Genomic DNA, 57671 nt, shown 5'->3' on the forward strand with positions numbered 1-57671 from the left:
TCGTACGTGATCTGGGACGCCGGGGATCTGGAGGTGCACGCCCCGCGCGACACCGTCCAGCGCTGGTCCACCGACCCGCGTTCGCGCGTGCCCGCGCTGCCCCGATTGGGCCCGGACGACGCCCTACCGCGGTGCCGGCGGACGGTGCATCGGGGCGCTGTCATCCATGGTTAGGCATTACCGGCCCGGCGACGACGAACCGCCGCGGCGGCCCGACAGGGACCCCATCAGCGACGAAGCGGAATCCGACCGCGATGACCAGCCCGCCGACGTGCATCCCGAGCCGGGGGAACACGGCCCGGACGACGACGACCGCGACGAGGGCGCCACGGACCCGGATGCCGCCGACGAGCGCGGGCCCGCGCTGGCCGATCGGCTGAGGGCAGGGGCGCGCGGCGCGCTGACCGGGTTGGTGGCCGCGGTGATCGCGCGGCTGCCCGCCGCCCAAGCCGCCATGTTGCCGCGCCTGACCCGGCTCAGTGGCGCCATCGCCGGCGGCCTGCTGTTCTGCGCCAGCTTCCCGTCGCTGAACTGGTGGTGGGGCGCCGTGCTGGCGGCAGCGTTGCTGGCGTGGGTGCTCACCCACCCCGCGACCACCCCGGCGGGTGGCCTGGGTTACGCATTCCTATTCGGATTGGCGTTCTACCTGCCGCTGCTGCCGTGGGTCGGGCTGTTGGTCGGCCCCATCCCATGGATCGCGCTCGCGACCGTATCGGCGCTGTTTCCCGCCCTCTTTGGCCTGTGCGCCGTCATCGTGCGCCGGCTGCCGGGCTGGCCCGTCTGGTTCGCGCTGATCTGGGCGGCTCAGGAGTGGCTCAAGTCGAGCGTGCCGTTCGGCGGCTTTCCCTGGGGCTCGGTGGCGTTCGGTCAGACGCACGGACCGTTCCTGCCGCTGGTCCAGCTCGGGGGCGTGGCGCTGCTGTCCATGGCGATCATGCTGGTGGGGTTCAGCGCGACGGCCATCGCGCTCGAGATCGTGAAGTGGTGGCACTCCGGTCACCCTGCTCCCCGCGCGGGCGGCGGCAGCGGCGCCGAGGGTCCGGCGCCGTCCGATTCCGCACCGCCCGCGGTGGTGCTGCCCGGCGTCTGCATCTGCCTGGTGCTGTTCGCGTCGCTCATCGTCTGGCCGCAGGTGCGCCACTCCGGTACCGGGTCGGGTGGCGAGCCGTCGGTCACCGTCGCGGCCGTGCAGGGCAACGTGCCGCGCCTGGGCTTCGAGTTCAACGAGCAGCGGCGCGCGGTGCTGGACAACCACCTCCGCGAGACCCTGCGACTGGCCGACGACGTGCGCGCCGGGGCCGCCCCGCAACCGCAATTCGTGATCTGGCCGGAGGACTCGTCGGACATCGACCCGCTGGTCAACGGCGACGCGGGACTGCAGATCTCCCGGGCCGCCGCGGCCATCGGCGCGCCGATCCTGATCGGCAGCGTCCTCGAGGTGCCCGGGCGTCCCCCGCAGGATCCGAACTACACCAACACAATGATCGTGTGGAATCCCGCCACCGGCCCGGCCGATCGCCACGACAAGGAAATCGTGCAGCCGTTCGGCGAGTACCTGCCGATGCCGTGGCTGTTCAAACACCTGTCCGGCTACGCCGGCCGCGCCGGCAGCTTCGTACCCCGGCAGGGCACCGATGTGGTGCACATCGCAGGGGTGCCCCTGGGCGTCGCCACCTGCTGGGAAGTGATCTTCGACCGGGTGCCGCGGCAAGCGGTGCTCGGCGGGGCCCAACTGCTGGCCGTGCCGGCCAACAACGCGACCTTCAACAAGAGGATGAGCGAGCAGCAGCTGGCATTCGCCAAGGTCCGGGCCGTCGAACATGACCGGTACGTGGTGGTGGCCGGCACCACCGGGATCAGCGCCGTGGTCGCCCCCGACGGCGGCGAGTTGGCACGCACCGACTTCTTCGAGCCCGCCTACCTGGACATGCAGGTTCGCCTGAAGACCAGGCTGACACCGGCGACCCGCTGGGCACCGCTGCTGCAATGGGCCATGGTCCTGGCGGCCGGAGCGGTCATCCTGGCCGGGATACGGCACAATGGATGGTTCCCGCGTTCGATACGTCTGCGGTCCACATGTCGATCGACAGGGGTCGGCGCCACCCCGGGCGAACCCCCGCCCGGCGAGCGCGACGCAGACACTGCGCCCGACCCCCGGGACCGCACGCCGGCAGACGACGGCGACTGACCACACTCCGTCCGACCAGGACGGGCCGACTATTCGAATACGGGCGACACAGAGGAGCTACATGACCACCGGCCAGCCGGCGCCCCAGATTCCGGGCAACCGTCCCAGCCAGCGCGTCTTGGTGATCATCCCCACCTACAACGAGCTGGAGAACCTTCCGGTGATCCACCGGCGGCTCAAAGAGGCGTGCCCGCACGTGCACCTGCTCGTCGTGGACGACAGCAGCCCCGACGGCACCGGCCAGCTCGCCGAGGAGCTCGCGGCCGGCGACGCGGGGCGTACGCACGTCATGCACCGCACCGCCAAGGACGGCCTGGGCGCGGCGTATCTGGCCGGCTTCGCCTGGGGGCTGAGCCGTGACTACTCGGTGCTGGTCGAGATGGACGCCGACGGCAGCCACGCGCCCGAGCAGCTGCACCGCCTGTTAGACGCCGTCGACGCCGGCGCCGACCTGGCCATCGGGTCGCGCTACGTGGACGGCGGCACGGTCCGCAACTGGCCCTGGCGGCGCTGGGCGTTGTCCTGGACGGCCAACACCTATGCCCGGCTGGCGCTCGGGATCGGCGTGCACGACATCACCGCCGGCTACCGCGCCTACCGCCGCGAAGTGCTCGAAGCGATCGACCTCGACGGCGTCGACTCCAAGGGCTACTGCTTCCAGATCGATCTGACGTGGCGCACCATCTGCAACGGCTTCACCATCGCCGAGGTGCCCATCACCTTCACCGAGCGAGAACTCGGCGTGTCCAAGATGAGCGGATCGAACATCCGCGAGGCCCTGGTCAAAGTCACCCGCTGGGGTGTCCAGGGCCGCCGGTCCGGTGCCCGGACCAGCAGGGCCGACAACCGCACCTAGCGCGGGGTTCGCGGGCCGGCGCGGGCTGAATCAGCCGCGACGGCGGGTCTTGATGATCTCGAGGCGCTCTTTGAGCAGCTCTTCGAGCTCCTCGACCGAGCGGCGCTCCAGCAGCATGTCCCAGTGGGTCCGCGGCGGCTTCACCTTCTTCGGCTCGGGCAGGTCGCCCTCGATCAGGGTGCCTTCCAGGCCGTTGCGGCACAGCCAGGTGCCGGGGATTTCGGCGTCGTCGGCGAAGGGGACCTCGAACTCCTCGCCGTTCTCGGTGCGGTACTTCGCGAGCTGACGCGGCGCCAGGTCGTGGTTGCGGTCAGTCTCGTAGCTCACGGCCCCGAGGCGACTGCCTCTCAGTACGCGATCAGCCATGGCTGCTACTCCTTCAGGTCTTCTCGGAGCTCTGCGGCTCCCTTAGTGCGTCCAGTGCATTCTTCATCTAGCAAACGCTGCGGCCATCTACGCAGTTCCCCGGCCGAAGCCGGCGTGCGCGACGCGACCTTCAATGATACCGGGGTCGCCGGGAAAACCCGACTAAAGTCGGCAGGCGTGAGCCGCCGTACCCGCCCCCAGCCCTGTCGCTGGTGCGGACGAGACGTCACCGACGCGGGAATGGGTCGTCGCCGCCAATACTGCCGGCAGTCGTGCCGGCAGCGGGCGTACGAGCAGCGGGCCTCGCTGAACCGAAACGGCGCGGCGGCCGTTCCCGAGGACGCCGTGGTGCTGTCGGCCGACGAAGCGGCCGACCTGTCGGATCGCGTCTACCAGGTACGTTGCGCGGCCGAGGATGTCGCCACGGCGGTCGACGAGGGCGCCGGCGCCACCGAGCTGCGTCAGTTGTGCGACACGCTGATCCAGGCCGCCAGGGCCGCCGACGGCTGGCGCCGAGCGGGTGTGTGACCGCCTCGTCCGCACCGGACCCGGCCGGGCCCGATGCTGCGCCGGACCTTTCCCGACATGCTCCTGACCACCAGCTATGGCTAGCCGGGTACAGTCGCGCCATGGACGTCGGGCCATGTCTGCAGCGCACCGCTGTCCAGCGAGCACACCGGGCACCTCGTGCCACATCTTTTTTGCGCGGCGCGGCGCAACTGTCCAAGCCGGTCCTCCCGTAGCAGCCGGGAGCAGCGGACGTTTTGAAATCCTGTCGGAGTTGGCCATACTCACCAGCAATATTCTTGGGTCTCAGAGCGGCACGACGCTGGGCGGACGGGAAACGGCGTCGCCTCGTGCAGCAAATTCCGTGACTCGGCGAGAACCGCATCCGGCGGTGGAAGACGGCCGCACGTCGTCAGGTGAAGGTTAGGCGAGGTTTGTGATGGTTGATCAACTCCAGCATGCGACCGAAGCGCTGCGTAAGGCGCTGGTCCAGGTTGAGCGCCTGAAGCGCACCAACCGTGCGCTGCTGGAGCGGTCCAACGAGCCGATCGCGATCGTCGGTATGTCCTGCCGCTTCCCCGGCGGCGTGGACAGCCCGGAGGCGCTGTGGCAAATGGTGGTCGAGGGCCGCGACGTGATCTCGGAGTTTCCCACCGACCGCGGCTGGGACGTGGCGGGCCTCTACGACCCGGACCCCGACGCGCGGCACAAGTGCTACGTGAACACCGGGGGCTTCGTCGACGGTGTCGCGGACTTCGATCCGGCATTCTTCGGCATCGCGCCCAGCGAGGCGCTGGCGATGGACCCCCAGCATCGGATGCTGCTCGAACTGGCGTGGGAAGCGTTGGAGCGGGCCGGGATTGACCCCAGCGGGCTGCGTGGCAGCGCCACCGGGGTATTTGCCGGGCTCATCGTTCAGGGCTACGGCATGCTCGCCGAGGAGATCGAGGGTTACCGGCTGACCGGCATGACCTCCAGCGTCGCCTCGGGGCGGGTGTCCTATGTGTTGGGGCTGGAGGGCCCGGCGGTGTCGGTGGACACGGCGTGTTCGTCGTCGTTGGTGGCGTTGCACATGGCCGTGCAGTCGCTGCGCTCGGGGGAGTGCGACCTGGCCCTGGCAGGCGGTGCGACCGTGAACGCCACGCCGACCGTCTTCGTGGAGTTCAGCCGGCACCGCGGGTTGGCGCCGGACGGCCGGTGCAAGGCCTACGCGGGCGCGGCCGACGGCGTCGGCTGGTCCGAGGGTGGTGCCATCCTGGTGGTGGAGCGGCTGTCGGACGCGCAGCGGCTGGGACATCCGGTGCTGGCGGTGGTGCGGGGCTCGGCAGTCAACCAGGACGGCGCCTCGAACGGGCTGACCGCGCCCAATGGTCCCTCGCAGCAGCGGGTGGTGCGTGCGGCCCTGGCCAACGCCGGATTGACCGCGGCCGACGTGGACGTCGTCGAGGGCCACGGCACGGGCACCACGTTGGGCGACCCGATCGAGGCGCAGGCGCTGCTGGCGACCTACGGCCAGGAGCGCAGCGAGCCGCTGTGGCTGGGGTCGATCAAGTCGAACATGGGCCACACGCAGGCCGCCGCCGGGGTGGCCGGCGTCATCAAGATGGTGCAGGCGATGCGCCACGAGACGCTGCCGGCGACGCTGCACGTGGACGCGCCGAGCCCGCACGTCGACTGGACGGCGGGCTCGGTCTCGCTGCTCACCCAGGCGCAGCCCTGGCACGCCGAGCGCCCGCGCCGCGCGGGCGTGTCGTCGTTCGGGATCAGCGGCACCAACGCGCACGTCATCGTCGAGGCCGTGCCGGTCGAGCCGCCGCACGCCGTGGACGGCCCCAAGGCGCCGGTGGTGCCGTGGGCGGTGACGGCGAAGTCCCCGTCGTCGTTGGCGGCGCAGGCGGCCCGGTTGGCCGAATACGTTCGCGCGCATGATGATCTGGACATCGCCGACATCGGGTGGTCATTGGCGGGGCGCGCGACCTTTGAGCACCGGGCAGTCGTGGTGGGCGGTGATCGCGACCGGTTGCTGGCCGGTCTGGACGAGCTGGCCAACGACGATCCGATCGGATCGGTGATCCGGGGCGCCGCGACGCCGGCGGGCAAGACCGTGTTCGTCTTCCCCGGCCAAGGCTCCCAATGGGCGGGCATGGCCGTTGAATTGCTGGATACCGCACCGGTATTCGCGCAGCAGGTCGAGGAATGCGAAGCGGCCTTCGCCGACTTCGTCGACTGGTCGCTGACCGACGTGCTCCGCGGCGCACCCGACGCTCCGGGACTGGACCGCGTCGACGTCGTACAGCCGGTGCTCTTCGCGGTGATGGTGGCGCTGGCCGAGCTGTGGAAGTCGGTGGGGGTGAACCCCGATGCGGTGATCGGCCATTCGCAAGGCGAAATCGCGGCCGCCTACGTCGCCGGGGCGCTGTCGCTGCAGGACGCCGCCCGGGTGGTCACGCTGCGCAGCAAGCTGCTGACGTCACTGGCCGGCCCCGGCGGCATGCTGTCCATCGCCTGCAGCACCGAACGGGCGCGGGAGTTGTTGGCTCCGTATGGAAATCGAGTCAGCATCGCCGCCGTCAACGGTCGCTCCGCCGTCGTTGTCTCCGGCGAGGTGGCCGCGCTCGACGAGCTCGTCGGCTTCTGCGCCGACCTCGAGCTGCGGACCCGGCGCATCGACGTGGACTATGCCTCGCACTCGGTCGAGGTGGAGGCGATCCGCACCGACCTCGCTGAGGTGCTCTCCGGCATCGAGCCGCGCTCCACGCGCATCGCATTCTTCTCCACCGTCACCGGAAACCGGTTGGACACAGCGGGATTGGATGCTGATTACTGGTACCGCAACATCCGGCAGACCGTGCAGTTCGACCAGGCGGTGCGCAGCGCCTGCGAACACGGCTACCGGACGTTCATCGAATCCAGCCCCCACCCCGCCCTGGTCGCCGGCATCGAGGACACCGCCAACGACAGCCTGCCCGGCGACACCGAGGCCATCGTCATCCCTACCCTGGGTCGCGAGGACGGCGGGCTCGAACGATTCCTGACGTCGGCCGCCACCGCGTTTGTCGCGGGAGTCGGCGTGCACTGGCGCGGGGCGCTGGACGGCGCGGGCTTCGTCGAGCTGCCGACGTATGCCTTTGACCGGCGGCGGTTTTGGCTCTCCGGGGAGGGCATCTCGGCGGACGCGTCCGGCCTGGGGCTCGGCGCCAGCGAGCACCCCCTGTTGAGCGCGGTCGTCGAACTGCCGGCCTCGGGCGGGGTCGTCCTGACGGGCCGCCTGTCTGCCAGTCTGCAGGGCTGGCTGACCGATCACGCCGTCTCCGGGTCGGCGGTGTTCCCCGGGTCCGGCTTCGTGGAGCTGGCGATTCGCGCCGGCGACGAAGTCGGCTGCTCGACGGTCGACGAACTCACGCTGCAGGCGCCGTTGATGTTGCCGGGCAAGGATGCCGGCTCGGGATCGGTTGCGGTGCAAGTGGTCGTGGGTCCCGCCGAAGAATCCGGTCAGCGCGCGGTGTCGATCTTCTCGCGCCCCGACGCCGGCTCCGGCTGGGTGTGCCACGCCGAGGGAACGCTGAGCACCGGCTCGGTCGAGCCGGGCGCCGACCTGTCGGCATGGCCGCCGGCGGGAGCCGTGAAGGTCGACGTGGCCGACGGTTACGAGCAGCTGGCCGCGCGTGGATATGGCTACGGCCCGGCATTCCAGGGCCTGACGGCGGCGTGGGTCCGCGGCGACGAGGTGTTCGCCGAGGTGCGTCTGCCCGACGCCGCCGGCGGCGTCACCGGGTTCGGCGTCCACCCGGCCTTGCTCGACGCGGCCATGCACGCACTGGTCGTCAGCCACCAAATAGGTGGCCAGACCGACGAAGTGGTGTTGCCGTTCTCCTGGCAGGGCGTGTCGCTGCATGCCGCGGGCGCCTCGGCGGTGCGCGCGCGCCTGGCTCCGGCGTCGGCGTCCGGGGCGGCCGGGGCCCCCACCAGGGCGGTCTCGATCGAGCTGGCCGACGGGTTGGGCTTGCCGGTGCTGTCGGTGCGCGCGATGGTCGCGCGTGCGGTGAGCGAGCGGCAGCTGCGCGCGGCCGTATCGGCTTCGGGCCCGGACCGTCTGTTCGAGGCGGTGTGGTCACCGGTCACGGCGACCGCCGGCGATGCCGACCCGCCGGCGCACGAGGTCTTCGAATCCGTTGCGGCCGGCGAAGATCCGGTGTCGGGAACGTATGAACGCACGCATCGGGCGCTGGCGGCCGTGCAGTCGTGGCTGACCGAGCGTGACTCCGGGGTGCTCGTCGTCGCGACGCGTGGCGCGATGGGATTGGCGGGGGAGGATGTCCCCGATCTGGCCGGCGCGGCCGTGTGGGGGCTGGTGCGTTCGGCGCAGACAGAGCATCCCGGCCGCATCGTGCTGGTGGATTCCGATGCGACGCTTGACGATAGCGCCATCGCGACGGTTCTCGCGGTCGGCGAGCCCGCCGTGTTGCTGCGTGACGGCATCGCGTACACCGCGCGGGTGCGCGGCAGCCGGGCGGTCGACGGCATCATGACGCCCCCGGCGGACGGGCCCTGGCGGCTCGGCATCAGCAGCGCGGGCACCTTCGAAAACCTGCAGCTGGAGCCGGTTCCCAACGCCGGCGCCGCGCTGGAACCGGGCCAGGTTCGGGTGGCCCTGCGGGCCATCGCCACCAATTTCCGCGACGTCATGATCACCCTGGGCATGTTCACCCACGACGCCCTGCTTGGTGGCGAGGGCGCCGGCGTGGTGGTCGAAGTCGGGCCGGGGGTCACCGAATTCGAGGTCGGCGATTCGGTGTACGGCTTCTTCCCCGACGGCAGCGGCACCTTGGTGCCCGGGGACGTCCGCCTGTTGCAGCACAAGCCCGCCGGCTGGTCTTATGCCGAAGCGGCCGGCATCTCGGCGGTTTTCACCACCGCCTACATGGCCTTCATTCATCTGGCCGACGTCAAGCCCGGGCAGCGGGTGCTGGTGCACGCCGCCGCCGGTGGCGTGGGCATGGCCGCGGTCCAGATGGGGCGGCACTTGGGCCTCGAGGTCTTCGCGACCGCGAGCCGCGGCAAGTGGGATACGTTGCGGGCCATGGGCTTCGACGACGACCACATCTCGGATTCGCGCAGCCTCGAGTTCGAGGAGAAGTTCCGGGCGGTGACCGGCGGCCGCGGCATGGATGTGGTGCTGGACTCGCTGGCCGGTGAATTCGTCGACGCCTCACTGCGACTCGTCGCCCCTGGCGGCGTGTTCCTGGAGATGGGCAAGACCGACATCCGCGACCCTGGGGTGGTGGCCCGGGACTACCCGGGTGTCCGCTACCGCGCCTTCGACCTGTTCGAGCCGGGCCGTCCGCGGATGCATCAGTGGATGGAGGAGCTGGCCGGGCTGTTCGACGCAGGCGTGCTGGAACCGTTGCCCGTCACCACGTTTGACGTGCGGCGCGCCCGCACCGCGCTGCGCTACCTGAGCCAGGCCCGCCACATCGGCAAGGTCGTGATGACCCTGCCGTCCGGCCTCGCATCGGGCACCGTGCTGATCACCGGGGGCACCGGCATGGCGGGTTCGACGCTGGCCCGTCACCTGGTGGCCAACCACGGCGTCGAGGACCTGGTGCTGCTGAGCCGACGCGGTCCGGACGCGCCCGGGTCCGCCGAGTTGATCGCCGAGCTGCAAGCCGCCGGAGCAAGCGCGCGCGTGGTGGCGTGCGATGCCGCCGATCGCACGGCGCTGGCGCGGGTGATCGCCGACATTTCGGCGCAGCGGCCACTGTCGGGCGTGATTCACGCGACCGGCGTGCTGGACGACGCCACGATCACCTCGCTGACGCCGGAGCGTGTCGACGCGGTGTTGCGAGCCAAGGTCGACGCGGCGTGGAATCTGCACGAGTTGACCCGCGACGCGAATCTGTCGGCCTTCGTGGTGTTTTCGTCGATGGCCGGGCTGGTGGGCTCGTCGGGACAGGGCAACTACGGGGCGGCGAACGCGTTCCTGGACGGGCTGGCCGCGCACCGGCGGGCGCACGGGCTGCCGGCGATCTCGCTGGCCTGGGGGCTGTGGGATCAGGCCAGCGCCATGACCGGCGGACTGGACGCCGCCGACCTCGCCCGGTTGGGCCGCGACGGGATCTTGGCGCTGTCCTCGGACGAGGCGATGGAACTGTTCGACACCGCGTTGATCGTCGACGAGCCGTTCCTGGCGCCGGCCCGCATCGACCTCGGAGCGCTGCGGGCCCATGCGGTCGCGGTGCCGCCGATGTTCACCGATCTGATCAACGCCCCGACGCGCCGCCGGGTCGACGATTCGCTGGCGGCCGCGAAATCGAAATCGGCGCTGGCGCATCGCCTGGACGGGCTGTCCGAGGCCGAGCAGCACGCCGTGCTGCTGGACCTGGTGCGATCGCACATCGCCACCGTGCTGGGGAACACCACCGCCGACGCGATCGACCCCGACAAGGCGTTCCAAGAGTTGGGGTTTGACTCGCTGACCGCGGTCGAAATGCGCAACCGCCTCAAAACCGCGACCGGCCTTGCGCTTTCGCCCACATTGATCTTCGACTACCCGACGCCCAACGGCCTGGCCGGCTACATCCGGACCCAGCTCGTGGGGCTTCCGCAAGAGGTCAAGCACGCGCCGGTCACGCGCGCCACCGACGACGACCCGATCGTGATCGTCGGCATGGCATGCCGCTATCCGGGCGGGGTGAATTCGCCGGACGACCTGTGGGACATGCTGACCGAGGGCCGCGACGTGCTCTCGGAGTTTCCGACCGACCGCGGCTGGGACCTGGCCGGTGTGTACAACCCGGATCCCGACGTGCCGGGCACCTGCTACACCCGCACCGGGGGCTTCGTCGACGGCGTAGCGGACTTCGATCCGGCCTTCTTCGGCATCGCGCCCAGCGAGGCGCTGGCGATGGACCCGCAGCAGCGCATGTTCCTGGAGCTGTCCTGGGAAGCGTTGGAGCGAGCGGGAATCGAACCCGGCAAGCTCCGCGGCAGCGCCACCGGAATGTTCGCCGGCGTGTACACGCAGGGTTACGGCATGGGCGCCGCGCCGACGGCCGAGGGCTTCCGGCTGACCGGGCAGTCGTCGAGCGTGGCCTCGGGGCGGGTGTCCTATGTGCTGGGGCTGGAGGGCCCGGCGGTGTCGGTGGACACGGCGTGTTCGTCGTCGTTGGTGGCGTTGCACATGGCCGCGCAGTCGCTGCGCTCGGGGGAGTGCGACCTGGCCCTGGCCGGCGGCGTCACCGTGAACGCCACCCCCGACATTTTCGTGGAGTTCAGCCGCATGCGCGGGCTGTCCGAGGACGGCCGGTGCAAGGCGTACGCCGGCGCGGCCGACGGCACCGGATTCTCCGAGGGCGGCGGCATGCTCGTGGTGGAGCGGCTCTCTGATGCGCGACGGCTGGGGCACCCGGTGCTGGCCATGGTGCGGGGCTCCGCCATCAACCAGGACGGCGCCTCCAACGGGCTGACCGCGCCCAATGGTCCCTCGCAGCAGCGGGTGGTGCGTGCGGCCCTGGCGAGTGCGGGCTTGACGGCCGCGGAGGTCGACGTCGTCGAGGGCCATGGCACGGGAACCACGTTGGGCGACCCGATCGAGGCGCAGGCGCTGCTGGCGACCTACGGGCAAGAGAGGGCCGAGCCCGGGAAACAGCCACTGTGGCTGGGATCGATCAAGTCGAACATGGGCCACACGCAGGCCGCCGCCGGAGTGGCCGGCGTCATCAAGATGGTCCTGGCGATGCGCCACGAAATGCTGCCCGCCACACTGCATGTCGATGAGCCGAGCCCACATGTGGACTGGTCGACCGGCGCCGTGTCGTTGTTGACCGAGGCGCGGCCTTGGCCCGGCGACCGTCCGCGCCGCGCGGGCGTGTCGTCGTTCGGGATCAGCGGCACCAACGCGCACGTCATCGTCGAGGCCGTGCCGGTCGAGCCGCCGCACGCCGTGGACCGCCCCAAGGCGCCGGTTGTGTCGTGGCCGGTGTCGGCGAAATCGTTGTCGGCGTTGAACTCTCAGGCCGCCCGGTTGGCCGCCCACCTGCGGGCCCACCCGGAGTCAGACATTGCCGATGTGGGGTGGTCGCTGGCGGGGCGGTCGGTTTTCGAGCACCGGGCCGTCATCGTCGGTAGCGACCGCGACGGGCTGCTCGCGGGCCTGGACGAGCTGGCCGGCGACGACCTGGCCGGCTCGGTCATCCGCGGCACTGCGACCGCAGGGAATACGGTCTTCGTCTTCCCGGGCCAGGGGTCCCAAATGCTGGGCATGGGAATGGGATTGCACGCCGGCTATCCGGTCTTCGCCGAGGCGTTCAACACCGTCGTGGCCGAACTGGATCGGCACCTGCTGCGCCCGCTGCGCGAGGTGATGTGGGGCCACGACGAAAACCTGCTGAACAGCACCGAATTCGCGCAACCCGCGCTGTTCGCGGTGGAAGTAGCGCTGTTCCGGCTGCTCGAATCCTGGGGCGTGCGCCCCGATTTCGTGCTGGGGCACTCGATCGGGGAGCTGTCGGCCGCGCACGTCGCCGGCGTGTTGTCGTTGGAGAACGCCGCGGTGCTGGTGGCGGCCCGCGGCCGGTTCATGCAGGCGCTTCCCGAGGGCGGCGCGATGGTCGCGGTGCAGGCCACCGAAGACGAGGTGCGGGCGCTGCTGGCGTCCTCGGACGGGGCCGGCGTCGGCATCGCCGCGGTCAACGGGCCTGCCTCGGTGGTCATTTCCGGCGCCGAAGACGCGGTGATCGCGATCGCGGACCGGCTCCGCGCCGAGGGCCACCGCGTGCACCGGCTCTCGGTGTCGCACGCCTTCCACTCCCCGTTGATGGATCCGATGATCGATGAATTCGGCACCGTCGCGGCCGGATTGGCCATCGGCAAGCCGACCATCCCGATCGTGTCCAATGTGACCGGTCAGCTGGCCGGTGACGACTTCGCGTCGGCGGCGTACTGGAAGCGACACGTGCGCGAGGCGGTGCGGTTCGCAGACAGCGTGCGGTTCGTGCACTCGGCCGGCGCAACCCGGTTCCTCGAGGTCGGGCCGAGCAGCGGTCTGACGGCATCGATCGAGCAATCGCTGGACTTGGATCCCGGGGCGGCCCAGGTGACCACGATGTCGGCGCTGCGCAAGGACCGCCCGGAACCAGTCGCCTTGGTCAACGCCGTCGCGCAGGGATTCGTCGCCGGGATGGACGTGGACTGGCGCGGTGCGCTGGGCGAGGCCAATCTGGTCGAGCTGCCCACGTATGCCTTTGACCGGCGGCGCTTTTGGCTTGCCGCCGACGGCGCCCCGGCCGACGCCGCGGGCCTGGGTCTGGCCGCCAGTGAACACGCCCTGCTGGGCGCGGTGGTGGAACTGCCGGCCACCGGCGGAGTGGTGCTGACCGGCCGGCTGTCTCCGGGCACGCAGAGCTGGTTGGCCGATCACGCCGTCGGCGGTGTCGTGCTGTTCCCCGGCGCGGGATTCGTCGAGTTGGCGATCCGCGCCGGCGACGAGGTGGGCTGCGGCGTGGTCGACGAACTGAATCTGGCCGCGCCGCTGGTGTTGCCGGCCGGCGGATCGGTCGCGGTACAGGTCGTGGTGGGCGGCCCCGACGACTCGGGCGCCCGCTCAGTGTCGGTGTTTTCGCGCGCCGAAGCGGGCTCGGGCTGGTCCCTGCACGCCGAGGGTGTGCTGCGAGCGGGGTCGGTGCAGCCGGGCGCGGACTTGTCGGCGTGGCCGCCGGCGGGTGCGGTCCCGGTGGATGTCGGCGACGGATACGAGCAACTGGCCGAGCGGGGTTACGGCTACGGGCCCGCGTTCCGCGGCCTGACATCGATGTGGCGCCGCGGCGACGAGGTCTTCGCCGAGGTGTCGCTGCCCGCCGACGCGGGGGTGTCGCCGGCCGGATTCGGCGTCCACCCGGCGATGCTCGACGCGGCGCTGCACGCCGTCATGTTGGCGTCCGACAGCGACGAACTGCCCGAGGGATCGATGCTGGTCCCGTTCTCCTGGCAGCAGGTGTCGCTGCACGCCGCGGGGGCCGGGGCGGTGCGCGCGCGGATCGTGCCGGTGAGCCCGTCCACCGTGTCCATCGAATTGGCCGACGGGCTGGGTCTCCCGGTGCTCTCGGTGGCGTCGATGGTGGCCCGTCCGGTCACCGACAAGCAACTCCTGGCCGCCGTGACGAATTCGGGACCGGACCGGCTCTTCGAGGTCATCTGGTCCGCTCAACCGTCGCAGCCGACGCAGCCCGTGTCGGTGTCCGCCTGGGGCGCAGCGGAAGTCGACGACCCCGCGGCCGAACGATCGGCGGTGCTGTTCGAATCGGCGCCGGTGTCCGGCGACGTGATCGCCGAGGTGTACGCGGCGACGCGAGCGGTGCTGCCCGTGCTGCAGTCCTGGTTGGCCCGCGACGGTGCAGGCACCCTGGTGGTGGCGACCCGGGGCGCGATGACGCTGCCGGGGGAGGACGTCACCGATTTGGCCGGCGCGGCGGTCTGGGGGCTGGTGCGGTCGGCGCAGACCGAGCACCCCGGACGAATCGTGCTCGTCGACACGGACGCCCCGCTGGATTCCGACGCGATAGCGGCGGTGCTGGCGGTCGGCGAGCCGCAGGCGATACTGCGCAACGGGGCGGTCCACACCGCCCGGGTGCTCGGCAGCCGCGCCGTCGGCGGTCTGTTGCTGCCACCCGACGAGGGACCGTGGCGACTCGGCATGAGCAGCTACGGCACGATCGAAAACCTGCGGATAGAGCGCATTCCCGACGCCGACACCCCGTTGGGTCCCGGTCAGGTGCGGGTCGCGCTGTCGGCCATCGCGGCCAACTTCCGCGACGTCATGATCGCGTTGGGCCTCTACCCCGACCCCGAGGCGATCATGGGCATCGAGGCCGCGGGTGTGGTGAGCGAAATCGGCCCCGGTGCCGGGCGTTTCGCTGTCGGTGACCGCGTGATGGGGCTCTTCCCGGACGGCACCGGAACCATCGCCAAGACCGACCAGCGCCTGCTCGTCAAGGTGCCGCCCGGCTGGTCACACACCGCCGCCGCGACGGCGTCGGTGGTGTTCGCCACGGCGAACTACGCACTGGTGGACCTGGCCGGCGCCAAGCCCGGTCAGCGAGTGCTGGTCCATGCCGCCGCCGGCGGTGTCGGCATGGCCGCCGTCCAGCTGGCCCGGCACATGGGTCTGGAAGTATTCGCGACCGCCAGCCGTGGCAAGTGGGACACATTGCGCGACATGGGCTTTGACGACGACCACATCGCCGACTCACGCAGCCTGGAATTCGAGGAGAAGTTCCGGGCGGTCACCGGCAGGGCCGGCGTGGCCGGAATGGATATCGTGCTGGACTCGCTGTCCGGTGATTTCGTCGACGCGTCCCTGCGCTTGATGGCGCCCGGCGGCGTGTTCTTGGAGATGGGCAAGACCGACATCCGGGATCCCGAGGTCGTCGCCCGCGACCACCCGGGTTTGCGTTACCGCGCCTTCGATCTGTTCGAGGCGGGACCGGATCGCATCGCCCAGATGCTCGACGAGTTGGCCGGCATGTTCGGCGAGGATGTACTACGGCCGTTGCCGGTCACCAGGTTTGACGTGCGACGCGCGCCCGCGGCGCTGCGCTACCTGAGTCAGGCCCGCCATGTCGGCAAGGTCGTGATGACCATGCCGGACGCGTGGACGGCCGGCACGGTGTTGATCACCGGCGCCACCGGCATGGCCGGTTCGGCGGTCGCGCGACACGTGGTGACCCGCCACGGCGCAAGGAATCTGGTGCTGGTCAGCCGCCGCGGACTGGACGCACCGGGCGCCGCGGAGCTGGTCGCCGAGCTGAGCGCGGCCGGTGCGCACGTGGAGACGGTGGCCTGTGATGCCGCCGATCGTGAGGCCCTGGCCAAGGTGATCGCCGACATCCCGATGCAGCGTCCGTTGACCGGGGTGATCCACGCCGCCGGAGTCCTGCACGACGCGGTCGTGACGTCGCTGACCACCGACCGAATCGAATCGGTGTTGCGGTCCAAGGTCGACGCGGCCTGGAACCTGCACGAGTTGACCCGCGAGCTGGACGTGTCTGCCTTCGTGATGTTCTCGTCGATCGCGGGACTCGCCGGCGCGTCGGGTCAGGCCAACTACGCGGCCGGCAACTCGTTCCTGGACGGGCTGGCCGCCCACCGGCGGGCGCACGGGCTGCCGGCGATCTCGCTGGGCTGGGGCCTATGGGATCAGGCCAGCGCCATGACCGGAGGGTTGGGCGCCGCCGACCGCGCGCGGTTCGGGCGCGACGGGATCGTCGCAATGTCCTCCGACCAGGCTCTGGAGCTGATGGACACCGCGCTCATCGTCGATGAGCCGTTCATGCTGCCGGCCCACATCGACCTGGCGGCCCTGCGGGTCAAGTTCGATGGAGGCACGTTGCCGCCGATGTTCGTCGATCTGATCAACGCCCCGACGCGGCGCCAGGTCGATGACTCGCTGGCCGCCGCCAAGTCGAAATCCGCTCTGCTGCAACGCCTCGAAGGGCTCCCCGAGGACGAGCAGCAGGCGATCCTGCTGGACTTGGTGCGGGCCAACATCGCCACCGTGCTGGGCAGCTCCAGCCCGGAGGCGATCCATCCGGACCGGGCGTTCCAGGAACTCGGTTTCGACTCGCTGACCGCCGTCGAGATGCGCAACCGGCTCAAAGCCGCTACCGGACTGGCGCTGTCACCGACGCTGATCTTCGACTACCCGAACTCCGCCGCGCTGGCCGGCTACATGTACCGCGAATTGGTCGGATCGTCGGACCAACCCGCCGCGGCGGCCGCACCGGGCGAAGCGGAGATTCAACGCGTCGTCGGATCCATTCCGGTCAAGCGTCTTCGGCAGGCCGGCGTGCTGGAGCTCCTGCTGGCTTTGGCGAGCGAGGCCGACGGCGCCGCGCAGGCCTCGACGGTGACCACCGAAAAGGACATTGCGGACATGGATCTGGACGCCCTGGTCAACGCGGCGCTGCGCGACGACGACGACGAGTAGGCATGACGTGAGAATCGCGGTCACGGGGGCCAGCGGCGTGCTCGGCCGGGGCCTCGCCATGAGGCTGCTCAGCCAGGGCCACGACGTCGCGGGCATCGCCCGCTCTCGTCCCGAAAGCTGGCCGGGCGCAGCGGATTTCGTCGTGGCGGACATCCGCGACGCCGACGCTGTCCGACGCGCCCTGGCCGGCGCCGACGTCGTCGCGCACTTCGCGTGGGCGACGGGTTCCGGACACGACGACCAGGTGAACATCGGTGGCACCCGCAACGTGCTCGACGCGATGGCCGAGACCGGTTCCAGGCGAATCGTGTTCGCGTCGTCGGCCCACGTGTACGGCGGGGGTGACGTGCCGAGGGCCGAACATGAGGCCATGACTCCGGTCAGCGCCGAAGGCCGATTCAAGGCCCGAGTCGAACAGATGCTGGCGGAATCGGGCGTGGAATGGGTCGCGGTCCGCTCGGCGCTCATTCTGGGCCGCAGCGTCGATAACTGGGTGCGTCGCCTGCTGGCGTTACCGGCGTTTGTCGACCGGTCGGGCGATCGCCGCATGCAGGTCGTCCACCTCGACGACGCGCTGCGGCTGTTCAACCGCGCCATCGTGGAAGCCGACATCGCCGGAGGGCCGGTGAATCTGGCCGCTTCGGGCGAACTGACCTTCCGCCAAGTCGCCGCCGCGCTACGCCGCCCAGTCGTGCGCGTCGGCCCCGAGCCGGCGGAGCTGCGGCTGGTGCGCGGGGCCGCGCTTATGGAGACCGCGCGGCTGGCCGACGCATGGGCGTTCCGGCCGGCGTGGGAAGCGGGCGAATGTGTCCAGGATTTCGCGCTGGCGGTGCGCGGCCGGGTGACCGTGGGCACTCGGGTGGTATCGCTGCCGTGGCGGCTGGCCAACATTCAGGACCTGCCTTCGGTCGACGCGCCGAGCGGCGACGGCGTCAAGCCCGTCTGGGCGGGCGCAGCCGGGGATAACGGGGAGTTCGACACACCGATCGACCCGCGCTTTCCCACCTTCCTGGCCACCAATTTGTCCGAGGCACTGCCTGGCCCGTTTTCGCCGGCGTCGGCGTCGGCGACGGTGCGCGGGCTGCGGGCCAGCGCCGTGTGCGTCGCCGAGCGGTTGCGGCCCGGCGGGACGATCCAGCGCGAAATCGCGATGCGCATGGTCGCGGTGTTTGCCCACCGGCTGTACGGCGCCATCACGACCGCGCACTTCATGGCCGAGACGGTGCCTTTCGTCAAGCCCACGACGGTGGTGAGCAACAGCGGGTTCTTCGGCCCGAGCATGGCCGCCCTGCCGATCTTCGGTGAGGAACGTCCACACGCCGACACCGGCCGAATTCGCAAGCAACTGCGGACCATCCGCAACATCGGCGTGTTCGGCGTCAACCTGATCGGGCTGTCCGCCGGCGCGGGCCTGGACACCCGAGAGTTCGTCGCCGATGTCGATCGCCTGGAGCACCTGACCGACGGCGACCTCGGCGGGCTCGACGATCGTCGGCTGCTGAGCCTGATCACCCTGGCGCGTGACCAGGTGGTACACGGCTGGGTGCTGGCGGCGGGCTCGTTCCTGTTGTGCGCGGCGTTTAACGTGCTGCTGCGCGGTTTATGCGGGCGAGACATCGCCGCGCCCGGCGGAGCGGAATTGGTCAGCGCGCGCTCCGTCGAGGCGATGCAGCGGCTGGTGGTCGCCGCGCAGCGCGATCCGAAAGTGAGGGCGCTGCTGGCCGAACCGGGGGACCGGCTGGACAAGCTCGCCGTCGAGGCACCGGAATTCCATGCCGCCCTGCTCAACGAGCTGGCGCTCATCGGTCACCGCGGTCCGGCCGAGCTCGAGATGCTGTCGACCAGCTACGCCGACGACCCCGAGCTGCTCGTGCGGATGGTGACCCGAGCCATGAGCGCGACATCCGCGCCGCAGCCGCAGCGGCCACGAATCCCGTTGCACGCCAAGCCTATTGCGGCTCTGGCCACCCAGCAACTGCGCGACCGTGAGGTCCGCCGCGACAAGGTGGTGCGGGCGAACTGGGTGCTGCGCACGCTGCTTCGCGAATACGGCCGCAGGTCGGTCGAGGCCGGGGTGTTCACCGCGGCCGACGACGTCTTCTATCTGCTCGTCGACGAACTCGACGCCCTCCCGGCGGACGTCGGCGCGCTGGTGGCCCGCCGCCGCGCCGAACAACGCCGGCTGGTCTCGGTGGCGCCGCCGACGGTCTTCAGCGGGAGCTGGCAGCCGACCGCGACCTCATCGGACGCGCTGGCCAGTGGGGACATCTTGCGTGGCGTCGGCGTATGCGGCGGACGGGTGCGCGGCCGGGTGCGGATCGTGCGGCCCGAGACGATCGACGAGCTGCAACCCGGCGAGGTGCTGGTCGCGGAGGTGACCGACGTCGGGTACACCGCGGCGTTCTGCTACGCCGCCGCCGTTGTCACCGAACTCGGCGGGCCGATGTCGCACGCCGCGGTGGTGGCCCGCGAATTCGGGTTCCCGTGTGTCGTCGACGTTCAGGGGGCCACCAAAGCGCTGCCGCCCGGGGCCATGGTGGAGGTCGACGGCGCCACCGGCGAGATCCGGGTGCTCGAGCTGGCCGCGGACGACGCGCTGAGTTAGTCGAACTCGATCTTCAGGTCCGCCGGCCCGCTCAGGCCCAGCATCGGCTTCCAGTGCGCCGTGGCCACGCGGCGCGGATTGGTCATGCGCCGGGCGATGACTTTGAGCGCTCCGGCGAGTTCCGTTCGGGCGAGGTTGGCGCCAAGGCAATAGTGGGCGCCGCCGCCGAACGTCAGAATGGGCGGGGGGTCCTCGCGGGTGATGTCGAACCGGTCCGGGTGCGGATAGACCTCTGGATCACAGTTGGCCGCAAAGGTATTCACCGAGATGAAGGTGCCGGCCGGAAACGTGTATTCCGCGAACGTGACGTCGTCCAGGACGGTGCGCAGGGTGGTGCAGACCGCGGGTGAATGGCGCATGCATTCCTCGACGGCGCGCATCGCCAGGCCGGGATTGTCGCGCAGCATCGCCAGTTGGTCGGGGTGATCACACAGCGCGTGCATGCACGCGGCCAGTTGGTTGCGCGTGGTGTCCGTGCCGGCGCTCAGGATGCTGAACGCCAGCATCCGCATTTCCGCGTTGCTCAGCCGGTCGCCGCCGTCCTGGGCGCGGATCAATTCGGAGATCAAGTCGTCGGTCAACCGGCTCCGTCGTTCGGTGATCATGTTGTCGATGTAGGAGTCGAACTCGTCCCACGCCCGCATCACGATGTGCTGCTCGTTCGCCAGGTCCGAGTCGAACCTGACGATTTTGAAAATGTCCTCGGCCCAGAGGGAAAACCGCTCCCAGTCCTCCGGGGGGCGCGCCCAACAGCGCGCAGATGATCGGGATCGGGTAGGGGCGGGCGATGTCGGCGACGAAATCACATCGGCCGGCTCGGCCACCTGAGGCAACCTGGTCGATCAACTCGTTGATTACCGTGTCGATGGTGTCTTCCATGCGCGCGGACGCCCGCGGCGTGAAGGCCTTGGACACCAGGCCGCGCAGCCGTCGATGTTCCTCGCCTTCCATGCCCAGGATGGTGCCGAGGACCCGGTCATAGAGGGGGCCGGAGGTTATCCCCCGAGCGGTCATGTGCATCCCGGGCGGGAAAACGAACCGCGGGTCGCGAAGTATCCCGCGGGCGAGTTCGTAGCCGAGCACCTCGGGTCCCAACGGCCCGATGGCTATCGGGGACCGCTTGCGCGCCTCGTGGATCCGCGGGGCGACCTGGTGCACGGTGTCGGTGATGTCATAGTGCAGCGTCGGAAGGTCGGCGTCGAAGACGTTGGGTGTCGCGGCGTCAACGGTCATGATGCCTCCAATCACGGAACATTGGTCGCCAGGAATGTCAGTGGCAGGCCCAGGATCGACACGTCGTTTTCGTCGAGGTAGGTGCCCTCGCCCGCCATGCGCTGCCGGAATCGCGTTGTCGCGCCGTAACGCTCGGCGACGGCGTCGGCCATGGCGGCTTCCGGAACGCCGATCACCACGGTGAACACGCCGTCACCGTGATGCTCGAGGAACTCCGTCACCGAGACGGCGACCTCGCCGGTCGACCCGGGGATCGGGCTGATCAGTTCGATGCCCCGATTCCAGTCGAGATGGATGTCCAGGCCGAGCTCGGCCAGCTGCAGGGGCTCGAAGACGAATCCGAGATCGGTGAACATGTGCACCGCTGCGGCATGGCGTTCCGGCGCCACGGCGAACACGACGTGGTGGAGCGAGGGCGAGTCAGTCTCTTCGGGCATCCGGGTCGTCCTATCGAGAATCAGCGCGCAGCACGCCGCGTGGCAGTAGCAGCGGCAGGTCGTTGTAGGTGACGATGCCGGGAGGGGCGGCGACGACGGCGGGTATCGCGGTGATGGCCGGCATCGCGGTGATCGTCAGTCCCAACATGATGTAGTCATCCAGTGTCTGGCCGGCAAAGTCCGGTGGCGGAAGGAAACTCAGCGTGGTTTTGATCGTCGGCCGGCCGGCCACCTCGATCGTGTAGCCCATGTCCAGCGGCCAATCCGGGTCCAGCGACTGGCCCTTGCGCCAGCGGCCGCGGATTTCGATGACCTCGCGGTCGCCGGCGATCCCTTTCCAGCGGACGTCCACACCGGCGACGCAACCCTTTCTGATCGTCCAGTCGCCGGGCAGGTGCAGATCCTCGGCGGTCTGGGCGTATTCGACCTCGCAGCGCACGTCGTCGAGCTCGGTACCCAGCGCATCGGCGATCAGCAACACACCGTCGGCGAAGATGCCCGAGCCTTTCTCGGTGATGGCCGGGAGGTCCGGTTGATCGATGGGATAGCCGAACCCCATGGGTATTTCGGTCGCGGGTGAGTTGTAGATCGTGGTGTCGACGGATTCGAGCATGGAGACCTTGTCCACCCGGTCCGAAAGCCCCGCCGAGACGATGGCGAAGAGTTGGATGAAGCCCGGGTTGATGCCGCTGCCGAAGATGGTTGACCCGCCGTCCGCGCAGGCTCGTTCGATGCGGCCGCGGCCGGCGCCGAGGTAGTGCCCGGTGATGAACCCGGCGGTGCCCACAACGTTGATGCCCGCGCCCAGGATGCGGACCAGCTCGTCGACGTCGGCGAACATCGGGTTGTAGACCACACAGTCCGGCTTCAGCGCGAGCAGCGCCTCAATGTCGTTGGTGGCCTTGACATTGAGCGGTTCGATCCCGCACAGCTCGCCGACATCACGCCCGGCCTTGTCCGGCGACCAGGCGTAGCACCCGACGAGCTCGAGCGCCGGGTTGGCGGCGATGGCCTTGACCGAACTCTTACCGACGTTACCCGTCGTCCACTGCACGACCCGATAGGTCACGAGTGCGCAGCGGGATGCTGTTGGGCGGCTTGGCGAGCCAGCCTGTCGTTGTGGATCTTGACGAGTTCGCGGAACCCCAGCCGGTGATACTTCGGTATCGGCTGGATGCCCCAGACGTCCTGCGCGGTGGCTTTGCCTTCGGCGCCCTCGGGCGGCCCGAACGGCGGGTAGGGGTACTTGCACTCCAAAGTGTCGTTGGAGTAACGGATCTTGAGCAGCTCACTGCAGATCTGGGTGAGGCTGAGGGTCGGGTAGCCGTAGTAGACCGCCATGAACGGCAGCGTGAAGGCACCCTCGATCACCAGGGCCACCAGGCACACCAACACGGCGCGCTTGATCCATTTGTGCATTCGCGCGTAGTACGGCGTCGTCCCGGGCTCGAGATCGCTGGCGGGGTCCTTGTCATCGGTGGCCGAAGCTGCAGATGGACTGCTCATGGTCCCACTCCTTATTAGTCGGAGAAGATTTCGCGGTTGACGGTGTGCAGATAGGGGATGGCGAGGAAGGGGGTTATGTAGAAGATGTCGTAGAGCCACCAGCCGATGACCGGGAAAACGACACCGGCGTAGCGCACGTCGGCGAACATGGTCATGTTGAACACGTATGCCGACCAGATCAACACCCCCATCCAGCAGGTGACGACCATCCACTGATGGCCCCACCGCTTCATCTGTAAAAACCCGATCGCGGCGGCCACCCGCATCGAGAAGACCGTGAGGATCAGGCCGGCCACATAGGCCTTTTCGCCCGGACCCGCCGCGCCGCCGACCCACAGCTCGTTGTAGTGCCAGAAGTAGCCGGCGTCGAACATGTTGCCCCAGCCGACCATCAGCACCCTGTTGATCAGGGTGTGGTTGGCGACAAGGTCCAACGCCCAGCCCAGGCTGTTGAGCATTCCGTCGATCAGGGTCAGGTAGCCGATCAGGGTGACGATCATGGGCCGGACCGACAGTCCGGCGCGCAGGGCCTGGCGTTGCAGCCACACCCCACGCATGAAGATGGGCAAGCCGATCAGGCCCGGCGCCCACATGCCCATCAGGGCGGCGCCGACGATCATCCACTTGTCGGCGCGGCGCTGGGCCTGGCGCGATTCGTCGTGGTGGTCCTCGAGGCCGACCGACGCCTCGGTACCGGCTGAATGTCGTTTCAGCAAGGGGAGATTCACAGATCCCACCACCCCCGGGCGAACGACATGTAGAGCTGGATGCCGAACATCGCCAGCAGGTAGCCGTAGATGAAGATCTGGAAGACGATGAGCGCCCTCTTGCGCTTCTCCTCTTGGCGGTCCATGCCGTTGCTCCTTTCTACGAACTGCTCGGTGCGTCCGCGGTCCCCAGGCTGGCGATCGCGACTTCGCGAAGGCCGTCGGTGACCGCGCCGTCGGTGCTCAGCGGCGCGAGTATGCACGCCTCGGCCGCATCCAATTCGGTTGCGCCCGAGGCGATCAGGTGAGCCGCCGTGACCAGCACCCTGGTCGATGGCGGCTCGAAGTGGAAGGCTTGGTCTGCGGTGCGGATCGCGACCGCGCAGCCGACCAGTCGCGTCGCCGTGGCCAGCGGAATTCCGGATTCGGCGACGATCGCCTCGGCCTCCCGGTCGGGCGGCAGATACCGCATCGTCAGCGTCGCGAACCGCTGGCGGAACGATGGTTTGAGCTCCTTGAGCGAGCTGCGGTAGGCCGGGTTGTACGAACAGACCAGCATGAACTCCTCGGGCGCTTTCACCACCTCACCGGCGCGATCCAGGTACAGCGACCGCCGGTGGTCGGTGAGCGAATGCAGGATCGCCAACGAGTCATGGCGGGCCTCGACGACTTCGTCGAGGTAGCAGATCGCACCGGCTTTGACCGCTCGGGTCAACGGGCCGTCCGTCCAGACGACGTCGCCGCCGGTCACCATGAAGCGGCCGACGAGATCGGAACTGGTGAGGTCGTCGTGGCAGCTGATGGTGACCACGGGCCGCTGCAGCAGCGACCCCATGTGCTCGACGAAGCGGGTCTTGCCGCACCCGGTTGGGCCGGTGAGCATCACCGGGATACGCCGGTGGAAGGCCTGCTCGAACAGCTGAACTTCGTTGCCGTTGGCGAAATATGTTTCGGTGGTCATCTCTTCCTCAGTCGGTCGGTGTTCATGCCGCGACCAGTTCGCGATGGACGTGGGCCAGTACCCGGGGCAGCTCCTCGATGCGCCGGATCCGTTGCGACCGGCGAGGGCCGAACACCTCGGGAAGGGGATCGACACGGGTCGGTCCCACGCCGACGTAGTAGATCGACACCCCGGCCTCGTTGGCCTCCTCGACGGCGTGCGCGGCGTCCGCCCAGGCATACCGGCCCTCGTAGCCCTCGTCGGAGATCAGTCCGTCGCCGATGACGATCAGCAGGCGGCGCTCGCCGGCCTGTGCCAGCAGCCGGCTCGTCAAATGCCGAAGTGGCGCACCGAGTCTGGTGTATCCGCGGGTGGCCAATCCCAGCGCGCTCGGTGGCACGAAGCGGCGGTGGTCGAAGTCCTTGAGGCAGCGGACTTCGACCCGATGACGGGTGTTGCCGGTGAACACGAAGATGCCGTGGCGTTCGTGGGCCACCGTCATGGCGCGGGAAAGCGCATCGGCGCAGGACAATTCCAGCGCAAACACGCGGCCACCGCGCACCCCCAGCGACGAGCTGCCGTCGAGCAACAAGGCCGTGGTGACGTCGCGGCTGCTGGGCAGCAGATCGCGGAACACCTTGGGCTCCTTCGCCTCGCCGGTGGCGAGATCGATGTAGTGATTGACGTATTGGTCGACGTCGAGATCGGACCCGTCTTCGAGACGGTTGGTCATCGCACGGTGGGTGTGTTCCTCGAACCACCTACGCACGTCGACGGCTACCGGCACCGGACGGCGGGCGTGCCGGCCATCGACGTGCTCGACGACCGCGACATGGTCGCGCATGAATCGCTGTGTCCACATGTTCCATTCGGGATAGGGAATGCCGGGCCGGTGTTCGGGCGTGACGTCGAGGTCGTTGTCCTGGGGCCGGCTGGGCGGCGGCAGGTTGGGGTTGCGGACGCCTCCGTCGCCGCCGACAGGAACCGAGTACGGCCGCGGTAGTCGCTTTTGCGTTGTGGTCCATGGCATCCTGCCGAAGCTGCGTCGCAACCTGTCGGCCAATCCGTGCGGCGCGGTGTACGCCAGCGGCAAGGTGCCCAGCAGCGGATGAATCGGTAATGCCTCGCCGCTGGCCGCCAATGCAATTGCCCGGTTGAGCATCTCGGCGCCGTCCATATCGGCGGCCTCGGGTGGGAGGTCGGCAAGGAGCCGTTGGAACTCGGAGAGCAGGCCCGGCCACCGCGACGCTATCCAGCCCAGCGCCACGCCGGCCTCGATAAGCGTGAGCGCGGACAGCTCGCGGGCGGTCAGCTCGTTGAGGCGATATGCGGTGACTCTTTCTTTCGACGGCGAACACTGCAGCGCCACGCCGCAAGTCAGGGTCCGCCGCGTCCAGTCAGGCGGTACGGGGTAGGGGACGTGGACGAACGTGAGGGCCGCGTTCACCCCGAATCCGCGTCGTCCGCCGGTGACCAGCCGCGCGCCGTCGCGGCGTTGGTCACTGAGCGCGACCGCCGTGACGGAGCAAGCCCGTTCCAGTGACATCGCGTGTCCTTCGGAATGGTCAGCCATGGGCCGAATCCCGCGCGTCGTGGAGGAGCGGGCCGCGGTTCAGAACGTGCCGATGTTGGAGAACAGCCAGTACCAGAACCAGATGATCAGACCGGTGCCGCCCCAGGCGGCGACATAGCGAAGGATTTCCCATAGATAGCCCATGATGTGACTTCCTCGGTGGCGGAGTGGATTTCAGCTCGCGCATGTCAATCGGAGAAGAGTTCGCGGTTGACGGTGTGCAGATAGGGGATGGCCAGGAACGGGGTGATGTAGAAGATGTCGTAGAGCCACCAACCGACAACCGGCAGCACGACGCCGGCGAAGCGCACGTCGGCGAACATGGTCATGTTGAAGACGTAGGTGATCCAGATGACCACCCCCATCCAGCAGGTGACGATCATCCACTGATGCCCCCACCGCTTCATCTGCAGGAAACCGATGGCGGCCGCGATGCGCATGGTGAAGACGGTCAGGATGAGTCCGACTTCCAGGGCCTTCTCGCCGGGGCCCGCCGCGCCGCCGACCCACAGCTCGTTGTAGTGCCAGAAGTAGCCGGCGTCGAACATGTTGCCCCACCCGTTGAGCAACACCCGCGCCAGGATCGTGTGGTTGGCCACCAGGTCGAGGGCCCATCCGACGGTGTTGATGGCGGCGTCGATGATGACGAGGTAACCCAGCAGTGTGACCAGCATCGGGCGGACGGAGAGGCCATCGCGCTGGGCCCGTCGCAGCAACCGCACGCCCCAGAGAAACAGCGGCAACCCGAAGACGCCGAGGGCCGCGGTGCCGATCAGCAGACTGCCGGAGATGAGCCATTTGTCGGCCTGGCGCTGCGCGAGCTGCGAGCGGTCCAGATGTTCGTCGAGGCTCAGACCCGTTGGGGGAGCGCCGCTCGATCCGGCGGTGGTGCCCGCACTGCCGGCATTGCGCTGATGCAGCCTCGGCAGATTCACGAACCCTCCCCGCTGATTGGACCGGCCCACTATAACAGGCTGACTCTAGTCAGCATAAGTGCGCGGTGGAGTCTTGTGAGGCATGGGCGGCTAGCCACCTCGTCCAGCCGACCCCCGGTGCTATCTGGGCGAGTATCAGGCGTATCCGGCCGGTCGCGTGGCACCCGCTGGCTAGCGGCGCAGGGCGGCATTACTGACAAAAGTCAGCTGCTAATCGTTGACACGGCATTCGAGCGGCGCCTACGCTCAGCGAGCGCTCAGCCCTTGTGGCCATGCAGAGGAGTAGCGATGACACCCAAGCCGGCGGCCGAGAAAAAATATCGCGTAATCCAATGGGGCGTGGGCAATGTCGGCACGATAGCGCTCCGTCATTTCGTCCATAACCCCGCCTATGAACTGGTCGGAGTGCTGTGCAATCGCCCGGAGAAGGTGGGCAAGGACGCCGGCGAACTCTGCGGCAAAGCGCCGACCGGGGTGCTGGCGACCACCGACAAGGTTGCCATCGAGGCGCTCGACGCCGATTGTGTGTTCTATGCGCCGCTCTGGTCTGACCCCGATGAGGTGTGCCGCTTACTGCGTGGGGGCAAGAACGTCGTCGCGTCCGGCGGCGCCTGGTGGTATCGAACCGAGCACAGCAAGGCCGACATCGACAAGATCGATGCGGCCTGCCACGAGGGCGGGACGTCGTTTCATGCGGGTGGTGTCAACCCCGGCTTTGCCGGAGACCTGCTCGTGCTGACGTTGGCCCGAATCGTCAGTCAGATCGATGCGATTCACATCTACGAGGTGGTGAACTTCGGTCGGGACACGCTGAAGTACCTGTACGAGATGGGAATGGGCAGCGATCCGGCCGGGTTTGAGGACGGCCCGAACCTGTTGGGACAGGCATGGCCATTGTTCGCACAGTCGATGGCTTTGGTTGTGGAGGGAATGGGTAAGACGGTCGAGAGATATACGACTGAGGTGGAGCTAGGGCACGCCACGCGCGACATCCCCTTCGAAGGGAAAGAGACCAGCGACATGCCGGGCTTCAAGGGCGTGATCAAGAAGGGCACGGTCGCCCGCCAGCATCACAAGTGGACGGCTTGGGTGGAAGGCAAGCCTTTGGTGATCTTTCACGAGATCTACACGATGGATTCCTTCGATGCCATTGAACCGCAAGAGGATTGGCCTCAGCATTACCACTACCGCATAGTGATCGAGGGCGATTCGTCCACCGAGCTGATCCTGCAGGGGGCGCAGGATCCGAACGGCGGCTACGCGCTGCCCGGCTACACCTGGACCGCGATGGGCCCCGCGAACGCCATTCCCGCGGTCTGTGACGCCCCGCCGGGATTCATGTCCCACAACGAACTCGGGCTGATGCCGCTGCGTGGCGTGATACGGCCCTGACGCCGACGAGTCATGGCTTCAGGCTTCGCAACGTCCTCGCGACATAGTCTTCCAGCAGCGCGTGCCCAGTGGGCCAGTGGTTGGTGGTGATCAACAACGCGTAGAGACCCAGCAAGAAGAACACCGCGCTGTTCATGGGATCGACGTCCGCGTCCGTCTCGCCCCGCTCTTGGGCCTGCGCGATCTCTTGGGCGACCAAGACGATCAGCGGGTGATCCCTGCCGTCTTCGGTCTGCGGACGGGTTTGGGAGAAGTGCAGCGCGAGAAAGTCATTGAAGAGCCGATCACCCAGGCGGCGTTCCAATCCGACGACCAATCGGACCGCCTCGTTCAACGCCGAAGCGAGATCGTGTTTGGACTTCAGGAATTGCGCGAACTGCTTGGCGATGCGGTCCTCTTCGCGGCGCTCCAGCTCCAGCAGCACGTGCTCCTTGGTGGGGAAGTGGAAGAAGAACGTCCCGTGGGCGACGCCCGCCGCGGCCACGATGGCGCCCACATCTGCCTCGGCCATTCCGGCGCGGGCGAACTCACCGATTGCGGCTCCCATCAAACGCTCCCGCGTCTGCAGGCGCTTCGCTTCTCGTGCCGACAGCCGGTCCGTCACAGCCATTGCTTTCCTCACGGTTGACCTGACTCATGTCAGGGTTACGAGGCTGACCTGATCAGTATGCCGTGTCCCGGTCAAAAAGGCTTGCACAACTTGTCTTAGTGGGATCTTCGCACTGCGCGGGATCTCGCACACAGCGAACTCGTTGACTTTAGTCAGTAGGCTCCATAGATTGAAGCCGCGCCACACCGCACATCGGAGGAGCCGGCATGGCATTGGAGCAGTTCAGGCTGGACGGACAGGTCGCGATCGTCACGGGAGCGGGGAAGGGTGTGGGGGCGGGCATCGCGCGGGTGCTGGCGGAGGCGGGTGCCACGGTAGTCGGAACCGCGCGGACCGAGGCGGATATCGTTGGGACGATTGAGGGTATCGAGGACGCCGGTGGCAAGGGGCTGGCGCTCGTCGCGGACGCGATGAGTCGTCCGGATTCGGAGCGGGTGGTGAACACGGCCATGGAGCGCCTCGGCCGCATCGACATTCTGGTCAACAATGTCGGCGGGTCGACCTACGCGCGATTCCTCGACATCACCGACGAAGACTTCCGGCACACGTTCGATTGGTGTGTGACGTCGGCCTTCATCATGAGTCAGCTCGTGGCACCGCACATGCTCAGCGCCGGACACGGTTCCATCATCAACATCTCATCGGGCTCGGCGCGATTCGGCATACGGGCGCTGACCGCCTATTGCGTTGCCAAGGGTGGCCTGGAAGCGCTGACCCGCGCCATGGCGCAGGAACTTGCCCCGAAGATTCGCGTCAACGCCATCGCCCTGGGGTCCTTCGCCACCGATGGCCTGAAGGGCAGCCTGGATCTGATGCCCGGGTCGCTGGAGAAGATGCAGGAGGCCACCCCGCTGCATCGGCTGGGCGACGTCGAGGATCTCGGACGGCTTGCGGTGTACCTGTCCACCCGCGACTGTTACGCGACCAACGCGACGTTCCACGTCGACGGCGGCATCGATTCGAACAATTCGCCGCTGCCGATACCCGATTACTGACCTGCGCGGTGATCGAACGCGTCATGATGGGTCATCACCCACCGCCGGAAGGACGAGGGTAACGATGCGCAGAGTCATTCAATTCTCCACCGGTAACGTGGGCCGGCATTCGCTGCGAGCCATCATCGGCAGACCCGATCTCGAGCTGGTCGGCGTGCACGCCGCGAGCAGCCAGAAGATCGGCCGGGATGCGGCGCAGCTGTGCGGACTGGACGAGCCGACCGGCGTCATCGCCACCGACGACATCGACGCCTTGGTGGCCCTCGGTGCCGACTGCGTTGTGTACACATCTCAGGGCGAGACTCGGCCGATGGAGGCCATCGAACAGATGGCCACGTTCCTTAGGGCGGGCACCAACGTCGTTGGTACGTCGATGGTCTGGCTGGTCACGCCTCGCCACGCCGACGACTGGTTGCGAGAGCCCCTGGAGCGCGCCTGCGCGGCCGGCAACGCGTCGTTGTACGTCAACGGCATCGACCCGGGTTTCTCCGGCGATACGCTGGTGCACTCGGCGGTGAGCCTGACCACCCGGGTTTCCTCGATCACCGTGCAGGAGATCTTCGATTACGGAAACTACGATGACGCCGAGTTCACCGGTGCCGCAATGGGGTTCGGGTCGACGCCGGACGACGACCCGGCGATGATGTTCCTGCCCGGGGTGATCGTGGCGATGTGGGGCGGTCAGGTCCGAAGCCTGGCGGACCATCTCGATATCAAGCTCGACGACGTGCGCCAGCGCTGCGAACCCTGGTACACCCCCGAGCGAATCGACTGCACCATGATGACGGTGCAGCCCGGACAGATGGCGGCGGTGCGGTTCGCCACCGAGGGGGTGCGCGACGGCGAACCGGTCATCACTCTCGAGCACGTCACCCGGCTCACTCAGGCCGCCGCGCCCGATTGGGAATTCCCGCCCGAGGGCCACACCGGGGTTCATCGGGTCGTCGTGGAGGGCGAACCGCGGGTCGAAATCAACACCCACGTGTCGCATCCCCTCTTCGATTCCACTGATGCCGGCTGCATCTCGACGGCCGGCCGGGCCGTCAACGCGATCGATTGGGTGTGCCGCGCGCCGCAGGGGTTGATCGGCGTGGAGGATATCCCGCTGTCCGCAACGATGCGGGGCCTGATGTGGAACGGGCACTGACCTGACGGCCTCGGCCCCCGGACGCGTTGCCGGGAAACGCATTCTGGTCACCGGGGCCGCCCGCGGCCTGGGACGCAGTCACGCGCTGCGGCTTGCGCAGGAGGGTGCCGACGTCATCCTGCTCGATATTTGTGAATCTTTGCCCCAGATCGAATATCCCTTGGCCACCGAGGATGACTTGGCCGAAACGGTGGAATTGGTAAGGAGTTTCGGGCGCCGCTGCGTGAGCGGCATCGTCGACGTTCGTGACGAGGCACGACTGCGGTCCGCTGTCGACGACGGCGTCGGCGAACTCGGAGGGCTCGATGGCGCGGTGGCCAACGCCGGTGTCCTCACGGTCGCCTCGTGGGACCGGACCACCGCTGACCAAATGGCGCACGGTGGTCGACATCAACCTCATCGGAGTGTGGAACACGTGCGCGGCCGCGATACCCCACTTGCTCGACCAGGGCGGAGGCAGCCTGGTCAACGTCAGCTCGGCCGGTGCCAGCAAGGGATTTCCCCTGCAGACGCCCTACACGGCGGCCAAGCACGGCGTCGTCGGCTGACGCTGGCCTTGGCCAACGAACTGGCGGCACAGAACGTGCGCGTCAACACCGTGCTTCCCACCGGCGTTCCCACCGGAATGGTTCCACCGTCGTTCGGACCGCTGCTGGGCGAGCAACGGTCCGATCTGATTCCCATCTTCGTCAACGCGATGCCCACTCCGGCCGTCGAGCCGGTCGACGTCAGTAACGCCGTGCTGTTCCTGCTGTCGGACGAGTCCAGGTATGTAACGGGGCTGGAGTTCAAGGTCGATGCGGGAGTGACCATCAACTAGACAGTCGGCCTCATCGAGGCCGCACCGCACGACGACGCGCCGCTGGAAAGCGCATGCCCTTACCGATCTCGCCGCGAGCCCATAGGCTGGGCTGCCAGATGAACATTGGTTCGGCGGCCGGAGTTTGCGTGTTCACGCCGCCCACGCGCGCGGTAAGGGATACAACTAGCTGAGCTCACCAAGGAGACCTCATGAATACGGTGCGGACGTCCGCGCTCGGCCTGACAGCTACCGCCATCTTGCTCGGCGCCACGGTGGTGGGTTGCGGCGGGGGCAAAAGCCCGACGGGATCATCCGGTTCGGCCACGCCGTCCAGCTCGGCCAGTTCATCGAGCCCCTCGGCCAGTCCGGGCGCGGGGGCACCGGGAGCCCCGGTGGACTACAGCAACCTGCTGATCAAACCCAGTGACGTGGGCCCCAATGCCACCGCCGACGGGCCGCCGAGTCAGAACCCCAGCGGCATCACCGGTGTGGGACAGGTTTTCAAGAACCCCGACGGCAAGCGCACCATCATCGACACCATCGCCGTCTTTCCCGACGCGGCCACCGCCACCCAGACCGCTGCGAACATGCGCGACGTCGTCGGGAAGAAGGTCAACGGCGAGCAGCAGCCCATCGACATCGGCACCAACGGGTTCATGGTGATCGGCCAGGGAACCGACCCGGCCAACCCGATGGAGATCTCCGAGGCGGTGTTCGTCGAAGGCAGGGCCATGGTCGATCTGGAATCCGACTGCGTCATCGGCAATCCGACGCCGGCCGACGTAGTGCTCGATCTCGCCCGCAAGCAAGACGCCGCGGTCAAGGCGGGACTGCCGGCTAGCTGAGCGGCCGCTCGTTCACAGGGGCCAGCTGTCCGGCTGCAGCTCGTAGCGCAGCGCCGCAGCCGGCGGCAACGGCTGCCGTTCGTTGACCGATATCGCATCGACGACGAGGGTGACATAGCGCCGCCAGCCGTCGCTGCCGGCGTCCATGGTGGACAGCACGCTGAAGAGCATCGCGATCAGGCGAGGAAGGTCGTCGGCGACCAGGTCGGCGCGGATGCTCCCGGCTCGCTGCCCCGCGCGGGCGAGCTCGCCGAGCGCCGCGTTGAGCGGCACCGAGATGTCTGCCGTGAGTGATCCGGTCCGGCGCGCCGCCGTCAGCAGGCTGTGCTCGCGTGCCCCCAGCGATATCGCCGCCTCGATGAGCTGGGTGAGACCGCGCAGCGGATCCTTCGCGCGGCGGGCGCTGTCGATCACCGGCGTGAGGTCCTCGGCGATGCTCTGATCCAGGGCGGCGCGGACCAGGTCCGCCTTGGCCGGAAATCTTCGGTACAGGGTTCGCTCGCCGACGCCGGCGCGGCGCGCGACGGCTTCCACCGGGGCGTCTGGTCCCAACTGGCCATAGACCTCGCGCGCCGCGCGCAGGATGCGCTCGACGTTGCGCGCCGCGTCGGCCCGCAACGGCCGGTCTTCGACCGCGGTCATCATGACAGCGTAACTGACAGTTGACTGCCGGTAAGCGCAGCTTTACGCTCATACAACTGGCAGCCAACTGACACTTAGTGGAAAACTGGTTATGGCGACACCTTTGGAGACCTCCGAATCCCGGCCTGACGCAAGCCTTCCCGTGTTGCCCGCCCCGCGGCCGTCGCACTGCCCGCTCGCGGCCCCACCCGAGTTTGCGGAGTGGCGCGAGCGGCCCGGGCTGCGACGGGCGATGTTCCAGGGCAACCCGGTTTGGGTGGTCAGCCGCTACCAGGACATCAGGGCGGCGCTGGTCGATCCGCGCTTGTCCGCCAAGACCATTCCGGACTCGATCCTGCCGACCGACGCCGACAACAAGGTGGCGGTGATGTTCGCGCGGATCGACGATCCCGAGCATCACCGGTTACGGCGCATGATGACGAGCAACTTCACCTTCAGGCGCTGCGAATCGATGCGGTCCCATATTCAGGACATGGTCGACCACTATCTCGGCCAGATGATCGGCAATGGCGCGCCGGCCGACCTGGTGCGCGAATTCGCCTTGCCCGTGCCGTCGATGGTGATCGCCCTGCTGCTGGGGGTGCCGCCCGAAGACCTGGCAATCTTCCAGCACAACACCACCAAGGGGCTTGACCAGAAATCCACCGACGAGGAAAAGGGCCAGGCGTTCGGGGCGATGTATGCCTACATCGAGGAGTTGGTGGAACGCAAAGCACGCGAACCCGGGGACGATTTGATCAGCCGCCTGCTCACCGAGTACGTGGCGACGGGTCAGCTCGACCACACCACCACCGCGATGAACAGTGTGATCATGATGCAGGCGGGCCATGAAACCACGGCCAACATGATCGCATTGGGAACCGTTGCGCTGCTGGAACATCCCGAGGTGTTCGAGCGACTCGGGCAAACCGACGATCCGGCCGTGATCGCCAACATCGTCGAAGAGCTGATGCGCTACCTGTCCATCGTGCACAGCCAGGTCGACCGCGTCGCGACCGAAGACCTGGTGATCGGTGGCCAACTGATCCGCGCCGGGGAATTCGTGGTCATGAGCCTGCTCGCCGGCAACTGGGACGCCGAATTCGTCGACAACCCCGAGTCCTTCGACCCCAACCGAAACGTCCGCGGGCACTTGGGCTTCGGGTACGGCGTTCATCAATGCATCGGAGCGAACCTGGCTCGCGTGGAGATGCAGGTCGCCTTCGCCACGCTGGCGCGGCGCCTGCCCGGGCTCAGGCTGGCGGTGCCGCCGGAGCAGCTGAGGTTCAAAGACGCCAATATCTATGGCATGAAAGAACTTTCGGTGAGCTGGTGACGATGCCGACCGGCGAACTGCGGTTCGACGGCCAGGTGGCCGTGATCACCGGCGCCGCCGGGGGATTGGGCAGGCAGTACGCACAGCTGTTGGCCACGCGCGGAGCTCGCGTCGTGGTCAACGACACTGGCGCCTCGGTGACCGGGGACGGCTCGGACGGCGAGGCGGCCGAGTCCGTCGCGGAGGCCATCCGCAAGCAGGGCGGCGAAGCCGTCGCGGACAGCCACAGCGTGACGAGCCCGCAAGGCGCGCAGGCGATCGTCGACACCGCCCTGCGGGCATGGGGGCGCCTGGACATCCTGATCAACAATGCGGGCATCGTCGGCGACGCGCCGTTCGAGGAAATGACCGCCGCTCGGCTCGAACCCGTGCTGGATGTCCACCTCAACGGGGCGTTCTACGTGACCAGGCCCGCATGGAAGGTGATGGGTGAACAACGCTACGGCCGGGTGCTCAACACCTGCTCGGCCGCGGGAATCCTTGGCGCCGAACGGATGAGCAACTACGGCGCGGCCAAGGCGGGTCTGGTGGGCCTGACGCGTGTGTTGGCCGCCGAAGGAGCCTCACACGGCATCAAGGTCAATGCGATCGCTCCCATTGCGTACACCAGGATGCTGACGCATTCGCTCGACGAGGCCACCGGCCGGCATGCCGTCGGGCATGATGCGGCGTCGCGGGCGGTATTGGATGACCTTGTGGGACAATACCTTCAGGCACTGGACCCCGCGCAGGTCGCTCCGGTGGCTGCCTTCCTGGCCCACCGGGATTGCCCGGTCTCCGGTGAGATCTACACGGTGGGTGCGGGACACGTCGCGCGGTTCTTCATCGGCAGGACAAGGGGTTTCTACCGACCCGGCCTGTCCGTCGAGGACGTCCGGGACCACCTGGACGAGATTCGCGACGAAGCCTGCTACACCGTGCCGGGCGGGCCCGGTGATGAAATGAGCGAGCTGTTCGCGACGATCGCCGGCAGCCTCAGCAGCTGAAGGCCGCGCCGACGCCGTCGGGCGGGGGCGCCGATTTCAGGCAGCCGAACGGCTCGATGCCTACGGGGCTGAATTTGGCCGCCGACTGGTGCGCATAGTTCACGCAGTAGAGGCCGGTCTGGTCGGCGCGGCACCGATAGTCACCGAACGACAGCGAATCTCCGCTCGCCAGTTCCGGTCCGTTGCCGTTGAGGAAGGGACCGGGATCGGCCCGGGCGGATCCGACCTGCAGGTTCACCCCGTCGAAGCTGATCCAGCCACCGTGCCATTGGCCATAGGCCGTCGCGGGGGCCGGCGGTGGGTTGGTCAAAGTCACCAGGCAGGCCAGGGCGCCGCCGGTGTGTTTGGCATCCGTCATGCAGGAGACCTTGCCGCCCATCGCGCTCACCGCGATGTCGTCGCCCAGGGGCGTGGTCGCCCCGTCGCGGGTGGCGGTGTGAAAGCGGCCGGGATCGGCGGGGTGTCCGGTCTCTATCCAGGCGATGACGTCGGAGATTGCCGCACCGGCGCCCGGCGCGCCGGTTGGTCGCGGCGCCGCGCTTCCCGGTGCGCCGGCGCTGGGCTGGGCGGGGCTTTGGGGCGGTGCCGAATGGCCGCCCGTGGTGTGGGAGCACCCCGCGAGCAGTAGTGACGCGGCGATCATCGCAGCTTTCCGCATCCAGTCAGGCTAACCGCCGCGCCGGGGAATTAAGGCGCTGCGCGCGCGTTACGGCCGTCATGTCGGTTACCGTCGGGTTATGCATGACCGCACCGTCCGCGCACGCACGGCCATCGGCACCGTCGAAGGCTTTACCCGCGACGGGGTCAATCGGTGGCGGTCGATCCCGTATGCCCGTCCACCGGTGGGCAGCCTGCGCTTCCGGGCGCCGCAGCCGGCCCAGCCGTGGTCGGGTGTTCGGCACTGCCATGGGTTCGGCAACTGCGCGCCCCAGCAGCGCCGTTACACCCTGCTCGGCATGTCGGGTCTCGGAGGCCGCTATCAGCCGATGAGCGAGGACTGCCTGACCCTCAACGTGGTGGCGCCCGAGGGTGAGGCCGAGGGGCCGCTGCCCGTCATGGTGTTCATCCACGGCGGCGGCTACTTCCTGGGCAGCTCGGCGACACCGCTGTACGACGGTGCGGCGCTGGCGCGCCGCGGGTGTGTGTACGTGTCGGTGAACTACCGGCTGGGCGCGCTGGGGTGCGTGGACTTTTCGTCGTTGTCGACGCCGGAGATCACGATCGACAGCAACCTGTATCTGCGCGATCTGGTGCTGGCGCTGCAGTGGGTTCGTGACAACATCGCCGGGTTCGGCGGTGATCCGGACAATGTCACCATCTTCGGCGAGAGCGCGGGCGCCTGCATCACGGCCTCGCTGCTGGCGGTGCCCGCCGCCGAAGGCCTGTTCGCCCGCGCGATCTCGGAAAGTCCGGCGTCGGGTCTGGTGCGGTCGAGAGAGGTTGCCGCGGAATTCGCGATCCGCTTCGCCAACCTGCTGGGGGTGCGCAAGCGGGACGCCGCCAACGCGCTGATGCAGGCGTCCGCGGCACAACTGGTGGAAACCCAGCACCGGCTGATCGACGAGGGCATGCAGAACAGGTTGGGCGCCTTCCCGATTGGCCCAGTCGTCGGTGACGACGTCCTGCCCTTGGACCCGGTCGAGGCGATGCGGCGCGGTGCGGCCCACCGGGTACCGCTGATCGTGGGCACCAATGCCGAAGAGGGCCGGCTGTTCACCCGATTCCTGGCGATGTTGCCGACAAACGAGGCGATGGTCGAAGAACTGCTCGCCGAGGCCGAACCCGCTATCCGCGAACGCATTACCGCGGCATATCCGAATTATCCCGATCGGGCGGCCTGCATCCAGCTCGGTGGTGACTTCGCCTTCGCCTCGGCGGCCTGGCAGATCGCGGAGGCGCACGGCGCGCACGCCCCGACCTACCTCTACCGGTACGACTACGCGCCGCGCACGCTGCGCTGGTCGGGTTTCGGCGCCACCCACGCCACCGAGTTGCTCGCCGTTTTCGACGTCTACCGCACCAGATTCGGCGCATTGTTGACCGCGGCGGCGGACCGCCGGGCCGCATTGCGGGTCAGCAATCAAGTGCAACGGCGTTGGCGCGCCTTCAGCCGGACCGGCGTACCGGGGGAGGACTGGCCCCTTTACACCGCTGAGGATCGTGCCGTCATGGTCTTCGACCGCAGGTCGCGCGTCGAGTTCGATCCACACCCGCATCGCCGAATGGCATGGGACGGCTTCTCACTGGCGCGTTGAGCTGGCACGCTAACCCTCATGCACGCCGAGACCGAGCAAGTCATCGAACGACCCAGTGACCTCACCGCCGCCTGGCTGGCCGCGGTCATCGGCACCGGACCCATCGCCGACTTCTCGGTAGAGCGCATCGGCACCGGCCAGATGAGCGAGTGCTACCGGGTCAGGCTGAGCTATGCCGAGGCCGACGGCGGGCCCGAGTCGGTGGTGCTGAAGGTCGCGGCCACCGATGCGGTGAGCCGCCAGACCGGGCTGGCACTGGGGCTCTACGAGCGGGAGGTGGGCTTCTACGGCGACATCGCGCCGCGTCTGGGCGGGCCCATCGCGCCCTGCTACCACGCGGCGGTCGACAGCTCGACGGGTGTGTTCGATCTGCTGCTGGGCGATGCCGGACCGGCCGTCGTTGGTGACGAAATCGCCGGTGCCACAATCGAACAGGCCCGCCTAGGCGCCGTCGAGCTGGGCCGATTGCACGGGCCGCTGCTCGGCGACGCCTCCCTGGCCGAGGCGCCGTGGCTCAACCGTGACGCGCCGCTGAACCAGGCAATGATCACCCCGCTGTACGCGGGTTTCGTCGATCGCTACGGCGACCAGATCGCACCCGAGCATCGCGTGGTGTGCGAACGGCTGGTGGCCGCGTTCGATGGCTACCTGGCCCAGGAGGCGGAGGCGTACGAACGGGGCCGCGTCCAGGGCCTGGTGCATGGCGACTATCGCCTGGACAACATGCTGTTCGGTATCGAGGGTGCCGATCGCGCGCTGACGGTGGTCGATTGGCAGACCGTGTCGTGGGGTCCGGCGCTGACCGACCTGGCCTACTTCCTCGGTTGCGCGTTGTCCACCGAGGATCGCCGGCAGCACTACGACGCGCTGCTGCGCGCCTATCACGAGGCGCTGGGACCGGCGGCGCCACTCAGTCTCGCCGACGTCGCCGACGGCGTGCGCCGGCAGAGCTTTTTCGGGGTGATGATGGCGATCGTCTCGTCCATGCTGGTCGAGCGCACCGACCGCGGCGATCAGATGTTCATGACGATGCTGCGGCGGCACTGCGACCACGTCCTGGATACCGACGCGCTGTCGACGCTGCCCGTCGCGGCGGCACCCGAACCGTTGCGGCCGGACGTCGAGGACGAACTGGCCCACGAGCCCACCGCCGAACCGCTGTGGAGTGAGAGCTGGTACGCCGACTTCGCCGACCCCGCACAGGGATTGGGTGGCTGGTTCCGGTTGGGGCGGGTGGCCAACGAGCAGACCGCGTGGGTGCACGTGTTGTTGTGCGGACCCGACCTGCCGACCGTCGCCGTGGATGCGCAAGTGCCGCTGCCCTCGGATCCGTGGTCTGTGCGGGCCGAGGACTTCGAGCTCGAACATGCCGTCGACGCGCCCCTGCAGGGCTATCGCGTCGACGTGCGGGCGCGGGCCCACGCCTACCCCGATCCGTCCGCGTTGCTGCGCGGGGAGCCCGGCGCCCCCGTCGAGATGAGCCTGAACCTGGTGTGGGCCACCGACGGCGCCCCGTACAAATACGCGGTGACCACGCGGTATGAAATCCCGTGCACCGTCTCGGGCGCCGTCACCGTCGGCGATACCAGCTACCGCCTGAATTCCGTTGCGGGCCAACGTGATCACTCGTGGGGGGTGCGCGACTGGTGGGGCATGGATTGGATCTGGAGCGCGCTGCATCTAGACGACGGCACGCACCTGCACGGCGTGAACGTCCGGATCCCCGGGGCGCCCGCGTTCAGCATCGGCTATGCGCAGGACGCCGACGGCAAGGCCGCCGAGCTGCAGACCGTGGACTCGCGAGAGTCCTTCGCCGCCAACGGGTTACCGCTCGACGCAACGCTGAAGCTGGAGCCGGCGCAGATCACCGCGAACGCTGACGTGCGCGGCCAGGCACCGGTGCGGCTCGTCGCGCGGGACGGGCGGGTCAGCCAGTTCCCCCGCGTATGGGCCACGGTCAGCACGGCCGACGGGCGCAGCGGCGTCGGTTGGCTGGAATGGAACCGCAACCTCGGCGAACAGACTTAGGTGAGCGGATCGGCCCCCGTTGTCGTGATGGGCGTCTCCGGCTCGGGCAAGTCGACGGTGGGGGCGGCGCTCGCCCGGCGCCTGCGCGTCCCGTTCGTCGACGCCGACACCCTGCACCCGGCCGCCAACATCGCCAAGATGGCGGCCGGCGAACCGCTCGACGATGACGACCGCCATCCCTGGTTGGAGACGGTCGGCGAATGGTTGGCCGCCCATCGCGCGGGCGCGGTGGTGAGTTGCTCGGCGCTGAAAAGGACATACCGCGACCAGCTCCGCGCGCACTGTCCGGGGGTGCAGTTCCTGCACCTGTCGGGTTCGCCGGAGCTGATCGGCGCCCGGCTGGCGGCCCGCACCGACCACTTCATGCCTCCCGCACTGCTGCGCTCGCAACTGGACACCCTCGAGCCCCTCGGTCCCGACGAGGCCGGCATGACCGTCGACGTCGGCCCCGACGTCGACGCGATCGTGGACACCGTCGTGCGGGCGCGCGAATAGCCGCGGCGGCGGCCGCGGTGTAGCATTGTGCTACAGCTTGTAACGTAATGCTGCAGAGGAGGCAGTCATGGCCGAGGCCGTCGATCGCGTCACCCGCGTCGCTTCCGACCTGATGGACAGCGCGGCGGCCGAGGGCGCCCGGCAGAGCCGCTCGGCCAAGCAGCAACTCGACCACTGGGCACGGGTGGGGCGGGCCGTATCCAGCCAGCACACCGCCTCGCGGCGGCGGGTGGAAGCCGCGCTCACCGGCCAGCTGGCGACCGGCGAACTCACCGTCGAGGAGGGCGTGGTGTTCAACGCCGAGATCTCCGCGGCCATCGAGGAAAGCCTGGCGCGCACCAACTATGGGGCCACGCTCGCCGGGCAAGGGGTCACCACCGTCGCCCTCAACGACGACGGCGAGATCGTCGAGCACCGCCCCGACGGCGCCGCCGTCGTGCTCGGGGGCACCCGCTGACCCGGCGGTGGTCAGCGGTTCGGCGGTGCCATGGATCGACTTGACCTGGTGGTCGGGCCGAACGGCGCCGGTAAGTCGACGTTCATCGCGCTGACCCTGGCGCCGCTGCTGCCCGGCAGCCTGGTGGTCAATGCCGACGAAATCGCACGGCAGCGCTGGCCGCAGGATCCGGCGTCGCACTCCTACGACGCCGCGCGCATCGCCGCCGACACCCGCGGAAAGCTGATCGAGCTGGGCCGGTCCTTCATCGCCGAGACCGTCTTCTCCCACCCCTCCAAGCTCGACCTAGTTCAGGCGGCCCGCGGCGCGGGCTTCACCGTCGTGCTGCACGTGCTACTCATCCCGGAAGAGCTTGCGGTCGAACGCGTTCGACGCCGGGTCCGAGCCGGCGGCCATGACGTGCCGGAAGCCAAGATCCGTCAGCGCCATCGCCGGCTGTGGGCCCCGGTGGCCGAGGCGATCGCCTTGTCCGATCTCGCGACGGTCTACGACAACAGCCGCCTGCGCGGCCCGCGCATCGTCGCGCGACTCAGCGGTGGCCTGACGGTCGGAGCACCCGACTGGCCCGCGTGGACGCCGGACGTCCTGCGGGCTCGCTGGCCCGAATAGGTCGCGGCGTTACGCGGCCAGCGGCTTGCCTGACTACCACGGGAGCTTGCGGCGCCCGGTCTCGACCTGACCCCCCACGCGCTCGCGGGCGGTGTCGGCCAGGTCGCTGCCGCGCTGACGCGCGGTTTCGGCGAATTCCTCCCCGCGCGCCCGCGCCGTGCTGGCCAGTTTCTCGCTGCGCTTGCGCGCCTTCTTGGCCAGCTTCTCGCTGCGCTTGCGGGCCTTCTTGGCCAGGGGCGCGGCCCGGTCGGCGGCCTCGTCGGCGAGTTCTTCGCTGCGCTTGCGCGCCTTCTCCGCCAGATACGCCGCGCGGTCGGCGGCCTCGTCGGCCCATTCCTCGCCGCGCTTGCGTGCCTTCTTGGCCAGCGGCCGACTGCGCTCGGCCGCGGTGCTGGCCAGTTCCCGGCCGCGTTCGAGTGCGGCCTCGGCGTAGGGCGCGCCGCGCTCGGCCGCCGTGCTGGCCAATTCGCGGCCCCGCTCGAGCGCCGCTTCCGCATAGGGGGCACCGCGTTCGGCCGCCGTGCTGGCCAGTTCGCGGCCCCGTTCCGCGCCGATCTGCAAGCCGTGCGCGATGCGCTCACCCAACTCGGAAAAATCGGCATCGAAGGCCGAATCGTCCGACCCGGGCCACGCCGACGACACCCGCTCGGAGAGCCGTTCCGCCGCTCGGCGACCACGCCACCCGAGCGAGGGCTTGCCGGCGGTGTCGGCGGAGGCGATCAACAAGCCGCCCAGCAGGCTGAGGTCGGTGAGAAATTGCTGGCGTTTCTGGGCCTTGGCTACCGGGTCGCTCTCGTTCCAGAACGAGTGCGTCCCAAGGTTGGCCGGCAACACCGTCACCGCGAGGGCGGCCGATGCGATCCGGGGGAGTTTGCCGGTGGCAAGCAGCAGGCCGCCGCCGATTTGCACGGCCGCGGTGATCTGCGCGACCGTCTCGGGGTCGCTGGGGATGCTGCTACTCACCGAATCCGGCAAGGCCTGCAGGCCGTCCACGGCCGGCGCCGCGGCCTCCGCCGCGGATTTGGGGTTCAGCAGTGAATTGACTCCTTGCCCGATGAATGCCACTGATAACAGGGGTCGCGCGATTCTCCTGAGCACCATGGCCGGTGTATTACCCGGCAGCTTGTCGAGCAAACCGCCACCCCGATAACCCCAGCTAGAGTCGCGTAGTGGCGCACACCGATAGGGTGGAGCGCGTGCGAGCGTTGATCATCGTCGACGTGCAAAACGACTTTTGCGAGGGCGGCTCGGTGCCCACCGCCCACGGCGCCGCCGTGGCACCCGCGATCAACGCCCATCTGTCCGGTGACCCGGGCTACCGGTACGTCGTGGCGACACAGGACTTTCACGTCGACCCGGGTGATCATTTCTCCGACCACCCGGATTATTCGTCCTCCTGGCCGGTGCACTGCGTCGCCGGAAGCGCCGGCGCGAATCTTCGCTCGGACCTGGACATCCGGCACCTGGACGCGGTCTTTCGCAAGGGTGCGTACGCCGCGGCGTACAGCGGTTTCGAAGGCGTCGACGACGACGGGACGACGCTGCTGCAGTGGCTGCGCCGGCGCGGGGTCGACGAGGTCGACGTGGTCGGCATCGCCACCGACTTCTGCGTCCGGCGGACCGCCGAGGACGCCGCGGCGGCCGGGCTGACCACCAGGGTGCTCGTCGATCTGACCGCGGCCGCGGACGTGGATTCGGCGGCCGAAGCGCTGGCGGAAATGCGGTCCGCCGGCATCGAGTTGGTTGGGGGGCCGTAATGGTGGCGCCACTGGATCGACAGCATCTGCTGGCCGCCGTGGAGCGCTCGCCGCAGGCGGCGGCCGCGCACGACCGTGCCGGGTGGGTGGGACTGTTTACCGGCGACGGATGTGTCGAGGACCCGGTCGGCTCCCGGCCGCACGTGGGGCACGAGCAAATCGGCCGCTTCTATGACACCTTCATCGGCCCGCGTGACATCAAGTTCCACCGCGATCTCGACGTCGTGGTCGGCACGACGGTTCTGCGTGATCTCGAGCTCGAGGTGGCGATGGGCTCGGCCGTGACGATGTTCATCCCGGCGTTTCTGCGATATGACCTCCGAGAAGCCAACGGCGAGTGGCAGATTGGCCATCTGCGGGCATATTGGGAGCTTCCGGCCATGATGGCGCAGTTCCTGCGCACCGGCCCGGGGGCCCTCCGGCCCGCGCTGAACCTGTCCGCCGCGCTGGTGAGCAACCAAGGATGGGGCGGGGCGGCCGGCTTCGTGACCGGATTCCGGCGGGTGGGGGCGCGCCACCAGCGGCTGGTGACGACGTTCCTGGAGGCCGTCGGGCGCAACGACGAGTCCTCCGCCGCGCGGGCGCTGTCCTCAGATGCCGCAATAACTTTGGGTGATCGCGACCCCCTCGACCTGGCCGAGCTGGCCGTGCAGCTGGAGGGCGCCGGCATCACCAAGACGAGCAGCGCCGGCCGCACCGTGGCGGTCTCACTCCACTCGGGGCACGGGCGCGCCATTGTGTTCGCCGATGTGGCGTGGCCCGGCGCCGCGATCAACCGGATCAGATTCTTTCCCGCCTGATCCCGTCACGCCCGTGTCTCACCGGAGCACCATCAGCACCAGCGATGCCCCGGAAAGGAACAGGTATGCGCCCGGAAACGCGATGTTGTACACAACGCGTGCCCTCACATGCGTCGCCACCGCACCGAGGAAAAACAGCACCAGGCCCGCGGCGGCCGCGATGCCCAATTCGCGCAAGCCCAGCAGTCCGACCACGATCCCGGCGGCCCCGGCCAGCTTCAGCGCGCCCAGCGCCGGCAACCACGACCGCGGCACCCCGACCTGGGCAGAGTTCGCCAGGACGAATCGCGCCGGCACGAAGTCGGCGACCGCGATCGCGGCGGTAATGACGGCGGTGGTCAGCGTGGTGGCGACGAGTGCGGTGTTCATCCGGATCAATCCCTTGTCGCGCAGTGATTTCCGCCGCGGCGGGTCGAATGCGAGCAGTGTGCATCGTGGCGCACAATCGGTAGGGTCATGGTGTTTGTCTCCTTCGCCGGTGGAACTCCGTTGGACGCGGTCAACTTCTTGACGGCTTCCGCGCGGAAAAGGTGACCCATGAACGCAACACAGGATTTGGCGGATCTGGCGCAGCGTTTCGACGCCGATCGACGACACCTGAGGTCGGTCGCGTTCCAGCTACTGGGTTCGGTGCCCGACGCCGACGACGCGGTGCAGTCGGCGTGGCTGAAGGCCAGCCGCGCGGACTTCAGCGGCGTCGACAACCTCTCCGGCTGGTTCACGACGATCACCGCGCGTGAGGCGTTCGACCAGCTTCGGCTGCGCAAGCGCCGCGCCGAGCAGCCGCTGGCCGAAGCCGACGAATTGGACCGGCTGGTCCGGGTGGCGTCGGCGCCGGCCGACGAGGACGCGCTGCTGGCGGAGTCGGTGAGCAGCGCGCTGCTCGTGGTGCTCGACCGGCTGTCCCCGGCGCAGCGCGTGGCGTTCGTGCTGCACGACGTCTTCGCCATGCCGTTCGAGCGGATCGCCGCGGTCATGAACCGCTCGCCGGACGCCGCGAAGAAGCTGGCCAGCAGGGCCCGCGGGCGACTGCACGCCGACCCGGCCGCCCGGCCTCGCCGCACGGCCGAGCACCTCAAGGTGGTCGAGGCGTTTCTGGCGGCCTCACGCGGCGGTGACATCGCCGGCCTGCTCGAGCTGCTGGCACCAGACGTGGTGCGCACGGTCGATCGGGCGCTGGTCCCGGCCGACGTGCCAACCACAGTGCGCGGCGCCGAGGAGGTCGCCAGGGAGACTCGGCGGTTCGCTGTGCGGGCGCGTGCAGGCGCTGTCATGCTCATCGACGGGACGCCGGGCATCGTGCTCGCGGCCCGCGGGCGCGCTCAGGTCCTGCTGGTGATCGGCATCGGCGCCGACGATCGCATCCACACGATCGACATCACCGGCAATGCCGAGCGAATCCGCCGGGCCGCGCTGACGCTGCCCCGGTGGCGGACCCAGGAAGATCACAAGCTCATCGGGTACCAAGGACGTCAGACACAGTCGGCCGGAAATGCGGCCGCGGGGCAGGACCGGGAGAGCCATGCTCGATAAGCCGTTCGGGCGGCGTGACCTGTTGCGGGGCGCTGGCGCGCTTTCCGCTGCGGCGCTGGCTCCGTGGTCGGCCGGGTGCGCTCCGGAGGACGACGCGCTCACTTTCTTCTTCGCGGCCAACCCGGACGAGCGTGACGCGAGGATGCGCGTCGTCGACGAGTTCGCGCGCCGGCACCCCGATATCAAGGTTCGTCCCGTGCAATCCGGGCCCGGTGTCATGCAACAACTTTCGACGTTCTGTGTTGGCGGAAAATGCCCCGACGTGCTGATGACCTGGGAACTGTCCTACGCCGAACTCGCCGACCGCGGTGTGCTGCTGGACATGAACACGCTGCTGGCGCGCGACAGATCGTTTGCCGACCAGCTCCGGGCGGACAGCATTCCGGCGCTGTACGAAACCTTCACCTTCAACGGGAAGCAGTACGCACTTCCCGAACAGTGGTCGGGCAACTACCTGTTCTACAACAAACGGCTCTTCGCCGAAGCCGGCGTGCCGGCGCCCCCCAAGACGTGGGAGCAGCCGTGGGATTTCACCGAATTCCTGGACACCGCACGCGCGTTGACCAAGCGTGACGCGGCCGGGCGCGCGGCGCAGTACGGCTTCGTCAACACCTGGGGTTCCTACTACTCGGCCGGCCTGTTCGCGATGAACAACGGCGTCGCCTGGTCCAACCCGCGGCTGAACCCCACCCACTTCAACTTCGACAACGCGGCGTTCCAGGAAGCGGTGCAGTTCTACGCCGATCTGGCCAACACGTACCGGGTCGCGCCCAACGCATCCGAGACGCAGTCCATGTCGACGCCCAACCTGTTTGCGGTGGGCCGGGCGGCGATCGCGCTCGGCGGCCACTGGCGCTACCAGACCTATATCCGTGCCGAGGACCTGGATTTCGACGTCGCCCCGTTGCCGGTCGGCCCGGCGCTGGGAAAGGGGCATGCCGCGTGCTCCGATATCGGCGCCACCGGATTGGCCATCTCGGCGAGCAGCCCGCGCAAGGAACAGGCGTGGGAGTTCGTGAAGTTCGCGACCGGCCCCGTCGGCCAGGCGCTGATCGGTGAATCCTGCCTGTTCGTTCCCGTGCTGCGCTCGGCGCTGCGATCAAAAGGATTCGCCAAGGCCCATCGGCGGCTGGGCAATCTCAGTATTCTCACCGAGGGTCCGGCGTTTTCACAGGGTCTGCCCATCACGCCGGCGTGGGAGAAGGTCAATGCCTTGATGGACCGTAACTTTGGTCCCGTCCTGCGCGGCCGCGAAGCGGCGACGTCATTGAGCGGGTTGAACCGTTCCGTCGACGAAGTGCTGCGCAGCCCGTGACCGCGATGGAGGCGACCGGCGCAACCGCAGCGGCGGGCAGGGCGGCGTCGAAGACCCCGCAGAACCCGAGCCCGTGGCGCCGACACGCATGGGCGGGTCGGTTGTTCGTCGCACCCAACATGGTGGCGGTCGCGGTGTTCATGCTCTTCCCGCTCGGTTTCTCGCTGTATATGAGCGTCCAGCGCTGGGACGTGTTCACCCCGCCGAAATTCGTGGGGCTGAAGAACTTCGGCGACTTGTTCACCTCGGATCCGCTCTTCTTGATCGCGATCCGCAACACGGTTATCTTCACCGTCGGAACGGTCGTGCCGACGGTGCTGATCAGCCTGGCCGTCGCCGGGGTGCTGAACCAGAAGGTCAGGGGCATCGGCGTCTTCCGGACGATTGTCTTTCTGCCACTGGCGATCTCATCGGTCGTGATGGCGGTGGTATGGCAGTTCGTGTTCAACACCGACAACGGCTTGCTCAACATCATGCTCGGCTGGGTCGGACTCGGGCCGGTCCCGTGGCTGGTCGAGCCGCGCTGGGCCATGGCCTCGCTGTGCATCGTCAGCGTCTGGCGCAGTGTGCCCTTCGCGGCCGTCGTCCTGCTGGCCGCGATGCAAGGCGTCCCGGGGACGGTCTACGAGGCGGCCAAGATCGACGGGGCCAGCGAGATAAGGCAATTCGTCTCCATCACCGTTCCGTTGATCCGAGGGTCGATCTCGTTTGTCGTCATCATCTCGGTCATCCACGCCTTCCAGGCATTCGACATGGTGTACGTGCTCACCGGCCCCAGCGGCGGGCCGGAGTCGGCGACCTACGTCCTGGGCATCATGCTGTTCCAGCACGCGTTCTCGTTCCTCGAATTCGGATATGCCTCCGCGCTGGCGTGGGTGATGTTCGCGGTCTTGCTGGTGCTGACCGTCGTGCAGTTGCGAGTCAGCCATCGACGATCTTTGGAGAATTCGCGTGGGCTTAAGTGAGGGTGTCATCAAGCGCACCGCGGTGCGCGGTGCCATGGTGTATGGCGCCTTGCTCGCCGTCGCCTGGTGCGCGCTGTTCCCGATCGCATGGGCCGTGTCGGGTTCGCTGAAAACCGAGGGCGAGGTCAGCGAACCCACGCTGTTGCCGGCGCACCCGCGGTGGTCCAACTACACCGAGGTGTTCGCGTTGATGCCGTTCGGGCGAATGTTTTTCAACACCGTGTTGTACGCGGGCTGTGTCACGGCGGGGCATGTGTTCTTTTGCTCGCTGGCCGGATACGCCTTCGCGCGGCTGGATTTCCGTGGCCGCGACGCGCTGTTCGTCGTCTACCTCGGCACATTGATGGTGCCCCTGACGGTCACGGTGATCCCGCAATTCCTGGTGATGCGGACCCTGGGCTGGGTCGACACCCCCTGGGCGATGATCGTGCCGGGTTTCTTCGGCAGCGCATTCGGCACGTACCTGATGCGGCAGTTCTTCCGCACCCTGCCCACCGATCTCGAGGAGGCCGCGATACTCGACGGTTGTTCCCCGTGGCAGGTCTATTGGCGAATCCTGTTGCCGCATGCCAGGCCGGCCGTGATGGTGCTGGCGGTACTCACCTGGGTCAACGTCTGGAACGATTTCTTGTGGCCGTTGCTGATGATTCAGCGCAACAGCCTGGCCACCCTGACCCTGGGCCTGGTCCGGATGAAGGGCGAGTATGTTGCCCGGTGGCCGGTTCTGATGGCAACCTCGATGCTCATCATGCTGCCCCTGGTCATCATCTACGCGATCGCGCAACGCTCGTTCGTCCGCGGGATCGCGGTCACGGGTATGGGCGGCTAGCCGTGGCTTCGGTGACTTTCGAGCGGGCGACCCGCCGCTACCCCGGAGCGGATCGCCCCGCCCTGGACAACCTGGACCTCGACGTCGCCGACGGCGAGTTCGTCGTTTTGGTGGGACCGTCCGGGTGCGGCAAGACGACCTCGCTGCGGATGGTGGCCGGGCTGGAAGCCGTGGACTCCGGGCACATCCGGATCGGCGAGCGCGACGTCACCCACCTCGATCCCAAGGATCGCGACGTCGCGATGGTCTTTCAGAACTACGCGCTCTACCCGCACATGACGGTGGCCCAGAACATGGGATTCGCCATGAAGATCGCCAAGACGCCGAAGGCCCAGATCCGGGAGCGGGTGCTGGACGCGGCGAAATTGCTTGACCTGCAACCCTATCTCGATCGCAAGCCGAAAGACCTGTCCGGCGGACAACGCCAACGAGTCGCGATGGGGCGTGCGATCGTGCGCCGGCCGCACGTGTTCCTGATGGACGAGCCGCTGTCGAACCTCGACGCCAAACTGCGGGTCCAGACGCGCAATCAGATCGCCGCACTGCAACGGCGGCTGGGTACCACCACCGTCTACGTCACCCACGACCAGGTCGAGGCGATGACGATGGGCGACCGCGTCGCCGTCCTGCGCGACGGCGTGCTGCAACAGTTCGCACCGCCCCGCGAGCTCTACCGAAACCCGGACAATGTCTTCGTGGCGGGCTTCATCGGATCCCCGGCGATGAACCTGTTCACCCTTCCCGTCGTGGATTCCGCTGTGTCGCTGGGTGATTGGCCCATCGCCTTGCCCCGTGAAGTTGCCGGCGCCGCGGGTGAGGTCGTGGTGGGGGTACGCCCCGAACATTTCGAGCTGGGTGGCCTCGGTGTCGAGATGGAGGTGGACGTGGTGGAGGAGCTGGGGGCGGACGCCTACCTGTATGGGCGAATCACCGTCTCCGCCAAGGTGATCGATGCGCCCATCGTCGCGCGGGCCGACGGGCGAAACCCCCCGCAGAAGGGCAGCCGGGTGCGCCTGCACCCGGTGCCCGGACACCTGCACTTCTTCGGCGTGGAGGGCAGCCGAATTTGTTGATCGATCCGGACAGGGGGTTGCGGTGAGCACGGACCGTGCCGACTTGGTGTGCGAGGGCGGTGGCGTCCGTGGGATCGGCCTGGTCGGGGCGGTGAATGCGCTCGCCCAGGCCGGCTACCGATTTCCGCGTGTCGCGGGAAGCAGCGCGGGTGCGATCGTCGCCTCGCTGGTCGCCGCCCTGCAGGTGGCCGGTGAGCCGTTGAGCCGGCTCGCCGACATCATGCGCGCGATCGACTATCGAAAGTTCCTTGACCGCAACTGGATCGGGCGGATACCGCTGATCGGCGGGGCATTGTCGTTGCTGACGTCAGACGGTGTCTATCGCGGGGCGTATCTCGAGCAGTTGCTCGCGGGGCTGCTCCGCGATCTGGGCGTGAAGACCTTCGGCGATCTGCGCACGGGCGAAGAGCCCACACAGTTCGCGTGGTCGCTCGTCGTGACGGCCAGCGACCTGTCGCGGCGCCGGCTGGTCCGGATTCCCTGGGATCTCGGTTCCTATGGCATCGACCCCGACGACTTCCCGGTCGCACGCGCGGTGCACGCGTCGTCGGCCATTCCGTATGTGTTCGAGCCCGTTCGGGTCGGCGGCGCGACGTGGGTGGACGGCGGGTTGTTGTCGGACTTTCCGGTCGAGCTGTTCGACCGGCCCGATGCGCAACCGCGTTGGCCCACCTTCGGGATTCGATTGTCCGCGCGTCCCGGCATCCCGCCCACCCATCCGGTCCATGGGCCGGTGTCGTTGGGGCTTGCGGCGATAGAGACCCTGGTGAGCAATCAGGACAACGCCTACATCGATGACCCGTGCACCGTCCGGCGCACCATCTTCGTGCCGGCCGACGAGGTCAGCCCGATCGACTTCAACATCACCGCCGCGCAACGCGAAGCCCTCTACGAGCGAGGATTGCAAGCGGGTCAACAGTTTTTGCAGACCTGGAACTACGCCGATTATCTGAAGGCCTGTGGCGCCCCGGTGCGCAAATCACCGTGACGGCAAAATCGTTCGGCGCCGCTTAACCGCGCGAGCAGCGCAGCGCATGAACGCGACGCTGCACACGCGAGACGTCGTCGGGGGAGGGCAGCTGGTTGGTGATCCGGGTGACCTCGACGCCGATATCGATGGAACTGATCGGCCAGAGCCGACGCGCGATGAGATCCCTTGCGATGGCGGTGATGTCGTCGTCACAGAGCCGTCGGCGCGTCAACGCCACCAGCGGCACGTACCCGGTGACGGGCATGCCGGACGGGTAGCCGGCGCGCACGAAAGCCACAATGCTTGTCACCCAGTGCGACAGGTCCATACGTCCACCTCGCTAACCGCCGCAAGTTGCGCATACGCGGCAGTGCTTGCCATGGCTAGCAACGTACCATCAGCGATGCCATCAGCTGAGTAACGCCACACAGTTAAACGCATTTTTTACGGACGGCACCGCGGCATCCGGGCAGTGATTTCGCTGACGATTCGCCGGCCATGGCGCGCCGTAACGGCGTTTGGCCGCAAGGCTTTCTAGGATGGCCGGCGTGGTGGATCGCTATGGAACCGATGTGCTGGCCGGGGGTCGACGCAAGCCCCGCTCGACGGAGCATCCTGCCGAACCGGGCCTGGTGGTCGAGGACGCCCAAACCGGATACGTCGGCGCGGTGGTGCGCGTCGAATACGGTCGGGTGGATCTGGAAGACCGGCGCGGTCATGTGCGCGGATTTCCTTTGGGCCCAGGCTATTTGCTAGAGGGGCGTCCCGTCATCCTCACCGCGCCGCGCCGGCCCGCGCCGACCGCCGCGAACAGGACAGCATCCGGTTCGGTCGCGGTATCGGGTGTTCGCGCCCGCGTCGCCCGGGCCAGCCGAATTTACGTCGAGGGCCGCCACGACGCCGAGCTCATCGCCCAGGTGTGGGGTGAGGACCTGCGGATCGAAGGTGTCGTCGTCGAGCAACTCGGCGGCGTCGACGATCTGGTGGACATTGTCGCCGAGTTCGCGCCCGGCCCCGGGCGTCGGCTCGGTGTGCTCGTCGACCACCTCGTCGCGCGTTCCAAGGAGGCGCGGATCGCCGAGGCGGTGCGGCGCGGCCCGGGCGGCACCGACACACTGGTCGTCGGCCATCCCTACGTCGACATCTGGCAGGCCGTCAAGCCGCAGCGGCTGGGCCTGCGCGCCTGGCCGCAGGTGCCGCGGCAGGTGGAGTGGAAGCACGGCGTATGCCAGGCCCTGGGCCTGCCGCACGGCGATCAGGCCGACATCGCCAGGGCCTGGCGCCACATCCGCTCACGCGTGCGCGACTGGAACGATCTGGAACCGGCGCTGATCAGTCGGGTCGAGGAACTCATCGACTTCGTGACCGCGCCGGCCTCCTGACCCGGCGGACCAGGGCGAATAGCCCTCGCTTGGTTAGGCTACGCTAAGCCGAAGGTCTCGATCGGCGGGACAGAAACTAGGCGTATGCAGGGCGTATTCGGCGTATTCATCGGCACCTTTCTCATCGGTCTCCGTGAGGGCCTAGAGGCGTCGCTCATCGTGAGCATCGTCGGTGCGTTTCTCAAGCGGAACGGCCAAACGGTCCGTCCGATGTTTGTCGGCGTCGGCTTGGCCGTGCTGCTCAGCGTCGGCGTGGGCGTGGGCCTGGACCTGTTCGCCGCCAGTCTGCCGCAGGCCCAGCAAGAGATGATGGAGACCGTCATCAACGCCATCGCGGTGGTGTTCGTGACGTCGATGATCATCTGGATGAACGGCAACGCCGCCCAGCTCAAGGGGGAACTCGAGCGGGAGGCCCGTCAGGCGGTCAACCGCGGCGGTGCGTTCGCGCTGGCGGCCATGGCTTTCCTCGCCGTCCTCAAGGAGGGCTTCGAGACGTCGGTGTTCTTGCTGGCGGCCGCCCAGACGTCGCACGGCAACCGGTGGTTCGCCGTGCTGGGCGGCGCGGTAGGCATCGCGACGTCGGTCGGGCTCGGCGTGGGCCTGTACTACGGCGGGCTGCGAATCAATCTCGGCCGGTTCTTCCGGGTCACCGGCGTGTTCCTGGTGCTGATCGCCGCCGGCCTGGTGCTGGGCGCGCTGCGCACCGCGCACGAGGCGGGCTGGGTGACCATCGGCCAGCAACAGGTGCTGGATCTGTCTGGCTGGATACCCCCCAATTCGGTGCTGGGCGCGGTGACGACCGGCGTGTTCGGCATCCCCGCCGACCCTCGCCTCATCGAGGTGCTGGGCTGGCTGCTGTACGCCGTGCCGGTACTCGCCATCTTCCTGTGGCCCGCCCGGCTCGTCGCCGCGCCGCGAGCGCGCGGCCGGCTGCTGGCGGCGACGTCGGTGGTGCTGATCATCCTCGGCGCGGGGCTGGCGATCATGACGCCGGCCAACCCGTCGCCGAGCCTGCGGGCCCGCACCGCCACCGACCGCTCGGGCCACACTGTCGTGGTGTCGATGGCGACCGGGCCACACGGGCGCGAGCTGACCATCGCCCCCCAGGGCAGTTCGGCCGTCCACAGCATCGTGCTTGTCCCGGCGGATGACCGAACGGTGGACGGCTTGCCCGTGCAGGTATGGCAGGCTTCCGAAGCTGCCGGGGCCGATGGTGCGCCCGAAGTCTCGCTGGATCAGTTGCTGAGCATGACAGGCGGCCGGTTGCCGGTCGGTCTCGCGGTGGGCCGCACGCCGGGCCCGTTTCAGGGTCAATGGTCGACGACCACCGCGTACACCGTGCTCGCGCGGGGTGATTCCGTGGTGAGCGCGCAAGCCACGAGCAACCGGACCGCGATCTTGACCGGCGGCGGCTTGACGGGGGCCAAGACCGTCAGTCTCGGCGGGTTGGCGACCGACTGGTCCACCTCGAGTGCCGAGGACCACTCGACCGCGGCCGAGATCGCCGCGAGCGACCGCGAGCGCGGGGAGCGGCAGCTCTGGAATGTCTGGCTGCCGTTGGTAATAGCGGGTTTTGCATTGGCGTGCGCGCTGTCAGCGATAGCCTCGGTGCGCGTGCACCGCAGGCAAACCGACGAGAGGAAATTCATAGATGGGGAGTCGCATCGCCCTGGCAGCGTGCCGGTCTCGTGAATTCTTGCTGACCACAACGGTTCTTGTCGCGGCGACGGCGTTGTCCGCGACCGCATGCGGACACTCGGGTGACACCGCCAACCATGCTCAGCAGCCGAAACCGGGCGGTACCAATGCGGTCAAGGTCACCATGGCCAACGACGGCGGCAAGGACGGCTGCGCCCTGGACACCACCAGCGTGCCCGCCGGGCCGGTGACCTTCACGGTCGCCAACACCAACGCGCCCGGCATCAACGAGGTCGAATTGCTCAGGGATCAGCGGATCGTCGGCGAGAAGGAGAACCTCGCGCCGGGCCTGGACCCGGTGTCGTTCACGGTTTCGCTGGACGGCGGTGCCTACCAGCTCTATTGCCCGGGTGCCAGCACCGAATACCAGACCCTGACGGTGACCGGTAATGCGCCCGCGACACCTACCGGCACCGTGGCCAGCATCCTCAGCCAGGGGACCAAGGACTACGCCGCCTACATCATCAACCAGATCGGTCAGCTCAACGACGGCGTGAAGGCACTCGATGCCGCCGTGCAGTCGGGCAACGTCGAGGGCGCGAAGGCGGCCTACGCCAAGGCCCGGTTGTTCTGGGAGCGTTCGGAGTCCACCGTCGAGGGCTTCGTGCTGCCGGGCTATGCGGTCGGCGACAACGCCGGCAGCCTGGACTATCTGATCGACATGCGTGAGTCGACACCCGTGGACGCGAAGGTCGGCTGGAAGGGCTTTCACGCCATCGAGCGCGATCTGTGGCAGGGCGGGGCGATCACCGCGGGGACGAAGGCGTTCAGCACCGAATTGGTGGGCAACGTCGGCAAATTGAACGGCATCGTCGCGACCCTGCAGTACAAGCCCGAGGATCTGGCCAACGGCGCCAGCGATCTGATCGAAGAGATTCAGAACACCAAGATCACCGGCGAGGAGGAGGCGTTCAGTCACATTGACCTGGTGGACTTTTCGGGCAACGTGGAAGGAGCGCAGCAGGCGTACGCCTCACTGCGGCCGGGCCTGGAAAAGATCGATGCCAACCTGGTCCGCCAGATCGATCAGCAGTTCCACAGCGTGCTGACCACCCTGGACGGGTATCGCGACCCGGCCGCACTCGGCGGCTACAAAACCTACACCCCCGCGCTGAAGGCCACCGACGCGCCGAAGCTGACCGCGGTGATCCAGCCGCTGCACCAGAGCCTGTCCACCGTCGCCCAAAAAGTCGTGACGGCCGGCTGATCGTGACCGACGACATCACCTCACCTTCCGACGGCGGCCCGAACGACGCTGGGGCGCAGGCGGACTCCGCCGCGGTGTCGCGCCGGCGCGCGCTCGGCGGCGCCATGCTGGCCGGGCTCGGCGGTGCCGCCCTCGGTGCCGTCGGTGGCGGCTTCGCCGGTCACGCCATGGCGGCGGCACAACGTGGTGACGACGATGACACCGTCGACCTGCGGCACAGCTACCCGTTCTACGGCCAGCCGCACCAGGGCGGAATCGATACGCCCCCACAGCGTTACGCCATGTTCATGTCGTTCTCGCTGACCGACGGCGCGGGCCGGAGGGAGCTGCAGACCCTCTTGGCGCGCTGGTCGGCCGCCGCCGCGATCCTGCAGCAGGGTAAGCCGGTCGGGACGGTGCAGCCCCAGGTCGAGGTGCAGCCTCCCGCCGACACCGGCGAGGCCTACGGGCTGAGCCCGGCCAGCCTCACCGTCACCATCGGGCTGGGCCCGTCGCTGTTCGGCGATCGGTTCGGACTTGCCGCCCGGCGACCCGCCGTGTTCACCGACCTGCCGCCGCTGAACGGGGACAACCTGGATCCACGCCTGCATGGCGGCGACCTTTCCGTGCAGGCGTGCGCCGACGATCCCCAGGTCTGCTATCACGCGGTCCGCAACCTGGCCCGGCTCGGCCGCAACATCGTCTCACCGTTCTGGGCGGTGCTCGGGTTCGGTCGAGCCTCCGCCGGACCGGGCCAGCACACACCGCGAAACCTGTTGGGATTCAAGGACGGAACCCGCAACATCGCCACCAGCGCCGAATACAACAAGTTCGTCTGGGTGACCGACAGCGACCAGCCCTGGATGAACGGGGGGACCTACCAGGTCGTCCGCAAGATCCGGATGTTGATGGAGACCTGGGATGTCGACCGGATCGGCAATCAGCAGCGAATCTTCGGGCGCACCAAAGAGGAAGGGGCTCCGCTGAGCGGCAAGCGTGAATTCGACACGCCGGACTTCGCCGCCAAGGGCCCCGACGGCAACCCGCTCATCGATCCGATGTCTCACGTCGGCCTCGCCGCCCGGGAAAACAATGACGGCATCATGATCCGCCGACGGTCCTACAACTACACCGACGGCCTGGACGCCAACGGCCAACTCAACGCCGGTCTGCTTTTCGTCTCGTATCAAAATGATCCGCAAGATTTTATTCGGCTGCAGAACCGCCTGGGCGCCCACGACCTGCTCAACGAATACATCCGCCATATCGGATCAGCAATCTTCGCGGTGCCGGCCGCGCCCGCTGAAGGCCACTACATCGGCCAAAGCCTGTTCAGCTGAGCATATCTCGTGATCGGCGGGACCTCTGGCCCGACGGTTGAGGACTAAAGCCTCACGATCGGGACGGCCTCCTCGGATAGCGTGGTTCACGATGGAGGGAGAACGTAATGTCCACATCCGCCAAAGAACTCGGTATCGTCGTTGCCGTCGACGGTTCGCCGGCGTCTAGTGCCGCCGCGGGCTGGGCCGCCCGGGAAGCGGCGATGAGAAACATTCCGCTGACCGTCGTGCACGCGGTGTCGACGCCTACCGCGACGTTTCCGCCGGTTCCGTATCCCGAGTCGCTGGTGACGAGCCTGGAAGACGAAGGCAAGAAGGCGATCATGCATGCGACGAAGGTCGCCGAAGAGGCGATGCCGGGGGACCGCAAGGTGTCCATCGGCAAGAAGCTGGTGTACTCGGCGCCGGTATCGGCCTTGCTGAAGATGGCAGACACGGCCGAGATGGTCGTCGTGGGCAGCTCCGGCCACGGGTTGTTGGCCCGCGGTCTGCTCGGGTCGGTGAGCTCGACCGTGGTGCGGCACGCCAATTGCCCGGTCGCGGTCGTACGGGACGAAGAATCGCCGGACCGGCGGCATGCCCCCGTCCTCCTGGGCACGGATGGCTCTCCGGCGTCCGAGCTCGCGACCGAAATCGCCTTCGACGAAGCGTCGCGTCGCGGTGTGGATCTGGTCGCTATCCACGCCTGGAGTGACGCCGCCGTCGTCGAAGTCTTCGAAATCGATTGGCCGGCGGTCGAAGGCGAAGCGCAACGCAGCCTCGCCGAGAGCCTGGCGGGGTGGCAGGAACGCTATCCCGACGTCACCGTCCATCGGTTCATCGCTCAGGACCGGGCGGCGCGCCACCTCATCGACAAGTCGGAAACCGCGCAGCTCGTGGTCGTCGGCAGCCACGGCCGGGGCGGCCTGAGCAGGCTGCTGTTGGGTTCGGTCAGCAACGCGGTCCTGCATTCGGTCCGGATCCCGATCATCGTCGCGCGCCCGCCCGCGGCATAAGGCGATTCACCCGATCGTGCCGGACCGTGGCCGATCCGATCGCCCGACAGCCGCCACCCGCGCCGCGGGGCGAAGCGCCGCCAGCAGCGCGCCGGCGGCGAAGATCACCGCGGTCAGCCACGGAAAGCGCCCGTCGGGGGCGAAGCCCTCGGCGGCAATCAGGGATAGGGCGTAGGCCGCCATCGCGGCGCCGGCCAGCATCACCGGTTCCACCCAGCGCTCGGTGAGTGGCACACCGAGGAGGGGCAACGGGGCAGCGAAAAGCCTTCGCGCCCAGAACAAGAGCACAATCTCGACCGCCGTCACGACACTCAGGACGACCACCCATTCCAGGCGGGCCAGCCACCAGTCCGCGCTGCCTTCGGGTGGCTGGGGCAAAAGGCCGGCCGGGTAACCGACGACCGCCACGATGACG

At 68.2% G+C, this 57671-nt stretch carries 43 protein-coding genes and 5 pseudogenes (1 of these 48 running past the window's edge); 31 read left to right on the top strand and 17 right to left on the bottom strand.

Features of this window, described 5'->3' with window-relative positions; genetic code table 11:
* From DQP57_RS02030 to DQP57_RS27595, 3 genes and pseudogenes are all read left to right on the top strand, one after another.
* Positions 1-174: pseudogene (locus DQP57_RS02030) on the top strand (amidohydrolase); the annotation flags it as partial.
* 280 nt (positions 175-454) lie between these two features.
* Positions 455-2188: an apolipoprotein N-acyltransferase gene (gene lnt, locus DQP57_RS02035; RefSeq protein WP_430917756.1), complete on the top strand. Its 1734-nt coding sequence runs from the start codon at positions 455-457 to the stop codon at positions 2186-2188.
* Positions 2189-2222: 34 nt separating this feature from the next.
* A pseudogene (locus tag DQP57_RS27595) lies at positions 2223-3044 on the top strand (polyprenol monophosphomannose synthase); the annotation flags it as partial.
* Positions 3045-3074: 30 nt separating this feature from the next.
* Here DQP57_RS27595 and DQP57_RS02045 read toward each other — a convergent pair.
* A complete protein-coding gene (locus DQP57_RS02045) occupies positions 3075-3410 on the bottom strand; it encodes an RNA polymerase-binding protein RbpA (RefSeq protein WP_007770897.1) in 336 nt (111 codons plus the stop codon).
* A gap of 177 nt (positions 3411-3587) precedes the next feature.
* Between DQP57_RS02045 and DQP57_RS02050 the strand changes: the two genes are divergently transcribed.
* The 3 genes from DQP57_RS02050 to DQP57_RS02060 all read left to right on the top strand — a co-directional run bounded on the left by DQP57_RS02050 (position 3588) and on the right by DQP57_RS02060 (position 19504).
* On the top strand, positions 3588-3938 hold the full coding sequence (locus DQP57_RS02050) for a hypothetical protein (RefSeq protein WP_112631261.1): 351 nt from the start codon (positions 3588-3590) through the stop codon (positions 3936-3938).
* Between the two features lie 418 nt (positions 3939-4356).
* Positions 4357-16899 (top strand): type I polyketide synthase, encoded by a 12543-nt coding sequence (locus DQP57_RS02055; protein WP_112631263.1) that lies wholly within the window; start codon positions 4357-4359, stop codon positions 16897-16899.
* Positions 16900-16906: 7 nt separating this feature from the next.
* Positions 16907-19504: a sugar epimerase family protein gene (locus DQP57_RS02060; protein WP_112631265.1), complete on the top strand. Its 2598-nt coding sequence runs from the start codon at positions 16907-16909 to the stop codon at positions 19502-19504.
* On the opposite strand, the pseudogene DQP57_RS02065 reads toward DQP57_RS02060, so the two are convergent.
* From DQP57_RS02065 to DQP57_RS02100, 9 genes and pseudogenes are all read right to left on the bottom strand, one after another.
* A pseudogene (locus tag DQP57_RS02065) lies at positions 19501-20737 on the bottom strand (cytochrome P450). The gene DQP57_RS02060 and the pseudogene DQP57_RS02065 sit on opposite strands and share 4 nt — an antisense overlap.
* An 11-nt stretch (positions 20738-20748) precedes the next feature.
* Complete coding sequence (locus tag DQP57_RS02070) at positions 20749-21174, bottom strand: hypothetical protein (RefSeq protein ID WP_165821731.1); 426 nt, start codon at positions 21172-21174, stop codon at positions 20749-20751.
* Between the two features lie 10 nt (positions 21175-21184).
* Entirely contained in the window at positions 21185-22243 is a 1059-nt protein-coding gene (locus tag DQP57_RS02075) for an NAD(P)H-dependent amine dehydrogenase family protein (protein ID WP_112631267.1), read from the bottom strand.
* Positions 22240-22680: a hypothetical protein gene (locus tag DQP57_RS02080; protein WP_112631269.1), complete on the bottom strand. Its 441-nt coding sequence runs from the start codon at positions 22678-22680 to the stop codon at positions 22240-22242. The genes DQP57_RS02075 and DQP57_RS02080 overlap by 4 nt, the downstream gene beginning before the upstream one ends.
* A 14-nt stretch (positions 22681-22694) precedes the next feature.
* Entirely contained in the window at positions 22695-23408 is a 714-nt protein-coding gene (locus DQP57_RS02085; protein ID WP_112631271.1) for a hypothetical protein, read from the bottom strand.
* The gene (locus DQP57_RS27410) at positions 23405-23533 is read right to left on the bottom strand and encodes a hypothetical protein (protein ID WP_255360762.1); all 129 of its coding nucleotides are present in this window, start codon (positions 23531-23533) and stop codon (positions 23405-23407) included. Before DQP57_RS27410 ends, DQP57_RS02085 begins: the two co-directional genes overlap by 4 nt.
* 14 nt (positions 23534-23547) lie before the next feature.
* Complete coding sequence (locus DQP57_RS02090; protein WP_112631273.1) at positions 23548-24348, bottom strand: CbbQ/NirQ/NorQ/GpvN family protein; 801 nt, start codon at positions 24346-24348, stop codon at positions 23548-23550.
* Positions 24349-24370: 22 nt separating this feature from the next.
* A complete protein-coding gene (locus DQP57_RS02095) occupies positions 24371-25900 on the bottom strand; it encodes a nitric oxide reductase activation protein NorD (RefSeq protein ID WP_112631274.1) in 1530 nt (509 codons plus the stop codon).
* A 188-nt stretch (positions 25901-26088) separates the two neighbouring features.
* Positions 26089-26835: a hypothetical protein gene (locus tag DQP57_RS02100; RefSeq protein WP_165821732.1), complete on the bottom strand. Its 747-nt coding sequence runs from the start codon at positions 26833-26835 to the stop codon at positions 26089-26091.
* Between the two features lie 288 nt (positions 26836-27123).
* Between DQP57_RS02100 and DQP57_RS02105 the strand changes: the two genes are divergently transcribed.
* Positions 27124-28227 carry an NAD(P)H-dependent amine dehydrogenase family protein gene (locus DQP57_RS02105; RefSeq protein WP_112631276.1) on the top strand — a complete coding sequence of 368 codons (1104 nt, stop codon included), beginning with the start codon at positions 27124-27126 and terminating at the stop codon, positions 28225-28227.
* Positions 28228-28237: 10 nt separating this feature from the next.
* Here DQP57_RS02105 and DQP57_RS02110 read toward each other — a convergent pair whose 3' ends face one another.
* Entirely contained in the window at positions 28238-28837 is a 600-nt protein-coding gene (locus DQP57_RS02110) for a TetR/AcrR family transcriptional regulator (protein ID WP_112631278.1), read from the bottom strand.
* Between the two features lie 206 nt (positions 28838-29043).
* Here DQP57_RS02110 and DQP57_RS02115 point away from each other — a divergent pair, with 206 nt between their 5' ends.
* The 4 genes and pseudogenes from DQP57_RS02115 to DQP57_RS02130 all read left to right on the top strand — a co-directional run bounded on the left by DQP57_RS02115 (position 29044) and on the right by DQP57_RS02130 (position 32626).
* A complete protein-coding gene (locus DQP57_RS02115; protein ID WP_112631279.1) occupies positions 29044-29832 on the top strand; it encodes an SDR family NAD(P)-dependent oxidoreductase in 789 nt (262 codons plus the stop codon).
* Positions 29833-29896: 64 nt separating this feature from the next.
* Complete coding sequence (locus DQP57_RS02120; RefSeq protein ID WP_112631281.1) at positions 29897-30979, top strand: NAD(P)H-dependent amine dehydrogenase family protein; 1083 nt, start codon at positions 29897-29899, stop codon at positions 30977-30979.
* Between the two features lie 40 nt (positions 30980-31019).
* Positions 31020-31799, top strand: a pseudogene (locus DQP57_RS02125) (mycofactocin-coupled SDR family oxidoreductase).
* Positions 31800-31990: 191 nt separating this feature from the next.
* Positions 31991-32626, top strand: a complete 636-nt coding sequence (locus DQP57_RS02130) for a hypothetical protein (RefSeq protein WP_112631283.1) — start codon at positions 31991-31993, stop codon at positions 32624-32626.
* 12 nt (positions 32627-32638) lie between these two features.
* On the opposite strand, the gene DQP57_RS02135 is transcribed toward DQP57_RS02130, so the two are convergent.
* Entirely contained in the window at positions 32639-33268 is a 630-nt protein-coding gene (locus DQP57_RS02135) for a TetR/AcrR family transcriptional regulator (RefSeq protein ID WP_112631538.1), read from the bottom strand.
* A gap of 91 nt (positions 33269-33359) precedes the next feature.
* On the opposite strand from DQP57_RS02135, the gene DQP57_RS02140 reads away from it, so the two are divergent.
* Both DQP57_RS02140 and DQP57_RS02145 read left to right on the top strand, forming a co-directional pair.
* Complete coding sequence (locus DQP57_RS02140) at positions 33360-34583, top strand: cytochrome P450 (protein ID WP_112631285.1); 1224 nt, start codon at positions 33360-33362, stop codon at positions 34581-34583.
* A 2-nt stretch (positions 34584-34585) separates the two neighbouring features.
* Positions 34586-35569 (top strand): SDR family NAD(P)-dependent oxidoreductase, encoded by a 984-nt coding sequence (locus DQP57_RS02145; protein WP_112631286.1) that lies wholly within the window; start codon positions 34586-34588, stop codon positions 35567-35569.
* Here the strand turns inward: DQP57_RS02145 and DQP57_RS02150 are convergent.
* On the bottom strand, positions 35559-36227 hold the full coding sequence (locus tag DQP57_RS02150) for a hypothetical protein (RefSeq protein ID WP_205869006.1): 669 nt from the start codon (positions 36225-36227) through the stop codon (positions 35559-35561). The two genes, DQP57_RS02145 and DQP57_RS02150, sit on opposite strands and share 11 nt — an antisense overlap.
* A 79-nt stretch (positions 36228-36306) precedes the next feature.
* Between DQP57_RS02150 and DQP57_RS02155 the strand changes: the two genes are divergently transcribed.
* The 5 genes from DQP57_RS02155 (at position 36307) to DQP57_RS02175 (ending at position 41413) form a co-directional block, all read left to right on the top strand.
* Positions 36307-37824, top strand: a complete 1518-nt coding sequence (locus DQP57_RS02155) for a carboxylesterase/lipase family protein (RefSeq protein ID WP_112631290.1) — start codon at positions 36307-36309, stop codon at positions 37822-37824.
* Positions 37825-37842: 18 nt separating this feature from the next.
* Positions 37843-39852 (top strand): phosphotransferase, encoded by a 2010-nt coding sequence (locus DQP57_RS02160; RefSeq protein WP_112631292.1) that lies wholly within the window; start codon positions 37843-37845, stop codon positions 39850-39852.
* A complete protein-coding gene (locus tag DQP57_RS02165; RefSeq protein WP_112631294.1) occupies positions 39853-40347 on the top strand; it encodes a gluconokinase in 495 nt (164 codons plus the stop codon).
* A gap of 67 nt (positions 40348-40414) precedes the next feature.
* Positions 40415-40804: a TA system antitoxin ParD family protein gene (locus DQP57_RS02170; RefSeq protein WP_112631296.1), complete on the top strand. Its 390-nt coding sequence runs from the start codon at positions 40415-40417 to the stop codon at positions 40802-40804.
* A gap of 30 nt (positions 40805-40834) precedes the next feature.
* Positions 40835-41413 carry an AAA family ATPase gene (locus tag DQP57_RS02175; RefSeq protein ID WP_112631298.1) on the top strand — a complete coding sequence of 193 codons (579 nt, stop codon included), beginning with the start codon at positions 40835-40837 and terminating at the stop codon, positions 41411-41413.
* Between the two features lie 33 nt (positions 41414-41446).
* Here the strand turns inward: DQP57_RS02175 and DQP57_RS02180 are convergent, their stop codons facing one another.
* The gene (locus DQP57_RS02180) at positions 41447-42514 is read right to left on the bottom strand and encodes a DoxX family protein (protein ID WP_112631300.1); all 1068 of its coding nucleotides are present in this window, start codon (positions 42512-42514) and stop codon (positions 41447-41449) included.
* Between the two features lie 95 nt (positions 42515-42609).
* Between DQP57_RS02180 and pncA the strand changes: the two genes are divergently transcribed.
* Entirely contained in the window at positions 42610-43170 is a 561-nt protein-coding gene (gene pncA / locus DQP57_RS02185) for a pyrazinamidase PncA (RefSeq protein WP_112631539.1), read from the top strand.
* Positions 43170-43970, top strand: coding sequence for a ketosteroid isomerase family protein (locus DQP57_RS02190; RefSeq protein WP_112631302.1), 801 nt, complete (start codon positions 43170-43172; stop codon positions 43968-43970). Before pncA ends, DQP57_RS02190 begins: the two co-directional genes overlap by 1 nt.
* Positions 43971-43988: 18 nt before the next feature.
* Here the strand turns inward: DQP57_RS02190 and DQP57_RS02195 are convergent, their stop codons facing one another.
* Positions 43989-44339, bottom strand: coding sequence for a DoxX family protein (locus tag DQP57_RS02195; protein WP_112631304.1), 351 nt, complete (start codon positions 44337-44339; stop codon positions 43989-43991).
* Positions 44340-44507: 168 nt separating this feature from the next.
* Here DQP57_RS02195 and DQP57_RS02200 point away from each other — a divergent pair, with 168 nt between their 5' ends.
* The 6 genes and pseudogenes from DQP57_RS02200 to DQP57_RS02225 all read left to right on the top strand — a co-directional run bounded on the left by DQP57_RS02200 (position 44508) and on the right by DQP57_RS02225 (position 50673).
* Positions 44508-45503, top strand: coding sequence for a sigma-70 family RNA polymerase sigma factor (locus DQP57_RS02200; RefSeq protein WP_112631306.1), 996 nt, complete (start codon positions 44508-44510; stop codon positions 45501-45503).
* Entirely contained in the window at positions 45493-46818 is a 1326-nt protein-coding gene (locus DQP57_RS02205) for an ABC transporter substrate-binding protein (protein WP_112631308.1), read from the top strand. The genes DQP57_RS02200 and DQP57_RS02205 overlap by 11 nt, the downstream gene beginning before the upstream one ends.
* A 60-nt stretch (positions 46819-46878) precedes the next feature.
* A pseudogene (locus tag DQP57_RS02210) lies at positions 46879-47783 on the top strand (carbohydrate ABC transporter permease); the annotation flags it as partial.
* 34 nt (positions 47784-47817) lie between these two features.
* The gene (locus tag DQP57_RS02215) at positions 47818-48612 is read left to right on the top strand and encodes a carbohydrate ABC transporter permease (protein WP_430917760.1); all 795 of its coding nucleotides are present in this window, start codon (positions 47818-47820) and stop codon (positions 48610-48612) included.
* Between the two features lie 2 nt (positions 48613-48614).
* Positions 48615-49685: an ABC transporter ATP-binding protein gene (locus DQP57_RS02220; protein ID WP_112631310.1), complete on the top strand. Its 1071-nt coding sequence runs from the start codon at positions 48615-48617 to the stop codon at positions 49683-49685.
* Positions 49686-49707: 22 nt separating this feature from the next.
* Positions 49708-50673, top strand: coding sequence for a patatin-like phospholipase family protein (locus DQP57_RS02225; protein WP_112631312.1), 966 nt, complete (start codon positions 49708-49710; stop codon positions 50671-50673).
* A gap of 22 nt (positions 50674-50695) precedes the next feature.
* Here DQP57_RS02225 and DQP57_RS02230 read toward each other — a convergent pair whose 3' ends face one another.
* Complete coding sequence (locus tag DQP57_RS02230) at positions 50696-50983, bottom strand: DUF3349 domain-containing protein (protein ID WP_112631314.1); 288 nt, start codon at positions 50981-50983, stop codon at positions 50696-50698.
* A gap of 220 nt (positions 50984-51203) precedes the next feature.
* Between DQP57_RS02230 and DQP57_RS02235 the strand changes: the two genes are divergently transcribed.
* From DQP57_RS02235 to DQP57_RS02255, 5 genes are all read left to right on the top strand, one after another.
* Positions 51204-52037: a DUF3097 domain-containing protein gene (locus DQP57_RS02235; RefSeq protein WP_112631542.1), complete on the top strand. Its 834-nt coding sequence runs from the start codon at positions 51204-51206 to the stop codon at positions 52035-52037.
* Between the two features lie 84 nt (positions 52038-52121).
* Complete coding sequence (efeU, locus tag DQP57_RS02240) at positions 52122-53729, top strand: iron uptake transporter permease EfeU (RefSeq protein WP_112631316.1); 1608 nt, start codon at positions 52122-52124, stop codon at positions 53727-53729.
* Positions 53689-54942, top strand: coding sequence for an iron uptake system protein EfeO (efeO, locus tag DQP57_RS02245; protein ID WP_289176294.1), 1254 nt, complete (start codon positions 53689-53691; stop codon positions 54940-54942). Before efeU ends, efeO begins: the two co-directional genes overlap by 41 nt.
* A 2-nt stretch (positions 54943-54944) precedes the next feature.
* Positions 54945-56261 (top strand): iron uptake transporter deferrochelatase/peroxidase subunit, encoded by a 1317-nt coding sequence (gene efeB, locus DQP57_RS02250; protein WP_112631318.1) that lies wholly within the window; start codon positions 54945-54947, stop codon positions 56259-56261.
* Positions 56262-56368: 107 nt separating this feature from the next.
* The gene (locus DQP57_RS02255) at positions 56369-57256 is read left to right on the top strand and encodes a universal stress protein (RefSeq protein WP_112631320.1); all 888 of its coding nucleotides are present in this window, start codon (positions 56369-56371) and stop codon (positions 57254-57256) included.
* Between the two features lie 6 nt (positions 57257-57262).
* Here DQP57_RS02255 and DQP57_RS02260 read toward each other — a convergent pair whose 3' ends face one another.
* A protein-coding gene (locus DQP57_RS02260; RefSeq protein ID WP_112631322.1) for an acyltransferase family protein crosses the window boundary here: on the bottom strand, positions 57263-57671 show its end. The gene runs 932 nt beyond the window's last position; only the last 409 of its 1341 coding nucleotides appear in the window; the start codon falls outside the window, past its right edge; its stop codon occupies positions 57263-57265.

This window comes from Mycobacterium colombiense (genome assembly GCF_003284935.1).
GTDB lineage: Bacteria > Actinomycetota > Actinomycetes > Mycobacteriales > Mycobacteriaceae > Mycobacterium > Mycobacterium arosiense_A.

What these genes read in the sequence shown, in the direction of transcription:
- lnt (WP_430917756.1), top strand. Translation starts at nt 455, where the DNA reads ATGTTGCCGCGCCTGACCCGGCTCAGTGGCGCCATCGCCGGCGGCCTG.
- DQP57_RS02045 (WP_007770897.1), bottom strand. Translation starts at nt 3,410, where the DNA reads ATGGCTGATCGCGTACTGAGAGGCAGTCGCCTCGGGGCCGTGAGCTAC.
- DQP57_RS02055 (WP_112631263.1), top strand. Translation starts at nt 4,357, where the DNA reads ATGGTTGATCAACTCCAGCATGCGACCGAAGCGCTGCGTAAGGCGCTG.
- DQP57_RS02070 (WP_165821731.1), bottom strand. Translation starts at nt 21,174, where the DNA reads ATGCCCGAAGAGACTGACTCGCCCTCGCTCCACCACGTCGTGTTCGCC.
- DQP57_RS02080 (WP_112631269.1), bottom strand. Translation starts at nt 22,680, where the DNA reads ATGAGCAGTCCATCTGCAGCTTCGGCCACCGATGACAAGGACCCCGCC.
- DQP57_RS27410 (WP_255360762.1), bottom strand. Translation starts at nt 23,533, where the DNA reads ATGGACCGCCAAGAGGAGAAGCGCAAGAGGGCGCTCATCGTCTTCCAG.
- DQP57_RS02090 (WP_112631273.1), bottom strand. Translation starts at nt 24,348, where the DNA reads ATGACCACCGAAACATATTTCGCCAACGGCAACGAAGTTCAGCTGTTC.
- DQP57_RS02095 (WP_112631274.1), bottom strand. Translation starts at nt 25,900, where the DNA reads ATGGCTGACCATTCCGAAGGACACGCGATGTCACTGGAACGGGCTTGC.
- DQP57_RS02105 (WP_112631276.1), top strand. Translation starts at nt 27,124, where the DNA reads ATGACACCCAAGCCGGCGGCCGAGAAAAAATATCGCGTAATCCAATGG.
- DQP57_RS02110 (WP_112631278.1), bottom strand. Translation starts at nt 28,837, where the DNA reads ATGGCTGTGACGGACCGGCTGTCGGCACGAGAAGCGAAGCGCCTGCAG.
- DQP57_RS02115 (WP_112631279.1), top strand. Translation starts at nt 29,044, where the DNA reads ATGGCATTGGAGCAGTTCAGGCTGGACGGACAGGTCGCGATCGTCACG.
- DQP57_RS02120 (WP_112631281.1), top strand. Translation starts at nt 29,897, where the DNA reads ATGCGCAGAGTCATTCAATTCTCCACCGGTAACGTGGGCCGGCATTCG.
- DQP57_RS02130 (WP_112631283.1), top strand. Translation starts at nt 31,991, where the DNA reads ATGAATACGGTGCGGACGTCCGCGCTCGGCCTGACAGCTACCGCCATC.
- DQP57_RS02135 (WP_112631538.1), bottom strand. Translation starts at nt 33,268, where the DNA reads ATGACCGCGGTCGAAGACCGGCCGTTGCGGGCCGACGCGGCGCGCAAC.
- DQP57_RS02140 (WP_112631285.1), top strand. Translation starts at nt 33,360, where the DNA reads ATGGCGACACCTTTGGAGACCTCCGAATCCCGGCCTGACGCAAGCCTT.
- DQP57_RS02145 (WP_112631286.1), top strand. Translation starts at nt 34,586, where the DNA reads ATGCCGACCGGCGAACTGCGGTTCGACGGCCAGGTGGCCGTGATCACC.
- DQP57_RS02150 (WP_205869006.1), bottom strand. Translation starts at nt 36,227, where the DNA reads ATGCGGAAAGCTGCGATGATCGCCGCGTCACTACTGCTCGCGGGGTGC.
- DQP57_RS02155 (WP_112631290.1), top strand. Translation starts at nt 36,307, where the DNA reads ATGCATGACCGCACCGTCCGCGCACGCACGGCCATCGGCACCGTCGAA.
- DQP57_RS02160 (WP_112631292.1), top strand. Translation starts at nt 37,843, where the DNA reads ATGCACGCCGAGACCGAGCAAGTCATCGAACGACCCAGTGACCTCACC.
- DQP57_RS02170 (WP_112631296.1), top strand. Translation starts at nt 40,415, where the DNA reads ATGGCCGAGGCCGTCGATCGCGTCACCCGCGTCGCTTCCGACCTGATG.
- DQP57_RS02175 (WP_112631298.1), top strand. Translation starts at nt 40,835, where the DNA reads ATGGATCGACTTGACCTGGTGGTCGGGCCGAACGGCGCCGGTAAGTCG.
- DQP57_RS02180 (WP_112631300.1), bottom strand. Translation starts at nt 42,514, where the DNA reads ATGGTGCTCAGGAGAATCGCGCGACCCCTGTTATCAGTGGCATTCATC.
- DQP57_RS02190 (WP_112631302.1), top strand. Translation starts at nt 43,170, where the DNA reads ATGGTGGCGCCACTGGATCGACAGCATCTGCTGGCCGCCGTGGAGCGC.
- DQP57_RS02195 (WP_112631304.1), bottom strand. Translation starts at nt 44,339, where the DNA reads ATGAACACCGCACTCGTCGCCACCACGCTGACCACCGCCGTCATTACC.
- DQP57_RS02200 (WP_112631306.1), top strand. Translation starts at nt 44,508, where the DNA reads ATGAACGCAACACAGGATTTGGCGGATCTGGCGCAGCGTTTCGACGCC.
- DQP57_RS02205 (WP_112631308.1), top strand. Translation starts at nt 45,493, where the DNA reads ATGCTCGATAAGCCGTTCGGGCGGCGTGACCTGTTGCGGGGCGCTGGC.
- DQP57_RS02215 (WP_430917760.1), top strand. Translation starts at nt 47,818, where the DNA reads ATGGTGTATGGCGCCTTGCTCGCCGTCGCCTGGTGCGCGCTGTTCCCG.
- DQP57_RS02230 (WP_112631314.1), bottom strand. Translation starts at nt 50,983, where the DNA reads ATGGACCTGTCGCACTGGGTGACAAGCATTGTGGCTTTCGTGCGCGCC.
- efeU (WP_112631316.1), top strand. Translation starts at nt 52,122, where the DNA reads ATGCAGGGCGTATTCGGCGTATTCATCGGCACCTTTCTCATCGGTCTC.
- efeO (WP_289176294.1), top strand. Translation starts at nt 53,689, where the DNA reads ATGGGGAGTCGCATCGCCCTGGCAGCGTGCCGGTCTCGTGAATTCTTG.
- DQP57_RS02255 (WP_112631320.1), top strand. Translation starts at nt 56,369, where the DNA reads ATGTCCACATCCGCCAAAGAACTCGGTATCGTCGTTGCCGTCGACGGT.